The following is a 56,474-nucleotide window of genomic DNA, read 5'->3' on the forward strand; positions in this document are numbered from 1 at the left end:
CAACACAGCAGTGATCGAATAGTGTCAGGGATCAGCCCGGTCCAAAATGTCAGGGATCAACCCGGTCGGTCAGGGCGAGACTCAAAGTGACGAGCGCAGACCTCTCGCCATCAGCGGCAATCATGACCGCCGGCGGCTGTCAGCTGCCGGTCCGAGTAAACCAACAAATTCCGCATCCGTGGCCCCCCCACCCCCAACCCCTCCCCGCAAGGGGGAGGGGAGCGGACCGCCGTTGTGGGAAGAGGACGCGCCAAAACCACCCACCCGCGTCGCTTTACCGGTTCTTAGCCATCCCCCCTTACCTTGCGCCCGCGGCGCCGGTTGCGCGCCTCGCGTGAACGGAGGTTGCGATGGCAGAGCGGATGAAGGGCGAACGCGTCGTCTTCGAGCGCGGCATCCCGGCTTTCATGATGGGCATCGACGGCACCTGGCGGCGCAACTGCACCATCGAGGACGTCTCGGAGACCGGGGCGAAGCTGACGGTCGAGGGCTCGGTCGAAGGCCTGCACCTGAAGGAGTTCTTCCTGCTGTTGTCGTCGACCGGCTTGGCCTACCGGCGCTGCGAGCTGGCCTGGGTCAATGGCGACCAGATCGGCGTCACCTTCCTGAAGCAGGGCAAGAAGAAGACCAACAAGCGCGCCACAGCGGAGGCCTGACGGCGTACCGGGAGACACCTGCGGCATCCTGCATCGGGACGACGGCGCCGCCGTCGCACATTCGTCATCGCGCCGGGCTATCGCAACCGACCGAGACGATAGATGTTTTTGCGTGGTATGATTCGTGCGTACCACCTTTGATCGAGATTGCCTGAGATGCCCGTCAAGCCGCACAAAGCCATGGTCCTCGCCGCAGGTCTCGGATTGCGCATGCGCCCACTGACGGAGACGATGCCCAAACCGCTGGTGCGCGTCGCCGGCCGCCCGCTGCTCGACCATGTGCTCGACCGCCTCGCCGAAGCCGGGGTCACCGAAGCCGTCGTCAATGTCCACTATCTCGCCGACCAGATCATCGCGCACACGGCCGCGCGCAGCACGCCCCGCGTGATCATCTCCGACGAGCGCGACCAGGTGCTCGGCACCGGCGGCGGCGTCGTCAAGGCACTGCCGCTGCTCGGCCACGAGCCGTTCTTCCACGTCAACTCCGACACGATGTGGATCGAGGGCGTGCGCCAGAACCTCTCGCGTCTCGCCGACGCGTTCGATCCCGAACGCATGGACATCATGCTGCTGATGGCGCCGACCGCGACCTCGATCGGCTACGCGGGTCAAGGGGACTACGCGATGCTCGCCGACGGTACCTTGCGCAAGCGCCGGGAGCATCAGGTGGTGCCGTTCGTCTATGCGGGAGCGGCCATCATCTCGCCCGCGATCTTCGATGGCGCGCCGTCGGGCGAGTTCTCGCTGACGAAGATGTTCGACAAGGCGAACGAGCAGGACCGCCTGTTCGGCCTCCGCCTCGAAGGCGTGTGGATGCATGTCGGCACGCCGGCCGCGGTGACGGAAGCGGAAGAGGCTCTGATGGAGAGTGCGGCGTAGCGGACTGCCCGACGGGCGAATCAAGTCGGCGCATTGCGCGATTTGCTCCGCCTCGTCGGCGCCGACCCTGCGCTGGCATCGCTCAAATTATCTGCGTCGAGAAACTATTTTCGTCCGCACATTCAACCCGATCCCGCTCGTCGCATTCGACGCGCACAAAATTCTTCTTTCGCTTTTACAGAATTCGTGTTCTCTCATGCGCATCCCGCCTCGTTGCGAGGGGCGTATCGCGGTCGTCACGAACGTTGAGCGCGGGATGCGATGGCCTGTCAGAACCGCAGCGCGCTCATGCGCGCCGACGAACGGTTTTGGCAGGACGGCGAAATCGTAAGGTCCCGGCATCCCGATGCTGATGCCAAGCTCGCGCCGCTGCTGACGCCGCGCGCGGGCGACGGTGGCTACAAGCCGGCACACCGAGGAGAGGACGTATAAGCCGTCAACCCATCGCGCAGGGAAGGCCGGGTCGTTCCGGCTGAACCTGTGGTTCCTGCCCCGTGCACTCTTTCACGCACGGGGGCCACGGGCCTCAGCCGAGGCCCGGCCTTCCCTGCGCCCTTGCTTCGGATGAGGGCGAACGATTTGCATCACTCGGGCGCGACGGCGTCGCGGGAATGAGGACGCATGAGGCGCGGTCGGTGGCCTGCCTAAGATGGCGAATCGGGCGAAACTGCTTCCTCATATTCAGTGTCGTCCCAGCCAAGCCCTGGCATCGCGCAGCGAGGCCAGGGCGCAGAGCCGGGACCCATATCCACAGGGGGGCGTGTTGCGTAGGCTAGCCATGACCATCGCGCCACAAACATCAGCCTGGGGCTATGGGTCCCGGCTCGGCGCCTCTGACAGCGCTGACGCGCTGTCAGAGGCTTGCCCGGGACGACGGCGAATATGCGGAGGTCGCGTACTCACCTCACTTCATCCGAGTGGCGAACGTCATCCCGGACCGCCGCTTCACGCCGCGAACTGCCCCACCCGCAAGTTCTAGGCAGCCGAGCGCAGCCGCACCTATCAACACCCATCCACACCCCCGATATGACCTGCGGCCGATCGCTCCCTATATAGACGCCTCGAGCAACCCGAATCGCAGGCCATGCGCGTCTTCACCGTTCCCATCTCGGCACCGTTCCTGCGCAGCGTGATCGCCGCGCTGGTCGATGGCCGGCTGGTCGACGGCTTCGAGGCGCGCAGCGATCCCGCCCGGCTCGCGACCGCGACGCTGTATCTGCCGACACGGCGCTCCCTGCGGGTGGCGCGCGAGATGTTCCTCGACGAGCTGAAGACCGATGCCGCGGTGCTGCCGCGGCTCGTCGCGCTCGGCGACATCGACGAGGACGAGCTCGCCTTCGCGGAGGATCGCGACGCGTTCCTCGGGCCGGCGCCGCTGGAGATTCCGGAACGGCTCGACGACCTGCAGCGCCGGCTCACCTTGGCGCGGCTGGTCGCGGCCTGGGCCAAGACGCCGGTGTCGGCGCCGCTGGTGATCGGCGGCCCGGCCTCGACGCTGGCCCTGGCCGGCGACCTGGCGCGGCTGATCGACGACATGGTGACGCGCGGCGTGTCCTGGGATGCGCTCGACGCGCTGGTGCCGGATCAGCTCGACAAATACTGGCAGTATTCGCTCGAGTTCCTGCGCATCGCGCGGACCGCGTGGCCGGCCTATCTGCAGGAGATCGAGCGCATCGAGCCGGCGGCGCGGCGCGATCTGCTGATCGCGGCCGAAGCGGCGCGGCTGTCGGCGCAACCCGATGGTCCCGTCATTGCCGCAGGCTCCACCGGCTCGATGCCGGCCACGGCAAAGTTCCTGCTGGCGGTGGCGAAGCTGCCGCATGGTGCTGTCGTGCTGCCGGGGCTCGACACCGATCTGGACGAAACCGCGTGGAGTTCGATCGGCGGCAGCAAAGATCGCGGCGGCCGCGTGCTGACGCCACCCGCCGTCAACCATCCACAATATGCGATGCACCTGCTGCTCAAACGCTTCGGCCTGGAGCGGCGCGACGTGGTCCGTCTCGCCCCAACCGGCCGCGGTGGCCGCGAGGTGCTGATCTCCGAAGCGATGCGGCCGTCGGAAGCGACGGCGATGTGGCACGAGCGGCTGCGCCAGTTCGACATCGCCGCCAACATCGCCGAAGCAATGGACAATCTCGCTGTCGTCGCGGCCCCCAATCCGGAGATGGAGGCGCTGGCGATTGCGATCGCGATGCGCGAGGCGCGCCATCTCGGCAAATCGGCCGCGCTGGTGACGCCGGACCGCGCGCTGGCGCGCCGGGTGATGGCGGCGCTGACGCGCTGGCACCTGACGTTTGACGATTCCGGTGGTGACGCGCTGCTGGAGACGCCGGCCGGCATCTTCGCCCGCCTCGCGGCGGAAGCTGCAGCGCGCGGGCTGGAGCCGCCGACCTTGCTGGCTCTGCTCAAGCATCCGCTGTGCCGGCTCGGCCGCGCCGCGAATGGCTGGAAGAGTGCCATCGAGACGCTGGAGCTCGCCATGCTCCGCGGCACGCGGCCACAAGCCGGAAGCAGCGGGCTTGCGCGCGACTTCGCGCGCTTCCGCGACGAGCACACCAAGCTGCACCAGGGCGAAGCATCATCGCTGCACAAGGCCGAGCCGCGCGCGCGTCTCAGTCCCGAGCAGCTCGACCGCGCCGGCGCGCTGATTGCGCAATTGCAGACGGCCTTGGCGCCGCTCGAAAACCTCGCCTCGCCGCGCCCGCAGGATTTCGCCGAGCTCGCCGCGCGGCATCGCGAGGTGCTGATCGCGCTGTCGACCGACGATGTCGGTCTCAGCACCGCCTTCACCGATCGCGACGGCGCCGCGCTGGCGCGCTGCTTCGACGACCTGCTCGCGTCCGGCGAGCGCTGCGGCCTGATGGCGCCGCTGTCGGACTATCCGGATCTGTTCCATACCGCCTTCTCCGATCGCGCGGTGCGCCGCCCCGAGCGCCACGGTGCGCAATTGCAGATCTATGGTCCGCTCGAAGCGCGGTTGATGCAGGCCGATCGCATGATCATCGGCGGCTTGATCGAGGGCGTGTGGCCACCGGCGCCGCGCATCGATCCCTGGCTCAGCCGCCCGATGCGGCATCAGCTCGGCCTCGATCTGCCCGAGCGCCGCATCGGCCTGTCGGCGCACGACTTCGCCCAACTGCTCGGCGCGCCCGAGGTGATCCTGACGCACGCCGCCAAGTCCGGCGGCGCGCCGGCCGTGGCCTCGCGCTTCCTGCACCGTCTCGAAGCCGTCGCCGGCGCCGAGCGCTGGAAGGCGGCGACCGCGCGCGGCGAGACTTACGTCCGCTATGCCGAGGTGCTCGACCAGCCGGCCGCGGTGAAGCCGGTCGAACAGCCGGCGCCGAAGCCGCCGCTGGCAGCACGGCCGCTGCGCATGTCGGTGACCGCCATCGAGGACTGGCTGCGCGATCCCTACACCATCTTCGCGCGCTACATCCTGCGGCTCGATCCGCTCGATCCTGTCGACATGCCACTGTCGGCGGCCGATCGCGGCTCGGCGATTCACGAAGCGATCGGCGAATTCACGCAGACTTATGCTGATGCCCTGCCGCTGCATCCGGCGCATGCGCTGCGCGTCATCGGCGAGAAACACTTTGCGCCGCTGATGGAGCGGCCCGAGGCGCGGGCATTGTGGTGGCCGCGTTTCCAGCGCATCGCCGGCTGGTTCGCGGCGTGGGAGACCGCGCGGCGCGCGCAGATCGGCGCCATCACCGCGGAGATCCGCGGCGAGATCGGCATTCCCTTGGATCAGGGCCGCACCTTCATCCTGTCGGCGCGCGCCGACCGCATCGAACAGCGTGCCGAGGGCACCTACGCCATTCTCGACTACAAGACTGGCCAGCCGCCGACGGCCAAGCAGGTGCGCATGGGGCTGTCGCCGCAGCTCACACTCGAAGCCGCGATCCTGCGCGAAGGCGGCTTCGAGGGCATCCCGGCCGGCAGCATGATCAGTCAGCTCGTTTATGTCAGGCTGTCCGGCAACAATCCGCCAGGCGAAGAGCGCATCCTCGAGCTGAAGATCAACAAGAGCGACACGCCGCAGCACCCGGACCAGGCCGCGCAGGAGGCGCGCGCCAAGCTCGAAGCACTGATCCGCAGCTTCGAGGATGTCAATCAAGGCTACACCTCGCTGAACCTGTCGATGTGGGCGAACCGCTACGGCAGCTATGACGACCTCGCCCGCATCAAGGAATGGTCGGCGGCCGGCGGACTGGGAGTCGAAGAATGGTGAAGGCACCCCGCCCCATTCCGCAGGCCGTGCGCGACGCGCAGACGCGCGCGTCGAATCCGGCGGCGTCGGCCTTCGTGTCGGCGAATGCCGGCTCGGGCAAGACGCATGTGCTGGTGCAGCGCGTGATCCGACTGCTGCTCGACGGCGTGCCGCCGGAGAAGATCCTCTGCATCACCTTCACCAAGGCCGCCGCCGCCAACATGGCCGAGCGCGTGTTCTCGACGCTCGGCCATTGGGTGACGCTCGACGACGACGCGCTCGACAGCGCGATCCAATCCACCGGCATCCCAAACCCCGACAAGAAGCTGCGGGCGTCGGCGCGAAAGCTGTTCGCCAGCGCGCTGGAGACGCCGGGCGGGCTGAAGGTGCAGACCATTCACGCGCTGTGCACGCGGCTGCTGCAACAGTTCCCGTTCGAAGCCAACGTGCCGGCGCGGTTCTCGGTGCTCGACGAGCGCGACCAGACCGAGATGATGGAGCGCGCCAATCTCAAGGTGCTGCTCGACGCCGCGCGGGCGCCCGACAGCGCGGTCGGCCGTGCGCTGCAGGTGGCGATGGCCAATGCGGCGGACTCGACCTTCAAGGAGGTCGTGCGCGACGCCTGTCTCAGCCGCGATCACTTCATGGCCTGGACCGATGGCGCGGGGCGCGTCGAGGTCGCGGCGCAACAGCTCGGCGAGGTGCTCGGCATCAGCGCCGACGAGACGCTGGAAGCCATCGAGCGCGACATCGTCGACGGCCCCAATCTGCCACTGAGGGATTGGACCGATATCGCCGCGCGGCTCGACGGCGGCGCCAAGACCGACCAGAAGCAGGCGGAGCAACTCCGCGCCGCACTGGCGTTCTCGGGCGCCGATCAGGTCGATGAATATCTTCGCGTATTCCTGACCGAGGACAAGGAGCCGCGGAAGTCCCTGCTCACCAAGAAGTTCGCCGACGCCAATCCCGGCATCGCCGGCCTATTCGAATCGGAGGCGCGCCGGCTCGATCGCCTGATCGAAAAGCGCCGCGCGGCGGTCGTGCGCGACCGCACCGAGGCGCTGCTGCAGATCGCCACCGCGGCGGCTGCGAACTATCGCCGCGAGAAGGAGGAACGCGGCCTGCTCGACTATGACGACCTGATCGACAAGACCCTGGCAATGCTCAACCGAGTCTCCGCCGGCTGGGTGCACTTCAAGCTCGACCGCGGCGTCGATCACGTGCTGATCGACGAGGCGCAGGACACGAGCCCACGGCAATGGGACATTGTCGCCCACATCATCGAAGAGTTCACCGCCGGCGCCGGGGCGCGCGACGGACTCACGCGTACGATCTTCGCGGTGGGCGACGAGAAGCAGTCGATCTTCTCGTTCCAGGGCGCCGACCCGCACGAGTTCGATGCGCGCCGGCGACAGTTGCAGAAGCGCTTCACCGACGCCGGGCTGTTGTTCGACCCGGTGTCCTTCACCTATTCGTTCCGCTCCGGGCCGACGGTGCTGCACGCGGTCGACCACGTGTTCCGCGAGCGCGACGTCTACAGCAGCATTCACTCGCCTGACATCGGCCATCCCATCCACAACGCGCTGACCGATGCCGGACCGAGCATGGTCGAGCTATGGAGCCTGTGCGAGCGCGACGACCGCAAGGAGATCGAGGGCTGGCGTGCGCCGTTCGACGGCGTCTCCGTCACCAGCCCCGAGGTCAAGCTTTCCAGGCGCATCCAGGCCGAGATCAAGCGGCTGATTTCGACGGGCACGATGACCGGCCATGACGGCGCGCGACGGCGGCTGAGCTATGGCGACATGCTGATCCTGGTGCGCCGTCGTGGCAATGCGTTCGACGCGGTGATCCAGGCGCTCAAGCACGCGGGCATCCCCGTGGCGGGCGCCGACCGGCTGAAGCTGACCGAGCACATCGCGATCATCGACCTGATGAACCTCGCCGACGCGCTGCTGCTGCCGCAGGACGATCTGGCGCTGGCGACCGCGCTGAAGAGCCCGTTGTTCGGGCTCGACGACGACGATCTGTTCAAGCTCGCCTGGCAGCGCCGCGGGTCGTTGCGCGAGGCGCTCGCCGCACATGCGGCTGACGACGAGCGGCTGCAGGGCGTGGTGCGCCGGCTCCAGCAATGCGAGCGCCGCGCCGCCGAGGACACGCCGTTCGCCTTCTATGCCTGGCTGCTCGGCGGCGATGGCGGCCGGCGACGCATCCTGGCGCGGCTGGGTCACGAGGCCAATGACGCCCTCGACGAATTCCTCGAGCTCGCGCTGTCCTACGAGCGCAAGGCGCCGGCCTCGCTGCAGGGCTTCGTCGCCTGGCTGCGCGCCGCCGACACCGAGGTGAAGCGCGACATGGAGATCTCGCGCGACGAGATCAGGGTGATGACCGTGCACGGCGCCAAGGGCCTCGAGGCGTCCGTCGTCTTCCTGGTCGACACCACCTCGTCGCCAGCCGATTCGCAGCGGCTGCGACTGATCCACGTGCCGCATGGCGAGCAGGAGATCGTGGTCTGGGCCGGCCGCAAGGCCGACGATCCGCAAGCCGTCGCGGCGGCACGCGTGGCGATGCTCAAAGAGACCGAGGACGAGTATCGCCGGCTGCTCTATGTCGCGATGACCCGCGCCGCAGATCGGCTGGTCATCGGCGGCTGCATGCCGGGCAACATGAACAACGTCCGCGGCGGCAGCTGGTACGACCTGATGGCGCGCGGGCTTGATGCCGCGGAGCTGCAGGTCGAGGTGATCGAAACCGAAGACGGACCGGTCAAGCGCTATGCGCGGGCCGAGGACATCGCGGAAACCGCTGCTGACGAAACGCGGCGCATGGTGGGGACGGCGGTCGAGCTGCCGGCTTGGCTGCGCACGGCGGCGGTGGAGGCGCCCGGCGAGGTCGCCGTGCTCAGGCCGTCCGATCCATCCGCCGACGAGCGGCCGGTGCGCACGGGCGAATCGCTGGCGGCGCGCAGTCTTGCGATGCAGCGCGGCACGCTGGTGCATCGCCTGCTGCAGTCGCTGCCCGACGTGGCGCCGGAGCGGCGGCGCGATGCCGCGCTGCGATATCTGGTTCGCAACGCCGCCGACTGGCCGGACGATGACCGTGCGGGTCTCGCGGACCGCGTGCTCGCCGTCATCGAAGACCCGCGCTTTGCCGCGGTGTTCGCGGCCGGGAGCCGGGCGGAAGTCTCGATCGTGGGCCGCCTCGCACTGGCCGGCCAGCCGCCGGCGCTGGTCTCCGGCCAGATCGACCGACTGGTGGTGACCGAGGCCGAGGTGCTGATCGTCGACTTCAAGACCAACCAGCAGCCGCCCGCGGAGCTGGCCGAGGTGCCCCCAGCCTATGTCCGGCAGCTCGCGCTGTACCGCGCCGTGCTCGGCCAATTGTACCCCGGGCGCGCCGTCCGGGCCGCCCTGCTCTGGACCGAAGCCGCTGAATTCATGGAGCTTCCGGCCTCCGCGCTGGACGCCATGCTGCCATCCCAGCACGTCTGAGTGAGCCCGCTTGACCCGGCATCACGCCATTCCTAATTTGACGCCCACGCAGAAGCGGCGCGTCCGCGCCGCTTCCTCCAACCGAACGAGGTAATCCCATGGCCGTTGGCAAGGTTTCCGACGCCGATTTCGAAAGCGAAGTGCTCAAGGCCGACGGCCCGGTCGTGGTCGACTTCTGGGCCGAGTGGTGCGGCCCGTGCCGCATGATCGCGCCGGCCCTCGACGAGATCTCGAGCGCGATGGGCGACAAGGTCAAGATCGTGAAGTTGAACGTCGACGAGAGCCCGAAGACGGCCTCGAAGTACGGCGTGATGTCGATCCCCACCCTGATGGTGTTCAAGGGCGGCGAGATGGCCTCGCGCCAGGTCGGTGCCGCGCCGAAGGCGAAGCTGCAGCAGTGGATCTCGTCGGCGGTGTGACGCGTCGAGAACCATGATTTTTGTCGAACGGCCGGCGGAATCGCCGGCCGTTTGCGTTGAGGGGTGTGAGTCAGCGTTTTCGGATGTCGCCATGCCCGCCCGCGCCCATCGCTCGCCCTCCCGCAAATCCGGCCTGCTGGCCATGGAGGCGCGCTCGGTGGATGCAATCCCGCGCGGCGAGGACTGGCAGTACGAGCCGAAATGGGACGGCTTCCGTTGCCTGCTGACGCGCGACGGCGCAACGGTGACGATGCGGTCGAAGGCCGGCGAGGACCTCGCGCGCTACTTCCCGGAGATTGTCGCCGCTGCGCGCGAGCTGAAGGCGACCAGCTTCACACTCGACGGCGAGCTGGTGGTGCCACAGGGCAAGAGCTTCGCGTTCGACGCGCTGCTGCAGCGGATTCATCCCGCCGCGAGCCGGGTGAAGAAGCTCTCAATCGAGACGCCGGCGCTGTTCCTGGCCTTCGACCTGCTGGCGACCGCGAAGGACAAGGAGCTGATGACACAGACGCTGCAGGAACGGCGACCGGTGCTGGAAGCGTTCGCGAAGGCGAACTTCGCGGATCATCCGACGTTCCGGCTGTCGCCGGCGACGAGGCGCTTCGCGACCGCGCAAAGCTGGCTGGCGCAGTCCGGCGGCGGCTCGGATGGCGTGATCGCCAAGCGCCTCGACCTGCCCTACCAGGCCGGCAACCGCGAGGGCATGCAGAAGATCAAGCGCTACCGCTCAGCCGACTGCGTGATCGGCGGCTTCCGTTACGCCACCAACAGGGGCGCCAACGGGCGCAAGCTGGTCGGCTCGCTGCTGCTCGGGCTCTACGACGATGACGGCCTGCTGCACCACGTCGGCTTCACCTCCGCGCTCAAGAAGGAGGAGAAGCCCGCGCTGACCGACAAGCTCGAGCCGCTGATCTCGCCGCCCGGCTTCACCGGCAATACGCCGGGCGGGCCGAGCCGATGGTCGACCGAGCGCTCGGCGGAATGGTGTCCGCTGAAGCCGAAGCTGGTGATCGAGGTCTGCTACGACCATTTCTCCGGCGAGCGCTTTCGCCACGGCACCTCGATCCTGCGCTGTCGCCCCGACAAGGCGCCGAAGCAATGCACCTTCGAGCAGCTCAGGCAGAAGGTTGCTGATCCCTTGAAGCTGCTCGCGTGAGGTCAGCGGATCCAGCCGGTCGCGAGCGCAGCGGCAAACTCGCCGTCACCATTGGCGCGCGCGAGCGCGGCCATGGCCTGGTGATCATAGGGCACGTGGCGGAAGGTCACGCTCCAGCCGGCCGACCGCTGCTCCAAGATCGCGTAGCGCGCATCGGGCGTGCCCGCTTCGACGACATGCGGATACGGCACGTCGTAGGAATAGCCGGGACTGCCGACGCTGCCGGGATTGACGATCAGCCGCCCGTCGCGCAGGCGTACCGCGCGGGCCGTGTGCGTATGGCCGCACAGGATCAGCGGCTGCGAGATATCAGCGGCAAGTTTCTCGATCGCATCGAGCGGCGCGCAAGTGATCGCACCGTCCTGAGCGACGCTCTCGAGCCAGTAGACGTTATCGTCGTCGGGCGTCGCGTGACAAAGGAAGGCCTGGTCCCGATAGACGGCGGTTGCCGGGATCGCGCGCAGCCAGTCGAGATGATCAGCTTCGAGCTGGGCGTAGGCGGGTCGCTCCCAAGCCCCCATCTTCTCCGGCGGCCGATCGATCAGCCAGCGGTCATGATTGCCGCGCACATGCATCGCCTCGAGCGGCATCAGCAAGTCCATTGTCTTGCGCGCGTCGAGCGGACCACTGGCCATGTCGCCGAGGTTGACGATATCAGTCACGCCTTGCGCCCGGATGTCGGCCAGCACGGCTTCGAGCGCGAGATGGTTGCCGTGGACGTCTGCGATCGCGGCAAAGCGCATGCGCTATTCCCCTCAGGTCGGCGGCGTGCCGTTGAGGTCGAGCACGTGCCCTGCGAGATAGAGCGACCCCGTGATCAGGATACGCGGCGGGACCTCATAGGCAAGCCGCGCGATGCTGGCGAGCGCGGACGCGACGCCATCGGCGATCTCGACGCGCATGCCGAGCGTGCGCGCCGCGGCGGCCAGATCAGCCGGCGCCATCGCCTTGCTCTCATTGGGTATCGGCACGACGATGATGTGCCGCGTCAGGCCCGCGAAATTGGCGAGGAACGCCGCCGCATCCTTATTGCCCATCATCCCGACGATCACGACGAGCTGCCGCGACACGCGTTCCTCGAGGTCGCCGATCGCCGCCGCAACGACGCGGCCGCCGTCCGCGTTGTGGCCGCCATCGAGCCAGATCTCCGCGCCCTGCGGGGCGATGGCGGTGAGCGCACCGCTCGACAGCCGCTGCATGCGCGCCGGCCATTCAGCGCCGACGATGCCGTCCTCGAACGCCTTGGTGGTGAGCTTGAACTGATCGACCGCGCGCAAGGTCGCGATCGCGAGGCCCGCATTGTCGAACTGATGCCGGCCGAACAGTTTTGGCGCCGGAAGATCAAGAAGACCACGGTCGTCCTGATAGACGAGCCGGTTGCGCTCGACACCGACGTGCCAGCTCTCGCCGGCGGCAAACAACGGCGCGCGCTGGCGCCTGGCCTCACGCTCGATCACGGCCATGGCATCGGGCTCCTGCGCGGCCGAGATCACCGGACAGCCGCGCTTGATGATGGCGGCCTTCTCGGCCGCGATCAGCGCGCGGGTGTCGCCGAGAAATTCCATGTGGTCCATGCCGATCGGGGTCAGCACCGACGCTGCGACCTGCTCGAGCACATTGGTGGAATCGAGCCGGCCACCGAGGCCGACCTCGAGCAGCACGACATCGGCCGGATGCTTCGCGAACAGCACGAACGCCGCGACGGTCTTGACCTCGAAGAAGGTGATCGGCGCGCCCGCATTGACACGCTCGCATTCCAGCAGCGCGGAGATCAGCTCCTCGTCGTCGACGAGGACGCCGCCGCCGACCTTGCCGAGCCGATAGCTCTCGTTGATGCGCACCAGCCAGGGCGAGGTGAAGACGTGGACGCGCAGGCCCGCCGCTTCGAGCATGGCACGGAGATAGGCGACAGTGGAGCCCTTGCCGTTGGTGCCGGCGACGTGGATCACCGGCGGCAGCTTGCGCTCGGGATGACCGAGCTGGCCGAGCAGCCGGTGCATGCGTTCGAGCCCGAGCGAAATCTTGCTCGGATGCAGCACGGACAGCCGCGCGATCAACTCGTCGAGCGAGGGCGGTGACTTGGCGAGATCGTTCACGCGGTCGGCGCGACCGCCGGCGCATCCGCCGCCTCAACGGCCTTCGCGGGCGGCGGCAGCTGCGGCGCGGGCTTGGCGTGTTCGACAGCCGGCGCCTTGGTCAGCAGGCGACACAGCCGCGCCAGGGTCGGGCGCAGGTCATGACGATGCACGACCATGTCGACCATGCCGTGGTCCAGGAGGTATTCAGCGCGCTGGAAACCTTCGGGCAGCTTCTCGCGAATGGTCTGCTCGATCACCCGGGCGCCGGCGAACCCGATCAGCGCGCCGGGCTCGGCGATGTGGACGTCGCCGAGCATCGCGTAGGACGCGGTGACGCCGCCGGTGGTCGGATTGGTCTGCACGACGATGTAGGGCAGCTTGGCCTCGCGCAGCATCTGCACGGCCACGGTCGTGCGCGGCATCTGCATCAAGGACAGGATGCCTTCCTGCATGCGCGCGCCACCGGAGGCCGCGAACACGATGAACGGCGACTTCTTCTCGACCGCGAGCTCGAGGCCACGCACGATCGCTTCGCCCGCGGCCATGCCGAGCGAGCCGCCCATGAAATCGAAATCCTGCACGGCGATGACAACGCCCATGCCTTCGAGCTTGCCGAAGCCGACCTTGACCGCATCGTTCATGCCGGTCCGCGCCCGGGCATCCTTGATGCGATCGGCATAGCGGCGCTCGTCACGGAATTTCAGCGGATCGGGCGTCACCTCGGGCAGGGCGACGTCGAACCAGGTCTCGTTGTCGAACATCGACTTCAGCCGCGCCACCGCGCCCATGCGCATGTGGTAGTTGGAGCCGGGAATGACGAACTGGTTGGCCTCGACGTCCTTGTAGAACACGAGCTGTCCGGAATCCGGGCACTTGATCCAGAGGTTCTCCGGCGTCTCGCGGCGCAGGATGTTGCGGATCTTCGGCCGGACCACGTTGGTAAGCCAGTTCATGTGTCGCTCCGTGTTGCGGTCGCCCGGATATATGGCGGGACGACGGGGTCACGGCAAGACGGCCGCGACGCCCGGTCGAATAGTGGTTGACGGCCTATTCCGCGGCCTGTTGCGCCCTGTGCACGCCCCTTGCCAGCGCAGCGGCCAGATCGGCGACGGCGCTCACCGTCTTGGCGGTCGCGCGTCCCTCGGCATCGAGGCTGGCGCGGAGCGCGTCGACCAGGGCGGTGCCGACCACGGCGCCGTCGGCATTGGCGGCGATGGCGCGGGCGGTCTCCGGTGTCCGGATGCCGAAGCCGACGCAGACAGGCAGCGCCGTATGCCGCTTGATCCGCGCCACGGCGGCACCGACGGCGGAGGAGTCCGCCGCAGCCGCGCCGGTAATGCCGGTGATCGAGACGTAGTAGACGAAGCCGGAGGTGTTCGCGAGCACGGCCGGCAGCCGCTTGTCATCGGTCGTCGGCGTCGCCAGCCGGATGAAATTCAGCCCGGCCTTCAGGGCGGGAATGCACAGCTCGCTGTCTTCCTCCGGCGGCAGGTCGACGATGATCAGGCCGTCGACGCCGGCGCTCTTCGCATCATCGAGGAACTTGTCGACGCCGTAGATGTAGATCGGGTTGTAGTAGCCCATCAGGACGATCGGCGTGTCAGCATCGCTCTCGCGGAAGCTGCGCACCAGTTGCAGCGTCTTCCTCAGGGTCATCCCCGCCTTGAGCGCACGCAGACCCGCCGCCTGGATCGACGGACCATCGGCCATCGGATCGGTGAACGGCATGCCGATCTCGATGATATCGGCGCCCGCCTGCGGCAGCGCCTTGACGATGGCGAGCGATGTCTCGGGATCGGGATCACCACCCATGACGAAGGTGACGAACGCCGAGCGGCCTTCCTGCTTCAACTGCGCGAAGCGCGCATCCATCCGTCTGGTCACGATGCCTTCGCCCTTCCTCGCAGGATATCGCCGACCTGCGGCACGTCCTTGTCGCCGCGGCCGGACATGTTGACCACCATCAAGTGGTCTTTCGGCTTCTTCGGCGCGAGGTCCATGACCTTGGCGATCGCGTGCGCCGGCTCCAGCGCGGGAATGATGCCCTCGAGCCGCGACAGCAGCTGGAACGCCGCAAGCGCCTCCTCGTCGGTCGCCGACAAATAGTTCACGCGGCCGACGTCGTGCAGCCAGGAATGCTCTGGGCCGATGCCGGGGTAATCAAGACCGGCCGAGATCGAATGCGCCTCCTCGATCTGCCCGTCCTCGTCCATCAGCAGATAGGTTCGGTTGCCGTGCAGCACACCGGGGCGGCCGCCGGCGATCGAGGCGGCGTGCAGATGCGTCAGGCCGTGGCCCGCCGCTTCGACGCCATAGATCTCGACCGAGGGATCATCGAGGAACGGATGGAACAGGCCCATCGCATTGGAGCCGCCGCCGATGCAGGCAATCAGCGAGTCCGGCAGCCGGCCCTCGGCCTCCTGCATCTGCGTGCGCGTCTCGTTGCCGATCACCGACTGGAAATCGCGCACCATCATCGGATAGGGGTGCGGGCCGGCGACGGTACCGATGCAATAAAACGTGTCGTGGACGTTGGTGACCCAGTCACGCAGCGCCTCGTTCATCGCGTCCTTCAGGGTCTTCGCACCGGACTGCACCGGCACCACTTTGGCGCCGAGCATCTCCATGCGGATCACGTTGGGCTGCTGCCGCTCGACGTCGACCGCGCCCATGTAGACGACGCAATCGAGACCGAAGCGCGCGCACAGCGTCGCCGTCGCCACGCCGTGCTGGCCGGCGCCGGTCTCGGCGATGATGCGCTTCTTGCCCATGCGGCGCGCAACCATGATCTGGCCGAGCACGTTGTTGACCTTGTGCGAGCCGGTGTGATTGAGCTCCTCGCGCTTGAAGTAGATCTTGGCGCCGCCGAGATGCTCGGTCAGGCGCTCTGCGTAATACAGCGGCGAGGGCCGGCCCACGTAGTTCTTCAGATAGCCGTTCATCTCGGCATGAAACGCGGGATCGGCCTTGGCCTCCGCATAGGCCTTTTCCAGATCGAGGATCAGCGGCATCAGGGTTTCGGCGACGAAGCGGCCGCCGAAGATGCCGAAGTGACCGCGGTCGTCCGGACCGCTGCGGTAGGAATTGGGAATGGCTGTCGTCATTGAACGCTCAACTCTTCAGCGGCCCGCGCCGCGCGAATGAAATCCCGGATCATGTCGCAATCCTTCACACCCGGCGCCCGCTCGACGCCCGATGACACGTCGACGCCGCCCGCGCAGGTGATCCGCACGGCCTCGGCGACGTTGTCGACGCTCAGGCCGCCAGAGACCATGAACGGGCGATCGAGCTTCAGGCCCTGTAGCAGACGCCAATCGAAGGTGGCACCGAGGCCGCCGGGGCGGGTCGCATCCTTGGGCGCCCGCGCATCGAACAGGATGCGATCGCACACATCGGCATAGCCCGCCAGCGGCGCGAGATCGGCGGAGGTCGCGACCGGGATGGCCTTCATGACGGGCAGGCCGAAGCGCTGCTTGAGGTCACGGATGCGCGCGACGCTTTCACGTCCGTGCAGCTGCAGGAGATCGGGGTGCAGGGTCTCGACGATGTTCTCGACAGTCGCGTCGTCGGCATCGACGGTCAGCGCCACCTTGAGCGCGCGGCCCCTGACGTCACGACCCAGCTCACGCGCGGCCGTCAGACCGACATGGCGTGGGGACGGCGGAAAGAACACGAAGCCCACCATGTCGGCGCCCGCGTCGAGCGCCGCAGCGAGGGTGTCGGGCGTGGTCAGGCCGCAGATTTTGACGATCAGGGACATCGATGAACAACGCACGTCCGGGCGGAAAGGATCACCAGAAGCCCGCGGCTTCGAAGGCCGCCGAGCTTTGGCGCCTTCTACAACGCGGCGCCCTGCTTGTCTCGCCCATAAGGGGCGAAAAGGCGCGCCGGCGCTGCCGGAACCAGGGATTGTGCCGGCCCCTGATTTGCACGCGCCGCGGCGCTGAGCTGCGCCACCTGCGCGCGGGCCGCTTCGGCATCGGCCTGATGGCGGCGCGCGGCCCGGCGCCAGCGGCGCTGGCCGATCCAGGTGGCACAGCCACCCGCGATCACGCCCAGGATCGCGACGGCGATGATCAAGGCGAACAGCGGGACCGACGCCGAGAGCGCCGGATCAGTCGCGTTGAAGGGATCAAACGACACGGTAACGAAATGCCGATTGGCGACCGCGAAGATGACGAACAGCACCAGCAGCGGAAGGACGACCACGACAGTGAAGAATTTTCGCATGCGCTCGCTCGTGTCAGTCAGGCCGGATTCGCCTCGAAATCAGCCGCAGACGATTAGCACGGCCGGCGCGAGATGCTTCAATCGTCGGCGTCGTCAGCTGCGGCGCCGGCGGGATTGTCCCGGTTCAGCCGCTCGCGCATTTCCTTGCCCGTCTTGAAGAACGGGACGCTTTTCTGGTCCACCGGGACATGAGCTCCGGTCCGTGGGTTGCGCCCGGCGCGGGCCGGCCGATGCTTGACCGAGAAGGCGCCGAAGCCGCGCAACTCGACGCGGTCACCGCGGGCGAGCGCCGCGACGATCTCATCGAGGATCGCATTGACGATGTTCTCGACATCCCGCTGGTAGAGATGCGGGTTGTGCTCGGCGATACGCTGAACAAGCTCGGATTTGATCATCGAGAAAATGTACCCGGGGAGACAAGTCCCATTTCCGTGAAAATATGCTGGACTGTCAAGACGCTAAATCATTCATCGCGGCCATGAATCGGGTTGCGAGGCCCGGTACGGGGCCTCGCCGTGGCACACGCAAAACGGGAAGATTGCCCTGAGGATGGTCTTGGCGGGTTCAATTGCCCGGCGCGGGCGTCCAGAGCGCGAGCATGCCGTCGAGACCAATCCGATCGACCGCCTGGACCACGCCGGTGCGCTCGATCTGGCGGGCGATCCCGGAGAGGCCGACGGCATCGAGCGCGATCGAGGTCGCCGTCCGCAGGAAGGTCAGATCGCCGAACCGCGGCGTGAGCTTGTAGTCGCGCACCGGAAGGTCCTTCTTGACGTTCTTGTTGGCGACGAGCCACGCGACGGCGGCCTTCTCGTCGCCGAGCTCGTCGATGAGCTTCAACTCGATCGCCTGCCTGCCGGTGAAGACGCGGCCGTCGGCCACCTTCTCCAACTGCTCATCGTTCATGGCGCGGCGGTCCTTCACCAGTCCGCGGAACCAGGCGTAGGAATCCTTGACCAGGGCGTCGAGCGCCGCGCGCGCTTCCGGGCTGGTCGGCTCGTAGCCGTTGGGGGCGGCCTTCAGCGGCGAGGATTTGACCTCCTCGATCTTCACGCCGACCGTCTTCAACAGCTCACCGACATTCGGATACTGGAACAGCACGCCGATCGAGCCGACCAGCGAGCTCTGCTGCGCGACGATGTGATCGGCAGCGATCGCGCCGATATAGCCGCCGGAAGCCGCCAGGCCTTCCACGACGACGACCAGCGGCTTCTTCGCCTTCAATCGCACCAGCGAGTCGTAGAGCTGCTCGGAGCCGGCGGTGGTGCCGCCCGGCGAATTGATGTGAACGATGACGGCTTCCGCCGAGGAGTTCTCCAGCCGCTCCAGCGCCGCGACGCGCTCATGGTCGCTGCGGATCAGGCCCTCGATATTGACGCGGGCGATCGAGCCAGAGGTCGAGAGCGCGGTGCGGCCGCGCGGTGACATCGCCAGACCGATGGCGGAAAGAGCCGCAATCGCAATCAGCACCGCGACGACGCGCCAGAACGTCAGCTTGCGGCGCAGCCTGCGGCGATCGACGATCACATCCGAATCAAGCGACATGGACAGCTCCTGGAAGTCTCGGCGCGTTTTGCATCCGCAGCCTGAATATCTCGTTATCCGATTACATCAATCGCGGCGCAATTTGAAGAAAGGAAGGCTTGCGGCGAAGCGGCCGGACGGCCGATCCGCCCGGAACAGAGCGCGTATCTCTGCTTCGCTGGAACAAAAAAAGCCCCGGCTTTCGCCGGGGCTTTGATCTGATCACGCGAACCGAAGGCTTACTTCGAGTCGCGGTTCTTGAGCGCGGTGCCCAGGATGTCGCCCAGCGTGGCGCCCGAATCGGACGAGCCGTACTGCGCGATGGCTTCCTTCTCTTCCGCGACTTCCAACGCCTTGATCGACACCTGCACCTTGCGGGCCTTCTTGTCGAACTGGATCACGCGGGCATCGACCTTCTCACCGACGGCGAACCGCTCGGTGCGCTGGTCGTTGCGATCGCGCGCCAGCTCGGAGCGCTTGATGAAGGTGGTGAAGTCGGTGCCGGTGATCTTGACGTCGATGCCGCCGTCCTTGACGTCGAGCACTTCGCAGGTGACGACCGCGCCCTTCTTGACATCGCCCGGCTCGGCGAAGGGATCGCCTTCGAGCTGCTTGATGCCGAGCGAGATGCGCTCCTTCTCCACGTCGACGTCGAGCACCACGGCCTTGACCATGTCGCCCTTCTTGTAGTTGTCGATGACCTGCTCGCCGGGTTGCTTCCAGTCGAGATCCGACAGATGGACCATGCCGTCGACGTCGCCTTCGAGACCCAGGAACAGGCCGAACTCGGTCTTGTTCTTGACCTCGCCCTCGACCACCGAACCGGTCGGATGCTTCTCGACGAAGACCTCCCACGGATTGCGCATCGTCTGCTTGAGACCGAGCGAGATGCGGCGCTTGACGCTGTCGACCTCGAGCACCTGCACTTCGACCTCCTGCGAGGTCGACACGATCTTGCCGGGGTGCATGTTCTTCTTGGTCCACGACATCTCGGAGACGTGGATCAGGCCTTCGATGCCCGGCTCGAGCTCGACGAACGCGCCGTAGTCGGTGATGTTGGTGACGCGGCCATGGAAGCGGGCCTGCAGCGGATACTTCGCCTCGATGCCCTGCCACGGATCGTCGAGCAGCTGCTTCATGCCCAGCGAGATGCGGTGCGTCTCGTGGTTGATCTTGATGATCTTGACCTTCACCGTCTGACCGATGCTGAGCACCTCGGTCGGATGGTTGACGCGGCGCCACGCGATGTCGGTGACGTGCAGCAGGCCGTCGATGCCGCCGAGGTCAACGAACGCACCGTAATCGGTGATGTTCTTGACGACGCCGTCGATCACCTGACCCTCTTCGAGGTTCTGCACCAGCTCCTGGCGCTGCTCGGCGCGGGTCTCTTCCAGCACGGTGCGACGCGACACGACGATGTTGCCGCGGCGGCGGTCCATCTTGAGGATCTGGAACGGCTGCGAGTTGTTCATCAGCGGCGCGACGTCGCGGATCGGACGGATGTCGACCTGCGAGCGCGGCAGGAAGGCCACGGCGCCGTCCAGGTCGACGGTGAAGCCGCCCTTGACCTGGTTGAAGATGACGCCGTTGACCTTTTCGTTGTTCTGGAACGCCTTCTCGAGCTTGCCCCAGCTCTCTTCGCGGCGGGCCTTGTCGCGCGACAGCACCGCTTCGCCGAGCGCGTTCTCGATGCGATCGAGGAACACCTCGACCTCGTCGCCGACCTTCAATTCACTGTCACGGCCGGGCCCGGCGAATTCGCGCAGCGCCACGCGGCCTTCGGTCTTCAGGCCGACGTCGATGACGGCCATGTCCTTCTCGATCGCAACAACCTTGCCCTTGACGACGGAGCTTTCCTGCAGGTTGCCCTTGGTGAAGGACTCGTCCAGCATCGCGGCGAAATCATCGCGGCTGGGATTGTAGGAAGAAGCAGAGGTACTCGAAGCCATTTGTTCTCCAGATGCGGACATTCTCGCCAGCTTGGGTTGATCGGCGCATCGAATGGACAGTGCCTGGAGGTCCACAAATCCCCAGACGTCCGCGCGATGCGCGATAAGCGCAAACGACGCGGGCCGGCAGTGCCTGCACATGCGATACGTATGAAGTGCGTCCGGATGATCGGACTCGATTGAACCGCAATCGAGCTATCGACGGTCAAGGGCGGGAGCGGGCATTCCTCCAATGACGCCGGCGGAAATCAAACCCGCTGACGGCCCGCTCGAACGGCCTCGACGATATCGATGGCGGCCCGGACGCCGCCTTCTATATCCAAATGGGAGTTGTCAAGCAAGTAAGCATCCGGGGCTTGTTTCAAAGGCGCGACGGCCCGGTTCTGGTCACGCTCGTCGCGCGCCAGGATGTCGGCCAGAATGGCCGCCTCGTCAGCCGGTTCCCCACGCGAAAGCGCCTCGAGGGTGCGACGATGCGCCCGGATGCGGGGATCGGCGACGACGTAGATCTTCACCTCGGCGTCCGGGCAGATCACGGTTCCGATGTCGCGGCCGTCGAGCACGGCGCCGGGCGGCTGGCTCGCGAACTGACGCTGGAAAGCCACCAGCGCCTCGCGCACTTTCGGCAACGCCGAGACCACGGAGGCCGCGGACCCGACCTGGTGCGACCTGAGCGCCGGGTTGTCGAAGGTCGAGGGATCCAGGGTCATGGCGACGTCCGCCGCCCGGGTCTCATCCTTGAGGTCGGTGCCGGCGGTCAGTAGCGCATGCGCGACGGCCCGGTAAATCACGCCCGTATCCAGGTGCCTGAGGCCGTAATGCGCCGCGAGACGCTTGGCCATGGTGCCCTTGCCCGAGGCAGCCGGGCCGTCGATGGCGATGATCATGCGAAATCCGCGCCCGCCTTGCACATCAGCGGGATGAAATCAGGGAAGCTGGTGGCGATGAAGGCGGTGTCGTCGACGGTGACCGGCTTGTCGGAGGCCAGGCCCATGACCAGCGCGGACATCGCGATGCGGTGGTCCATGTGGGTCGCAACCAGCCCGCCGCCCGGCACATGGCCCCTGCCCTCGACGATCAGATCGTCGCCGGTGATCTCGACCTGGACGCCGTTGACACGCAGCATGGCCGCGGTGGCCTCGAGCCGGTCGGATTCCTTGACGCGCAGCTCATGCAGGCCGCGCATCACGGTCGTGCCCTCGGCATAGGCGGCGGCGACCGCCAGCACGAGATATTCGTCGATCATCGACGGCGCCCGCTCCGGCGGCACCACGACGCCGCGCAGCTTGGAGGCGCGCACGCGCAGGCGCGCCATCGGCTCGCCGGCATCGCCGCGGACGTCGTCCTCCTCGATCGAGGCCCCCATCTCGCGCAAGGTCGTGAACAGGCCGGTCCGCAGCGGATTGGTCATCACGTCCGACAGCACGAGATCCGAGCCGTCGACGATCAGCGCAGCGACCAGCGGGAACGCAGCCGACGACGGATCAGCCGGCACGATCACCGGCGCACCTGTTAGCTCCGGCTGGCCGGTCAGCGCGATGCGGCGGCCGTGGGTGCCTTCCGGCGTGGTCACGATCTCGGCACCGAAATGCTTCAGCATCAGCTCGGTATGGTCGCGGCTCGCCTCCTGCTCGATCACTGTGGTGACGCCGGGCGCGGCGAGGCCGGCCAGCAGCACGGCCGACTTGATCTGGGCCGAGGCGACGGGGGTGCGGTATTCGATCGGGACCGGGTTGCTGGCCCCCTGCAGGGTCAACGGCAGCTTGCCGCCGTCGGCGATGGCGGTGACCTTGGCGCCCATCAGCACCAGCGGGTCGAGGATGCGCCGCATCGGGCGGCTGCGCAGCGAGGCATCACCGTCGAAAACGGCCGAGATCGGGCAGCCGGCGACGGCGCCCATCACCAGCCGGCAGCCGGTGCCGGAGTTGCCGAAATCGAGCGGCGCGCTCGGCTGGGCGAAGCCGCCGACCCCAACGCCACGGACGGTCCACGCGAAGTCGCCGGTGCGTTCGACCTTCGCACCCAGGGCCCGCATCGATTGGGCGGTGTTGAGGACGTCTTCGCCCTCGAGCAGGCCGGAAATTCGGGTCTCGCCGACCGACAATGCCCCCAGGATCAGCGCCCGGTGCGAGATCGACTTGTCGCCGGGCACGCGAATCGTGCCCGAGAGGGGCCCGGAGGCGCGTGATTCCAGGGGAGTCGGGGCGATTGACGTGCTCACGGCAGGATCCTCGTGTTTCGGACGCGGCAGGTATCACAGCCCCCGCCCTCCGTCACGAGCGGTGATTTTCCCGTTGACAGCGCTATTGACAGCGGCGCGGCAACTAGCCAAGTGAGACACCGCTTTTCAGACATTGCCAGGACGCCTGCACGTGGCCAAATCCGAGCTCGGAACCAAACGCATTTGCCCGACGACGGGCAAAAAGTTCTATGACCTCAACAAGAACCCGGTGATCTCGCCCTACACCGGCGAGGTCGTGCCGATCGCGCCGGTGGCTCCGACCCGCGCGATGCGCGGCGAGGCTGCGCGTGCCGCTGCGGCGGCCGACGTGGTCGAGCCCGCCGAGGCCGAGGAGTTGGTGTCGCTCGAGGAGGCCGATGCCGAGGAGAACACCGGCAAGGTCAAGGCCGTCGTGCCTGAGACCGAGGACGACATCGAGATCGATGAGACCCTCGACGACGACGAGGATGATGACTCGACCTTCATCGCCGACGAGGAAGAAGGCGACGAGGACGTGACCGACATCATCGGCGATGTCGGCGGCGACGAAGAATAATCGTCGAAGACACTTGAGATCAGCCGCGAACTGTGGTTCACGGTGCTCCCCGGCGGTCACCCAGACCGCCGGCTCGGTTCAGGGGCCATAGCTCAGCTGGGAGAGCGCTTGCATGGCATGCAAGAGGTCGGCGGTTCGATCCCGCCTGGCTCCACCACGCTTCGCCCTTCGGGCTACGCGTGGCGCAGCCACGACGGAGCCCGAAGGGCGAAGCGTGGTGCCCGGCGAAGCCCCTTGGCGAAGCCGGGCTTTGAGAGGCCCGTCATCTTCTCCAGCTGGTGTTTTCTCGAGTCACGCCTGCCTACGGTTTGCGACTTGATTTCGTACGCAGGCAGCCGGGATGACAAACTCCCTTCCCGATTGCAGAATGCCGGCCCGCAGTCCTTCGCGGCGAGTGCCTTCGCATGTGGTACGTCTACATCATCCGTAGCCTCGCCTTCCCCGAGCAGGAATATGTCGGCGCGACAGCGGACATCAGACAGCGCCTGAACGATCACAACGCTGGCCGGTCAGTTCACACGTCCAAGTTCATGCCGTGGATGCTGGTCTGGTATTGCGCCTTTCCCGACAAGCATCGCGCGTTGGCGTTCGAGACCTACCTGAAATCGCATTCTGGGCGGGCATTCTCAAAGAAGCGCCTGCTCGGTCCAGTCTGACCGCTCCTCACCCCTCCACCGCCGCATTGAGATGCTCCCGCAGGCGCACCAGCTTGCCGTGCAGGTCGGCCAGTTCCGCGAGCGAGCAGCCCGTCGCATCCAGGATCGCGGGCGGCAAGATCGACCTTGCCTTGTCGCGCAGGCCCGCGCCCTGGGCGGTGAGGGTGACGATCACCTGACGCTCGTCCTCGGCCGATCGTGTCCGCCTGATGAAATGCAGCGCCTCCATCCGCTTCAGCAGCGGCGTCAGCGTGCCGGAATCCAGGAATAGCCGCTCGCCGATCTCCTTCACCGACAGGCCGTCGCGCTCCCACAGCACCAGCATCACCAGATATTGCGGATAGGTGAGGCCGAGACGGTCGAGCAAAGGCTTGTAGACCCGGTTGAAGGCATGGGCGGTCGAATAGACGGCGAAGCAGAGCTGGTTGCCGAGCTGGAGCGGCAGGTCTGCCGCGGACTTCTTTCGCATCGAGGTCACCACAGGTCGATCCTATCGGCATCTTGAGCCCGCACGCCTCGGGTCGACAACGGGCCCGGCGCCCCGATCACGAATTTTCTACCGAACAATTATATTGCTCACAATTTAATTGTGTGCAATATGGTGCCACTGAATTCGTCCATCCAACCCGGGAGACACCCCATGTCCGTGAACGTGCTCTACAAGACCAGCGCCAAGGCGACCGGCGGCCGCGACGGCGAAGCCGCGACCCTCGACGGCTCGCTCAAGGTCAAGCTCTCCACCCCGAAGGAGCTCGGCGGCGGCGGTGGCGCCGGCAACAATCCGGAGCAGTTGTTCGCGGCCGGCTATGCGGCCTGCTTCATCGGCGCGATGAAGTTTGTCGGCTCGCAGGGCGGCCCGAAGGTTCCCGCCGACACGTCGGTGACCTCGACCGTCGGCATCGGCCCGCGTTCAGAAGGCGGCTTCGGCATCACCGTCGAGCTCGCGGTGTCGCTGCCCGGCCTCGCCAAGGCCGACGCCGAGGCTCTGGTCGCCAAGGCGCACGAGGTGTGCCCCTATTCCAACGCCACGCGCGGCAATGTCGATGTCAAGCTGACCGTCGTCTGAGGCTGAATTCCGCCCTGCGGCAGCGTTTTCCCGCGTCCGCCGCAGGGCAGGCCTCGCGTTTTCGCGACGGCGCCATTCGGCGAGCCGCGTTTGCACCAGCGCCGCAGCAATGCTTAATGGCCGCGAGCTGAAACCAACCTCGCGACATCCGATGACACCCCAATTTGCTCCCGGCGCCATGGCCGGACTGCGCGTGATCGATCTGACGCGCGTGCTCGGCGGGCCCTACTGCACACAGATCCTGGCCGATCACGGCGCCGACGTGATCAAGGTCGAACCGCCGGCCGGCGACGAGGTCCGCGACTGGGGCCCTCCCTTCCACGACGAAGACGCTGCCTATTTCGTCGGGATCAACCGCAACAAGCGTTCGATCGGCCTCGATCTCGCTTCCGAGGGTGGCCGCGTCGTGCTGATGCGGATGCTCGAGACCGCCGACGTGCTGATCGAGAACTTCAAGCCCGGCACCTTGGAGAAGTGGGGCATCGGCAGCGACACGCTGCGCGAGAAATTCCCGAAGCTGGTGCACTGCCGCATCTGCGGCTTCGGCGCAGACGGTCCGCGCGGCGGCAATCCCGGCTATGACGCGATCATCCAGGCGATGACCGGCATGATCGCCGCGACCGGCTCGTCGCAGAGCGGACCGATGCGGATCGGCGTGCCACTGGTCGACATCACCACCGGACTCTATGCCGCGATCGGCATCCTGATGGCGCTGTCGGAACGGCAGCGCTCTGGGCTCGGCCAGTTCCTCGAGGTCACGCTGTATGAGACCGGCCTCGCGATCATGCATCCGCATACCGCAAACTACTTCATGCACGGCAAGCCGCCGTCGCTGACCGGCAACGAGCATCCGAACCTCGTTCCCTACGCGATCTTCCCGACCAAGACGGACGATATCTTCATCGGCGTCGGCAATGACGGCACCTTCCGCAAGCTCGCCAAGGAAATCGGCAGGCCGGAGCTCGGCACCGATCCGCGCTTCGCCCGTAACAAGGATCGCGTCGCCAATCGCGAGGCGCTGCGCGCCGAGCTCGCCGCCGTCTTCAGCCAATTCGAGGCGGAGCCGCTGTGCGACCGGCTGCTCGCGGCCGGCCTGCCGGCGGGACCCGTGCAGAAGATCGACCAGGCGCTGACCAGTCCGCACACGATCTACCGCGGCGATGTCATCGAAAAGGACTGGTACAAGGGCGTCGCGTCGCCCATCCGGCTCGAACGCACCAAGCCGACCCTGCGCTCCACCCCGCCGAAGTTCAGCCAGCATGCGCAGGAGGTGCTCAGCGAGTTCGGCTACTCGGAGCACGAGATCCAGGCCCTGCTGTCCCAGGGCACGGTGTGCGCCGAGCGCAAGCGCTGAAGCGCCATCAGCCTGTCGTCTCCCCACGCTAGCGTCGCCTGGGGCATCGCCCCGGCGCCGCGCCGTCTCGCGCAAGTCGCGGCATTCCGCCGCGAAGCCGCGACGAACGCGCTTTCCGCTGACGATCCAACCGGTTATACATTCACAAAACTGTCATCTCGCGCTGCTACGGCCGCGACGCCGATGACGTTCCATGGGAGGTATTTTTTAATGTCACTTCGACAATTCTGGACCGCCGCCGCTGCGGCAGCCACGCTGGTCCTTGGCGCCGCCGCACCCGCGCATGCGGTGACGGAGATTCAGTGGTGGCACGCGATGACCGGCGCCAACAACGACGTCATCGTCAAGCTCGCCAACGATTTCAACGCCTCGCAGACCGATTACAAGGTCGTTCCGACCTACAAGGGCAACTACGCCGACACGATGAATGCCGGCATTGCCGCCTTCCGCGCCGGCAATGCGCCGCATATCATGCAGGTGTTCGAGGTCGGCACCGCCACGATGATGGCCGCCACCGGCGCCGTGAAGCCGGTCTACAAGCTGATGCAGGACGCCAGCGAGAAGTTCGATCCCAAGAGCTACCTGCCGGCCATCACCGGCTACTATTCGACCTCGAAGGGCGAAATGCTCTCCTTCCCCTTCAACTCGTCCTCCACGGTCATGTGGGTCAATCTCGACGAGCTGAAGAAGGTCAACGCCGAGATCCCGAAGACCTGGCCCGAGCTGTTCGAGACCGCCAAGAAGCTGAAGGCGGCCGGCCATCCGACCTGCGGCTTCTCCGGCTCGTGGGTCACCTGGGTCAATCTCGAGCAGCTCTCCGCCTGGCACAACGTGCCGCTCGCCAGCAAGGCGAACGGTCTCGACGGCTTCGACACCGTGCTGGAGTTCAACGGTCCGCTGCAGGTGAAGCATCTCGAAAACCTGGTCGAGCTGCAGAAGGACAAGACCTACGACTATGCCGGCCGCACCAACACCGGCGAGGGCCGCTTCACCTCGGGCGAATGCCCGATCTACCTGACCTCGTCGGCGTTCTTCGGCAACGTCAAGGCGCAGGCCAAGTTCGCCTTCACCGCTGCGCCGATGCCCTATTATCCCGACGCCAAGGGCGCACCGCAGAACTCGATCATCGGCGGCGCCTCGCTCTGGGTGATGGGCGGCAAGAGCGCGGACGAATACAAGGGCGTGGCGAAGTTCCTGACCTTCCTCTCGGACACCGATCGTCAGGTCTATATCCACAAGGCCTCGGGCTATCTGCCGATCACCAAGGCGGCCTACGCGAAGGCCAAGGCCGAGGGCTTCTACAAGGATCAGCCCTACCTGGAGACGCCGCTGCTCGAATTGACCAACAAGGAGCCGACGGAGAATTCCCGCGGCCTGCGTCTTGGCAACATGGTGCAACTGCGTGACGTCTGGTCGGAGGAGATCGAGCAGGCTCTGGCCGGCAAGAAGACCGCCAAGCAGGCGCTGGACGCCGCGGTCGAGCGCGGCAACCAGATGCTGCGCCAGTTCGAAAAGACGGCCGTGAAGTGAGGCCAAGAGCCGGCAGGCCACCCGCGGCCTGCCGGCTCGCCGACCGACCATGCAGAAGAACGCCATCTTCCAATCAAAACTGCTGCCGTTCGTGCTGGTCGCTCCCCAGCTCGCGATCGTGCTGATTTTCTTCTATTGGCCCGCGATCCAGGCCGTCATCCAGTCGTTCCTGCTGCAGGACGCGTTCGGCCTGTCCACGAGCTTCGTCTGGTTCGAGAACTACGCCGACCTGCTCAGTCAGCCTGACTATTTTCAAGCCATTCTCCGCACATTCGGCTTCTCCTTCGCCATCGCGCTCTCGTCGCTCTCGGTCGCGCTGCTGCTCGCGGTCATGGCGGACAAGCCGCTGCGCGGCGTCACGCTGTACCGGACGCTGCTGATCTGGCCCTACGCGGTCGCGCCGCCGGTGGTGGGCGTGCTCTGGATCTTCATGCTGCATCCGTCGCTCGGCGTGATCTCGCGCTATCTGCGCGCGATGGGCATCGACTGGAATCCGCTGCTCGACGGCGACCAGGCGGCGCTGCAGATCATCCTCGCTGCCGCCTGGAAGCAGATCTCCTACAACTTCCTGTTCTTCCTCGCCGGGCTGCAGAGCATCCCCCGCAGCGTGCTCGAGGCCGCCGCGATCGACGGCGCGCGGCCGATGCGGCGGTTCTGGACCGTGACCTTCCCGCTGCTGTCGCCGACCATCTTTTTCCTGCTGGTCATCAACATCGTCTACGCCTTCTTCGAGACGTTCGGCATCATCGACACGATGACCCGTGGCGGCCCGGGCAAGTCCACCGAGACGCTGGTCTACAAGGTCTACACGGACGGCCTGCTCGGCGGCAATCTCGGCTCGTCGGCCGCACAATCCGTCGTTCTGATGGTCATCGTCATCGTGCTGACGGCGATCCAGTTCCGCTTCGTCGAGCGCAAGGTGACCTACTGATGGTCGAGCAAGAAGGCATTCGACGCTACGTCGCGCACGCCATCCTGTGGATCGGAATCGCGATCGTGGCGTTCCCGGTGTATCTCGCGTTCGTCGCCTCGACGCAGGACAATGCGGTCATCGCCAACGGGCAGATGTCGCTGCTGCCGGGCGGGCACTTCCTGTCGACCTACTATCAGACCATCTTCGTCGGCACGAGCGGCTCGACCCGCGAGCCGGTGGCGACCATGCTGCTGAACTCGCTGGTCATGGCGCTGCTGATCGCCGTCGGCAAGATCGCGATCTCGATCATCTCGGCCTATGCGGTCGTCTACTTCCGCTTCCCGTTCCGCATGGCGATCTTCTGGCTGATCTTTATCACCCTCATGCTGCCGGTCGAGGTGCGCATCTATCCGACCTACAAGATCGTCGCCGACCTGCACATGCTCGACAGCTATGCGGGGCTGGCGCTGCCCCTGATCGCCTCGGCCACCGCCACGCTGCTGTTCCGCCAGTTCTTCATGACCGTGCCGGATGAGCTCCTGGAGGCATCCCGCATCGACGGCGCCGGGCCGCTCCGCTTCTTCTGGGACACCCTGCTGCCGCTGTCGCGCACCAACATGGCGGCGCTGTTCGTGATCCTGTTCATCCTCGGCTGGAATCAATATCTCTGGCCGCTGCTGATCACCACGCGCGACGACATGCAGACCATCCAGATCGGCATCCGCAAGATGATCACGACGACCGACGCGCTGACGGAGTGGCCGGTCGTCATGGCGACCGCCGTGCTCGCGATGCTGCCGCCGGTGTTCGTCGTCGTCGTCATGCAGCGCCTGTTCGTCAAGGGGCTGGTGGAGACGGAAAAGTGACGAGGGGGCGAATAGCGAATGGCGAGTGGCGAACAGGGATGTTCGCGCAACGGCTCGCTTCGTCCCCCTTCCCTCTTCGCCACTCCCCATTCGCTATTCGCTAGGTAACCCATGGCCAACGTCACACTCCGCAACGTCCGCAAGGTCTATCCCGGCGGCTTCGAAGCCATCAAAGGCGTCGATGTCGATGTCGGCGATGGTCAGTTCTGCGTGCTGGTCGGGCCGTCGGGCTGCGGCAAATCCACCCTGCTGCGGATGGTCGCGGGGCTCGAGACGATCACGTCGGGCGAGATCGACATCGGCGGCCGCATTGTCAATGCCATCGAGCCTGCCGATCGCGACATCGCGATGGTGTTCCAGAACTATGCGCTCTATCCGCACATGACCGTCTATAACAACATGGCCTACGGCCTGCGCAATCGCGGCATGGCGGAGAAGGAGATCAGGACGCGCGTCGAGGACGCCGCGCGCATTCTCGAGCTCGGCTCCATGCTCGAGCGGAAGCCGCGGCAGCTGTCCGGGGGCCAGCGTCAGCGCGTGGCGATGGGCCGCGCCATCGTGCGCCAACCCAAGGTGTTCCTGTTCGACGAGCCGCTGTCCAACCTCGACGCCAAGCTGCGCATCGCGATGCGGGTCGAGATCCGCAAATTGCAGCGCCGGCTCAACACCACCGCGATCTACGTCACCCACGACCAGCTCGAGGCCATGACGCTCGCCGACATCCTGGTGGTGATGAACGGCGGCAAGGTCGAGCAGATCGGCAATCCGCTCGACATCTATCAGAAGCCCGCGACCACCTTCGTCGCGTCCTTCATCGGCGCACCGCCGATGAACCTGATGCCGACGGATGGCGTGCGCGCCCAGTTGCACGGCGCCGACGCGGTTCCCGCAGAGGCGGGCCAGCTCGGCATCCGGCCTGAGGATTTCCAGCTCGGCGACACCGTTCCGGCGGGCGGGGTCGGGCTCGACCTCCGCGTCGAGGCGATCGAGCATGTCGGCGCCGAGACCTATGTCTATGGCGCGCGCCAGGATATGGGCAGCGATGACCGGCTCACCGCGACCGCCAACGACATCATCGTGCGGCTGCCGGGCACCGCCGCGCCGGAGATCGGCGCGCGGATTCGCGCCGTGGCGCCGCGGGCCAAGCTGCATCTGTTCTCGGCCGACGGCCGGCAGCGGCTGTCCGTTTAAACCCTTCCACAGGCTGGCCGTTCCGGCGCATTCGGGGTGCTTGAACGCGCCCCGGATCGTGCCCATATTGCTGCTCAAGGGGTGCCGTCAGGGCCCTGATACATCAAAGTCGCTTCGAGAGGACTTTGTAAACCATGTCTCGTGTTCCTTCGCTCTCCAGTCCGTTCCTGCTGGGCTTCGACGAGATCGAGCGCGTGCTCGACCGCGTCGTCAAAGGTGCCGACGGTTATCCGCCCTACAATATCGAGCGGTTCGAGCGCACCAATGGCCAGCCCGAGCGTCTGCGGATCACGCTGGCGGTGGCGGGTTTTACCCGCGACCAACTCGATGTCACCATTGAGGAAAACCAGCTCGTCATCCGCGGCCGGCAGCAGGACGACAAGACCAGGCAATACATTCATCGCGGCATCGCCGCGCGCCACTTCCAGCGCACCTTCGTGCTGGCGGAGGGAATGCATGTGCTCGGTGCGGACCTGAAGAACGGGTTGTTGTCGGTCGATCTGGCCAGGCCGGAGCCTGAGCGGATCGTTAAGACAATCGCTATCAATGAACACGAATAATGGTTTGATGGAACGAGTAGCGGACTCGACCGCTTGAGTCTCAGAAGGAGTCGAGACCATGACTGAAGGTAATGTCGCGTCGGAATCCCCCGTCTCCCTGGAGTCACTGGCGACCCTGGGCGAGGGCCACATCGCTTATGTGAAGCAGATCCGCTCCGAAGACGTACCGGGACTGTTTCCGCAGGCGCCGCACATCGCGCCGGGACTGAAGCTGTTCGCCTTGCATGCCGCCGACGGCACGCCGATCATGCTCACCGACAGTCGCGAAGCAGCGATTGCGAATGCGTGGAGCCACGAACTCCAGGCCGTGAGCGTCCACTGACGCAAAGGCCGAGCCGCAGCGCTTGCAGCGACCGCTTCTCGTGAGACTCAATGCTCATTGAGACGCGATGCTCATGAGGAGCATGCAGCTCACGGACTGACACGAGGGCGGTCCCCGGAAACGGGGACGGCCCTTTTTTCTGCTGGGCTGCTTGGAGCGATCGCCGCACATGACCTTGGTGACAACACCCATGAGCGCGGCCGGGTTGCGTGCAGATCCTGCGCTCGCGGACGCACTGCTCGCGCTCAACAACGCGCATGCCTCCGAGCTGTCGTGGCTCACGCCCGAAACGCTCATGCAGCTGCTCGATCAGGCATGGCGGGCCTGGCGGATTGGCGAGGCCGATGCGCTGATGATCGCGCTGGACCACGCCGCCGCCTACGATAATCCCAATCACCGCTGGTTTCGCGCGCGCTACGATCGGTTCGTCTATGTCGACCGCATCGTGGTGGCGCCGGCCGCCCGCGGCCGGGGCCTGGCGCGGCAGCTCTATGAGGAGCTGATTCGGGAGGCGACCGCGGCGGACCACGACCGCATCGTCTGCGAGGTCAATCTGGATCCGCCCAATCCGCAGTCGGACGCGTTTCATGCTGCGCTCGGCTTCGCGCCGCTGGCGGCGGCCAGCATCCATGGCGGCGCCAAGACGGTGCGCTACATGGCGAGATCATTGCGATAGCCGGGAAGGACGAAGCGGCTGCCGAAGTGCTTTTGAGAAATTTGTTTCCGTCGATGTCCGTAACGGTCGATTTGACAACCAGATACAATCCGACCCGGTTTAAGGCGAAGGTGTCCAATCCTTAAGTTGTCCCTGTTGCGGCACGCGCTAGTCCGCTGTGTGACGAGCATGTGTAGGGATGGCAAATGCATGGATCACGGCTTGATGCAGGCGTCTTTCGAGAACTTGCACTCGGGACCCTACCGAACCGGCACGTCTTTCTTGACAGTCCTCCGCCGGGGCCGAGCCCTTACTACGTCATCTGCAACAGCGTGCCGAAAGCGGGGACGTACCTGCTGGTCGAACTCGTCAGAGCGCTGGGCGGTCATGTCGATGTCGGCTATCACACCTACACGTCATCGATCAGCAAGCTGAATCCCGACGGTTCGCTCGACTACGGACGCGCGCTTCCGGCCCCGCTCTGGGCGTCGGCCCTGCGCTCCGGCTACTCCTGCGCCTCGCACACCGAGTATTGTCCGTATCTTGAGCAATACCTCCTGGGCAGACCAGAACACAAGATGCTGTTCATCGTCCGCGACCCCCGCGACATCGTCGTGAGTTGGGTCGACTTCGTCTACCACTCGGCGGCCTACCCGAAGATGCGGAAGTGGAACGCCTATCTGCGGTCGGCCGGATCGGCCGCTCACCCCGACGACGCCTCCCGAATCACATCGACCCTCCTCTCTTTGCCCCGATCGGGCATCAAGAAGTTCATGAGCTGGCTGGACTCGCCAGCCTGCCTGACCGTGAAGTTCGAAGAGCTCTATTCAGAGCTCGCGATCGACGACGTGGCGCGGTCGTCGTTTCCTGTCCTTAACCGCATCTGCGACTACCTGGGACTTCCGCGCAAGACGGCCGCGGAGCTCGATGTGCTCGGCCGCGGCCTGACGTCGTCGGGACGCGGCCGGAAGGTCGGCATCTACAAGGAGCGAATGATGCCGCATCATTTCGACCTGCTCCGCAGCGAGGCATTCCAGGAGCTCGTCGTCGAGTTCGGCTACGAGCCGACGCCGTTGCACACGCCCGCGCGGACGAACGGGTTCGGTGCCGCGCGGAGGCTCGTCAGCAGGCTTTCTCGGTCGTTGCAGGGCGGCGCGATACGACGTCAGGCCGCGGAAGCGGGCGGCAGCGCCAGCACCGAATAGATCGCCTGGGCGTCGCGCGAGGCACGGAGCTTCTTGGCGACATCCTGGTCGCGGAGCAGGCGGGCGATCCGCGCCAGGGCCTTCAGATGGTCAGCACCGGCGCCTTCCGGCGCCAGCAGCAGGAACACGAGATCGACCGGCTGGCCGTCCATGGCTTCGAAATCGATCGGCCGCTCCAGCCGGGCGAACAGGCCGAACAGCTTCTCCAGCTTCGGCAGCTTGCCGTGGGGAATCGCGACGCCGTAGCCGACGGCCGTGGTTCCGAGCTTCTCCCGCTGCAGCAGGACTTCGAACACGTTGCGCTCGTTCTGCCCGGTCAGCGCAGCCGCGCGCGCTGCCAGCTCCTGCAGCGCCTGCTTCTTACTGATGACCTTCAAAGCCGGCACGATCGCCTCGGGTGCGACCAGATCGGTAATCGGCATAGGGCGTTCCGAGGTGATTGAACCGTCAGGGTGCGAAATAGGTCGGGACAGACCGGCGTCAAGAAGCTGAGGCGGCAGGCGGGCTTAACCCGTGTCCGATGGGTGGGGCTTCTACCCCAACGCAACGGCCGTGCCAACACCCGCAAGCGTGTTCCCGCAGCCTATCCTTAAAGATCGCCGGAGCGTGGCGGCCTGAAGGCGCCAGCGCCCCAACCGCTTGATCGCATCTGTTCATTGCCGTGGCGTGACGTCGCAACCGGTCGGCCAACCGCCTGATCGGGAACCGGTTTTCGCGCCGCCGGAAGATCCCTGGAACGCATCCGCGGGACTACGGCTTCACCGCCGGCGGATCGACCCAGCCGATATTGCCGTCGGCGCGGCGGTAGATGATGTTCACCCGGCCGCTGGAGCCGTGCTGAAACACCATGCAGGGTGCCCCCGAAAGATCGAGCTCCATCACGGCTTCGGACACCGACAGGCGCTTCAACGCCGTGGTGTTCTCGGCGATGATCACCGGGCTGTAGCCGGTGATCTCCTCGTCGCCCTCGGCCGGCGCCTCGATCACGTAGCTCGGCGCATCCAGCACCGCGCCGTCGAGATTGGCGAGCGCCGCATTGGCGGCATGGGATTTGCGCCCCGAGCGGTCCTTCAGCCGGCTCTTGTAGCGGCGCAGGCGCTTCTCGATCATCAGGAGCGCCTGGTCGGCGCTGGCATAGGCGTCCGGCGCATTCGATTCGGCCTCGAGCGTGATGCCCGAATCGAGGTGCAGCGCGCAATCGGTCTTGAACCCGAAACCGTCCTTGGAGAGCGTGACATGGCCGGAATAGTTGCCGTCGAAGTATTTTCGCAAGACCTCGTCGGTGCGCTCGCTGACGCGCCCACGCAGCGCTTCGCTGACGCTGATGCTCTTTCCGGAAATCCGCAGGGTCATGTGCCGCCTCGATTCATGTGAACCAAGTATGACACTAAGCCTATTTGGTGAAGGCGCAATCTTGCGCAGCGGTCAAACTGACGCGGTATCCCGGGTGCGGTCGGCGCTGGCAGGGGCCGAGAGGGCATGCGCCAGCATGCTCTGCTTATCGCGGCGGCGCTGCACCGAGGACGGGATCCGCATCGCCTCCCGGTATTTCGCGACCGTGCGGCGGGCGATGTCGATGCCCGCGGCGCGCAGCTTCTCGACGATCGTATCATCGGAGAGAATTGCGGAGGGATCTTCCGCATCGATCAGTTGCTTGATGTGGTGACGCACGGCCTCTGCCGAATGCGCCTCGCCGCCATCGGCCGATGCGATCGAGGCGGTGAAGAAATATTTCAGCTCGAACGTGCCGCGATTGGTCGCCATGTATTTGTTGGCGGTAACGCGCGACACGGTCGATTCGTGCATCTGGATCGCATCCGCAACGGCCTTCAAGTTGAGCGGACGCAGATGCGCGACACCATGGGTGAAGAAGCCGTCCTGCTGGCGCACGATCTCGGTCGCCACTTTCAGGATCGTGCGGGCGCGCTGATCGAGCGCGCGCACCAGCCACGTCGCGTTCTGCAGGCAGTCGGTGAAGTAGGACTTGTCGCCGTCCTTTCGGATCGTCTTCGACAGCTCGGAGTAATAGACCTGATTCACGAGGACGCGCGGCAGCGTGTCGCTGTTGAGCTCGACCAGCCAGCCGCCGTCGGGACCGGGACGGACGTAGACGTCGGGCACCATGGTCTGCGTGCGCGTGGTGCCGAACTTCAGCCCCGGCTTCGGATCGAGCCTGCGGATCTCGCCGATCATGTCGACGAGGTCCTCGTCGTCGACGGCGCACAACTTGCGAAGGGCAACGAAGTCGCGCTTCGCCAGCAGATCGAGATGCTCGACCAGCGCCTGCATCGCCGGGTCATAGCGGTCGAGCTCGCGCAGCTGGATCGCGAGACATTCGCTCAAGTTGCGCGCGCAGATGCCCGGCGGATCGAAGGTCTGCAGCACGCCGAGCACGGCATCGACGTCGGCCTGCTCGGCGCCGAGGCGGTCGGCGGCCTGGCCGAGGTCGGCCGGCAGATAGCCGGCCTCGTCGACGAGATCGATCAGGTACTGGCCGATCATGCGGTCCGCCGGCGCGGTGAAGGCCACCGCCGCCTGCTCGGCGAGATGATCCGACAGCGTGGTCTCGGCCGCGACAAAGGCTTCGAGATTGTAGTCCTCGTCACCGGAGGCGCCGCCACCCCATTCGGTGTAAGTGGTCGGCGCTGCGTCCTGCGCGGTGCGCGCGGCGGCCTCAGCCGGCTCCTCGGAGAACACGTTGTCGAGCCCGGTGTCGAGCGTCTGTTCGATCTCCGTACGGGTGCCGAGATCGCGGCTCATCCAGTCTTCCTGGGCGCCCTCGAAGCTCTCGCCGCCGCCGCTCGCGCCCTCGCCGAAATCGTCGCCGTTGGCTTCGCTGCCTTCCGAGAACTCGGCGCGCTCGGACATCTGCTGCTCGCCGGCGACCGGCGCTTCCGGACCGTCGCTCGCGCGCTCCAGCAACGGATTGCGCTCCAGCTCCTCTTCGACAAACGTGGAGAGGTCGAGATTGGACAGTTGCAGCAGCTTGATCGCCTGCATCAGCTGCGGCGTCATCACCAGCGACTGCGACTGGCGGAATTCTAATCTCTGCGTCAACGCCATGGGAGCAAGAACATTCCCTTACTGGTCCAATTCTTGCTTATCCTAATCCGCGCGCGATGTACACGGCTTGACGAATAAGAAAAACGGAGTATGGCGCGCGGAGAAGACGAGGTTACCGGTCCTCGCGAACCTGCTGGAAACAGCGTTGATCGTAGCGTTTCCGCCTGATGTCGCGCAGACGACAAAAGCCGACAAACACCGCGTCCGTAATCCTACAGCCGGAATTCCTCACCGAGATACAGCCGGCGCACGTCGGGATCGGCGACGATCTCCTCCGGGCTGCCTTCGGTAAGAATCTGCCCGGCATAGACGATGTAGGCGCGGTCGGTGAGGCCGAGCGTCTCGCGGACGTTGTGGTCGGTGATCAGAACGCCGATGCCGCGATTGGTGAGGTGGCGCACCAGCTGCTGAATGTCGCCGACCGCGATCGGATCGATGCCGGCGAACGGCTCGTCGAGCAGCATGTAGTTCGGGCGCGTCGCCAGCGCGCGCGCGATCTCGACGCGGCGGCGCTCGCCGCCGGACAGCGCGATCGAAGGCGACTTGCGCAGCCGCGTGATGGTGAATTCTTCCAGCAGCGCGTCGAGCTCGCGCTCGCGCTTCTTGCGCGAGGGCTCGACCACTTCGAGCACGGCGCGGATGTTCTGCTCGACGGTGAGGCCGCGGAAGATCGAGGCCTCCTGCGGCAGGTAGCCGATGCCGAGCCGCGCGCGCTGATACATCGGCAGCCGCGTGACGTCATGGCCATCGAGCTCGATGGCGCCGCGATCGGCCTTGATCAGTCCGGTGATCATGTAGAACACGGTGGTCTTGCCGGCGCCGTTCGGCCCGAGCAGGCCGACGGCCTCGCCGCGGCGGACGTAGATCGACACGCCGCGCACGACCTGGCGGCTGCCAAAGCTCTTCTCGATCGAATGCACGGCGAGGAAGCCCGGCCGGCGCAGCAGTTGCGGACCGCCCCCCGCGCCATTGTTGCGCGGCTTGGCTGGCATCGGCTGCGAGGCCGGCCGCTTGCGCTGGATCTGCTCGGTGTTCTGCGGCGAGCGCGGATTGATGCGTGGCACCGTTTCATCGCGCACGGAGTCGGCGAGCGCGGCGAGCGGATCATCGCTGTAGGAATTGCCGAACGGATCGTCCATGGCCGTGATGTCGTCGCGCCGGCGCGAGGAGCCTCGCTGGCCGCGCTTGGCGGGACGCCCACGAAACATGCCGAGTAGATCCACCATCCCCGCTTCGCTTACGCCCTTCGAGGCTGCCCGTCACCGACCGCAGCGTTGGCTCGCCCGCTCACCGCGAGCGAACGCATCTTACCTCTCGCGGATCACAGGGAGCGCGAGGCCGGCCAAAGCGCGGCAGGCCGCGCTCCGGAGTTCGTCGTCTGACGGCGAAGTCGCGGTCGCCACGCAAGCGACCGATCGCAATCGTGTCCGGCATCACTCTTTCGCAGCGATGCAACGGGGGTCCACGGCATCCCGCTGCGCCGGTCCTGCGACAGAACCGCCCGCCCGCTAGATAGAGGCAGCAGCGGCGCGGTTCAACTGGCCCGCCGGCGTTTTGCTAAATAATTGAAGTCACTTCGATTTGCCTGGACCGAGCTGCAGCGGCCCGGCGCCGCCCGGAGCCGAGGCCGTCGACGGGCCGCAGCCGCCGCTCGCGCCCGCGCCCGCCTGCGGCAGCAGCACCTGCACCCCGCGCCCGCTGTCCGACTCGACCCGCGACACGCCGGTCGTCATGTCGACCGTCAGCCGGTCGCCGCGCATCACGTTCTTGCACTGGGTCAGCACCACGCCGCCCTGCATCGAGATCATGTTGGTCTTGGTGTCGTAGACCGCGGTCTCGCCGGTCACGACCTGGTCCTTCTGCGTCACCTTGACGTCGCCGCGCGCCTCGAGACGGCGAATCGCCGAGCTGCCATCCGGCCCTGGCGTCGCAGCCGGCGTCGCCTTGGTCGCCTTGGCGCCGCCCTGCTGGGCGCCGCCGTCGTAGAACACCACCAGCGACTTCGAGGTCATGGTGGTATCGCCCTGCACGACCTTGACGTTGCCGGTGAAGGTCGCCTCCTTCTTCTTGTCGCGCATCTCCAGCGCGGCGGCCTCGATCTGGATCGGCTGGTCGCGGTTCTGCGAGAACCCCTGCAGCGCGTTGGGCACGCCGGTGGTCGCGCTCTGCGCCTGCGATGAGTCGGCAAGCGCGAGCAACGCCAGCGCGGCGAGGCCGGCGCCGCGAATCGCTACGGGAATGAAACGGCACGTGGTCATGAGCTCACTTCACGTTGCGGGCCGGACGGCCGGGATCGGCGCTCGCCGTCGTGGCCGGAGCGGCATTCATATTGTCGAGGTTCATCATCACATTGCCCTCGAAGCGGATGACCTCGCCATTGTCGGTGATGCGCAGGCGGTCGGCGGAAAGCGTACCGTTGGTGAGCTTGACGTCGACGCGCTCGTCCGAGCTCACGGTGCCCTTGGCCATGTCGACCGAGGCCCGGCTCAGCCGCGCCTCGTAGCCGGTCGACGTCGTCAGCAGGATGTCCTTCGTCAGCTCGAGCTGCTGCTGCTTGGTGTCGAACACGCCGGTATTCGCCCTCAAGGTCACCGTCGACTGATCCTCCATCAGCACCTTGGCGCGGAGGATGTTGAGCTCGACGTGATCGGGATCGGTGAGGTCCTGCACCGCGCTCCGGGCGACGAGATCATACGGCCGCTGGTCCGGGGTGAAGCCGGTCAGATGCGGCGTCTCCATCGTGATCTTGCGGCCGGAGATGACGAGGTTGCCGGTGAGATTCGGGGTGTTGATCTCCATGTGGAACGGATTGAACAGCGCGATGCCGATCACGACCGCCATCGCCAGTCCCACCGCCGCCGGCACCGCGACCCGCAGCACGCGCACGAAGCGGCTGTGGCGCGCCGCGACCGCGAAGCGCGCCTGCAGGGTGGGATCATAGGCGGGGTTGTGGACCGAGTTCACCAGGGCTCCGACGGACACGGGATGCGCGCGAAACAGCGCCCATCCTACCATGGGGGGCCCCACCATTGCAGCCTGGAACTGGCGCTAAATCGCGACGCAGGGGCCTCGCGATCATTACGAGACATTAATGATCGTGAACGCGGCTGCGATTCGCCCCCCTCAGGAATGCGCGAAGATGTCCTCGGCCTCGAATCCGCCCAGATCGAGCGTCGCGCGGTGGGGCAGGAACGCGAAACAGGCCTGCGCCAGCGCCAGCCGCCCTTCGCGCGCGAGCATCACGTCGAGCTTTTCGCGCAGCGCATGCAGATGCAGCACGTCGGAGGCAGCGTACGAGAGCTGCGGCTCGCTGAGCTGCTCGGCGCCCCAGTCGCTCGACTGCTGCTGCTTGGAGAGATCGACGTTGAGCAGCTCGCGCACGAGGTCCTTGAGACCATGGCGGTCGGTATAGGTGCGCGCCAGCCGCGAGGCGATCTTGGTGCAATAGACCGGCTGCGGCATCACCCCGAACGCGTGAAACAGCGCCGCGACGTCGAAGCGCGCGAAGTGGAAGATTTTGGTGATGTCCGGGTTGCCGAGCAGCGCCTTCAGGTTCGGCGCGTCGGTGTGCCCCTTGGGAATCTGCACCACGTCGGCCGAGCCGTCGCCGGGCGACAGCTGCACCACGCACAGCCGGTCGCGGTGCGGATTGAGCCCCATGGTCTCGGTGTCGATCGCCACCGAGGTGGTGTAGCGGGAAAGATCGGGCAGGTCGCCGCGGTGCAGGCGTACGGTCATGGCTCTCAAAACCTCGTCGAATCGAAATCGGACGCGACGGGCCGGAGCAACGCCGCGGGAAGCGCTCGGGAACCGGCTGTAGCCCGGCGCTGGTAACCAACCGGCAAACGCGCCGGGCCGGTCCGGAGATCAGCCGTGGGAATGCCAGCCCCGCCGCCCGGGCGCAAGGGCCGGACAGGGCCAGGTGATCGCATCTGAGGTGGCGCCGGCAAATGTCTCCGCGGCCGTTCGAGGCGGCGCCTTCGTCATTGAGGCGGTCGACCCGCTGGTTGCATCGCGCCAGATCGCACCCAATCGATCGATGCAACTCTTGCATTGATCGATGCCGCCTTTGGCTTGGACAGAAAATGCCACTGGCCGTACGCGTGATATTGTCGCATGACTTCGCATCTGGAGTGCAGCGACCCAAGGCGGCCTGCAGCATCTGCCCAACAACAACGACATAATCAATTGAGGAGGAAGCCAAGATGAAGGCACTTACAGGTATCATTGCGGCCGCTGTGCTGGCGGTCTCGTCGCCTTTGGCGACCGCGCGCGATTTCCGCTCCGCCGATGTGCACCCCGCCGATTATCCGACCGTCGAAGCCGTCAAGTTCATGGGCAAGCAGCTCGCAACCGCGAGCGGCGGCAAGCTTGGCGTCAAGGTGTTTCCGAACGGCGCCCTCGGCACCGAGAAGGACACGATCGAGCAGCTCAAGATCGGCGCGCTCGACATGATGCGGATCAACTCGTCGCCGCTCAACAATTTCGTGCCGGAGACCGTCGCGCTGTGCCTGCCCTTCGTGTTCCGCGACACGCAGCATATGCGCAATGTCCTGGACGGGCCGATCGGCGATGAGATCCTGGCCGCCATGGAGCCCGCCGGCCTGGTCGGCCTGGCCTATTACGACAGCGGCGCGCGCTCGATCTACACGGTCAAGGCGCCGGTGAAGTCGCTCGCCGATCTCAAGGGCCTGAAGATTCGCGTCCAGCAGTCCGACCTCTGGGTCGGCATGATCCAGAGCCTCGGCGCCAACCCGACCCCGATGCCCTATGGCGAGGTCTACACCGCGCTCAAGACCGGCCTCGTCGACGCCGCCGAGAACAACTGGCCGTCCTACGAGTCCTCGCGCCACTTCGAGGCCGCCAAGTTCTACAACGTCACCGAGCACTCGCTGGCGCCCGAAGTCCTCGTGATGTCCAAGAAGGTCTGGGACACGCTGAGCAAGGAGGATCAGGCGATGATCCGCAAGGCGGCCAAGGAATCCGTGCCGGTCATGCGCAAGCTCTGGGACGAGCGCGAGCAGACCTCCCGCAAGGCCGTCGAGGCCGCCGGCGTGCAGGTCGTGACGATCGCCAACAAGCAGGAATTCGTCGACGCGATGAAGCCGGTGTACCAGAAGTTCGCCGGCGACGAGAAGCTCTCGAGCCTCGTCAAGCGCATCCAGGACACCAAGTAAGAACCACATAAAAATAGGGACCGGGTCCGGCGTCGCCGTGCGGCGGCACCGGACTCAGGCCAGGGAGAGCCGGGAATGACAGATCCCCATGTTGGAGACCACGAGCAGCAGGAGGGACGTCCGTCGACCGGCCTGCTCTCGCGGATCAACGCCGTCATCGCGCGCGTCGGCATGTATCTGTCCGTCGCCGGCCTGCTCGTCATCGTCACCATCGTGTTCTACCAGGTGTTCGGACGCTACGTTCTCAACTCCAGCCCGACCTGGACCGAGAATCTGGCGCTGGTCCTGATCCTCTATGTCACGCTGATCGGCGCCGCCGTCGGCGTTCGCGACGCCGGCCATATCGGCATGGACAGCCTCCTCGTGATGCTGCCGGATCATATGCGGGAAAAGATCGAGCTCGTCATCCACGTGCTGGTCGCGATGTTCGGCGTCGCGATGGCCTACAACGGCTGGATCCTCGGCGCCTCCGTGGGCACCGTGAAGATCGCCAATCTCGGCCTGCCCGAAGTCGTCCGCTACGTGCCGCTGATCGCTTCGGGAATCCTGATCGTCATGTTTTCCATCGAGCACATCATGGCTCTGTTGCGCGGCGAAGAGGTCGTCCCGTCATGGAACTGATCATTCTCGGCGTCACCTTCTTCGGCTTCCTGGTCCTCGGCGTTCCCGTTGCGTTTGCGATCGGCCTCTCGGCGATCTGCACCATACTCTATGAAGGCCTGCCGGTCGCCGTCATCTTCCAGCAGATGATGTCGGGGATGAACATCTTCTCGTTCCTCGCCATCCCGTTCTTCGTCTTCAGCGGCGAGCTGATGCTGCATGGCGGCGTCGCCGATAAGATCGTGCAGCTCGCCAAGAATCTCGTCGGTCACATCCGCGGCGGGCTAGGCATGTCGAACGTCGTCGCCTGCACGCTGTTCGGCGGCGTCTCCGGCTCGCCCGTGGCCGACGTGTCGGCGATGGGCGCGGTGATGATCCCGATGATGAAGAAGGAAGGGTTCGACACCGACTACGCCGTCAACGTCACCACCCACGCCTCGCTGGTTGGAGCATTGATGCCGACCAGCCACAACATGATCATCTATGCACTCGCCGCCGGCGGCAAGGTGTCGATCGGCGCGCTCATTGCAGCGGGCCTGCTGCCAGCACTGGTGCTGATGATCTGCATGCTGGTCGCCGCCTACGCGGTCGCCGTGAAGCGCGGCTATCCCGCCGGCAAGTTTCCCGGCTGGGCGGAGGTGTTCCGCTCGTTCGCGGCGGCGCTGCCCGGCCTCTTGATCGTCGGCATCATCCTGGCGGGCATCCTGTCGGGCGTCTTCACGGCCACCGAGTCCGCGGCCGTCGCCGTCACCTACACGATCCTGCTGACGTTCTTCGTCTACCGCACCATGAGCCTGCAGAACTTCCTGCGGGCCGCCGCCAAGGCGGTCAAGACGACCGGCGTGGTGCTGCTCTTGATCGGCGTCTCCACCATGTTCCAGTACCTGATGGGACTCTACGAAGTCGCCGACTTCGCCGGCGACCTGATGAGCAAGGTGTCGACGCAGCCCTGGATGATCTTCCTGCTGATCAACGTCATCCTGTTCCTGCTCGGCACGTTCATGGACATGGCGGCGACCATCCTGATCTGCACGCCGATCTTCCTGCCGATCGCGATGAAGGCCGGCATGGATCCGGTGCAGTTCGGCATGCTGATGCTGATCAACTGTGCGCTCGGCCTCAACACCCCGCCGGTCGGCACCACGCAGTTCGTCGGCTGCGCCATCGGCGGCATCTCGGTCGGCGCCGTCATGCGCACCATCCTGCCGTTCTACGCCGCCCTGATCGCCGCTTTGATGTTCGTGACCTACGTGCCGGCCTTCTCGCTGTGGCTGCCGCGGCTGCTGATGGGGTACAAGGGATAACGCTCTCAAGCTTCGCCGGCTTCGGCCGGCGAAGCGCGCCGGCGATCTGGGCGTCGAATTGCAGTTCCATTGAAAGAAGCGGGCCCGCATTCGGACGAGAGAAGCCGTCTCCTGCAACAAGACGACCGCGAGCGAAGTGCGGCACGCACCGGCGACTCGCGCACCGAACGACGATCGCTCAAATTGTCGGTCACGCGGTACGATCTTAGGCATCGTCACGATGTAACATCCGGGCGCAACCCACGCTCAGCGCCCTGTCCATGACGCCCGACCGCATCGGCTATGACCCTTGATCTATCCGCCTTGGTGACAGCGGCCTTTCCGACAGAACCGCTGCCCGGCACGTTCTGGATCGACCGCGTCGCAGCGGCGGGCGACATCCCCGGCGAGCTCGCCAATCGGTTCGCGCAGCGGCGCTGGACGGAGGTTGCGCTCGGCGACTGGCTGATGACCGGCCGCCCATCGACAGCCAGGCGCTATCTTCATCCGGATGCGTTCCGCTACTATCTGCCGTCCCTGCTGGTCGGCGTGCTGCAGGATGTCCGCTATCTGGACTGGGCCCTCGAAGCCTTGCTGCCGGCGGGCCGACGGCACCGCACGGATCGGACAGACTGGAAGGAGTTCTGGGACGGCTGCTCGGAGACGCAGCGTGATGCGATCCGCTCGTACCTCAGACAGGTGCGTGCGATGCTGGGCGCAACGGCTGCACCGGTCGAGCAACACCTGCTCGATGAACTCGAAATGATCTGGGGCCGCGTGCGATGATCGTCGGGGACTCACGCGACGCGCATGGCTCGCAGCAAGCCGGGTGAAAGAGCATGGCCGCACTGTCGCACTTCCTCAATCTCGATCTCGTGCTGACGTCGCGCGCCGACCTCACGCCGCTGATCACGCATCTGGACCAGAGCATCTACGTTCTGCATCATCAGGAGCATGAGCAGCAGTTTCTGCTGGTGCTGGAGACCAATGAGACGGAATCGCCGCATCCGATCGCATGCACGGAGCAGTTCCTGACCGTGATCGAAGCGCTGCCCGAGCCCGCAAGGGCGCTGTGGGACAGCTGCACATCGCGCACCTTCTCCTATGGCTTCGAGGGCGGCCGCGAATTCCCCGCGCTCGACACCACGATCCCCGCCGATCTGGTGCTGCGCATTGCAATGCTTGGCGCGGCCATCGGCATCACCGTGTATCCCCATCGCGACGCGCCTGATCCTGAGCGGAAGGACGAACCAGATGCGCTACCCTGACGGACAGATCGCACAGCTCGGCGACGAGGTCGGCGTCGCCGGCATGAGTGGCAGGGTCGTCTGCTCGATCGACACCGGCGAATATTCCGACGACTATCCGGAAAGGGACTGGGCCTATCTGGAACGCGGCGTCATGATCGTCTGGGACCGGCAGGGCCTGACGTACCATGAAGAGCCGGAGGCCGGCATGATCCTGGTCCGGCGTCGCCGAAAGGTTTAAGCGGGACGAGCGTCATGAGATTTTTGCCACGCGCCGAGACGCACGCGCTGGAGCGGAGGCTTGAGCGAGAGGTCGCCTCCTACGGCGAGCCCAAATCCACTCTCTATTACAAGAGCGGCGGGCGCAACTATTCCGGCGCTGCAAATGCGATCGCGCAATCGGCCGGGGCCATGTCCGAGGCGACGCTGCTGTTCCTGTTCAGCCTGGGAGGCGACGGCGACGGCGAGCGCGGCGCCCATGACGAGCGATGGCGAGGTTACCGGCGCTGGCGGGCGGCACAGGGCGAGCCTCGCCGGCTGTACGATGCGCCGGGACACCGGTTCGAGGCCGGCGAGGTGGCGCTGCTGTCCGAGCTGATCGCCTTCGCGCTCGATCTCGGCTGGGACGCGGTGCTGACGGCGAAGCCCGGGCGCCAGTTGCCCGTCCTCTCCCATGATGACAGGCTGGAGATCCATCGCGGCTTCGGCGGCGGCGCGCTCGTCAGGCAGTTGATCGCGATCGACGGCTGGCAACGCGCCGAACGATGATAAGACAGGGGGTGACCATGGCTGGCCGGCGACCTCTGTGCATCGTGATCCGCATCCCCAACGCCACGCTGTCGCGCGACGAGTTGGAGGCCGCTTTAGGAGGGCCGCTAAGCCGCCACGAGCCATCCAGGGATGGCACATCGGCCTACGCCCAGATAGACATCGCGGACGATCCGGATGAATGGACCGCGGCGATCGATTGCGTGCAGTCGGTGGGGGACGCCTTGAGACAGCTGAGCGTCGACGGCCGCATTGGATCGCCAATCCTCGACGTCGCCGTGAACTTTCCGTCATCGCTAGCGTCGACATCCTTGAAGATCCCGCCTCCGCTGGCAGCGGCCGCCGGCCAGATGGGCATCGGCATCGAGGTTTCGATCTATTGCACGAGCGACGATTGACGCTGAGTCCGACGGCCGTTTTCGCAATCGGAGCCGAGCAGCGTCGAACCGGCTTGCAGCGACGGTCACAAATGAAGATGCCAGAGCGGAGTTTGGGGCGAGCGGACGCGCCCTCGGTGAGGACGCCACCGTGGAGCTAGCTGAAATCAGCTTTCAAGCTAGTTCGCCGACCGGCGCTTTCCATAAACGTCACATAAGACCTTAGGCATCGATCGATGCCCCAGCCTGTCATTGACGAACAGTTCGTCTCTGACTTCCAGGTGGCTCATGAACTTGACCTGAAAGTCGCGCCAGCCATCATCGCACCAAGCGCGAAGCAGCAAAGGACTGTTGCCCCACGAGTCTTTTGACTCATAGCCGAGGGAATAGGGCTCAACGAGATATCGTTCGCCTTTATGGACGAATGTCAGTAGCCTTCGTGCCGCTATCGCGTCGCAAATTATCTCGGCGCTCATAAGCCCTCACGACGAAGCTAGTCTGTTGTCGTCCTGGCAAACCTTAATCAACCATGATCTACTCTGCATACCACCCATCTCCGATCTGCCCGTCGTGCCAGTCTGTCGCAGCATTTGGCCTTGTGTCGTCGGGCAAATCAGTTGCACATTTCCGCGCGTCCCCGCTGCCGCATGAGGGGCGTGTCGCGACCGTCACGAGACGTTGGCAGTGGGATGCGATGGGCGTGTGTCGTTGCAGCGTGATTAGTTCGCGCGGACGAACAAGGATGCACGCACGGTCAAGTCGCGCGGTCCTGATATCCCGACGCTGATATCAACCCATGACGAAGCCTTCGCTTCGCGTGGGGATGGTGGCCAACAAGCCCGGCGCACCAGGGAGAACGCGAAGCAGCCGTTAAAACCAATCGCGCAGGGAGGGCCGGATGATCCGGCGCGTACCTGTGGTTCCTGCCGCCAGCATTTTCCTTCGCTGGCGGGCCATGGGTGGTGTGCCGAGTATGAACGACAGCTTGGAGGTGGAAGTCCTCTATCCAGCCTGATGGCGGCGAAGGATTAGCGAAGCGCAAGGGCGTCATCGCGAGGTGGGGTCTGAAGACAGCGTGGAGCAAAGCCGCGGCCCGATGAACAAACATCGGATGTGAGGCCTACCCGGCCGGACGAGCGAGCCACCAATCGCGAAGTCCACGGTCATCAAGGGGCGGGGTGGTAGATCCGACGGGCATGCGGTGAAGGCGGTCGGTCTTACCTCGGGAGATCTGCGTCGTGTCCCGGCAACGGGACTGAGGTCGTTGCAAGGCGATCTGAACGCGACGCAGAAGTCAGCAGAGGGCATAGTAGGCGGCAGCGTACCGCCGAAGGCCCGAACGATGGAAGTTCTGGTGGAGCGGTGATCTCGCACGACCCAATGCGGCAGGAAGCTCAGAGCAATCTGAACCCTCGCCCCGGACCGAGGGGTGAAGCCCCGCGGGCCGGCGCCGGGGCGGCCGAAGCTCGCGCGGCGAAAGCCTGTCTCGATCAGACGGCGGTCGCGGGACCGTCGATGGAAAGGATCGTCGCACGTGAGAACCTGAAGAAGGCATTGGACCGAGTGAAGCGCAACAAGGGCGCGGCGGGGGTCGACGGGATGACCGTGGATGATCTGCCGGCCTACCTGAAGGTGAACTGGCTCGCGATCCGCGCCCAACTGCTCGACGGCACCTACAAGCCGCAGCCGGTGCGGCGTGTCGAGATTCCGAAGGCATCGGGCGGCGTCAGGCTGCTCGGCATCCCGACGGTGCTCGACCGCTTCATCCAGCAGGCGGTTCTGCAGGTGCTGCAAAGCGAATGGGATCGGACGTTCTCCGAGACGAGCTTCGGCTTCCGGCCGGGCCGCTCGGCGCATCAGGCGGTGGCGAAGGCGCAGACCTACATTGCGTCCCGGCACGCGGTCGTGGTGGATATCGATCTGGAGAAGTTCTTCGACCGGGTCAATCACGACATCCTGATGGGGCTGGTCGCCAAGCGGGTTGCCGACAAGCGACTCCTGAAGCTGATCCGCGGCTTCCTGACTGCGGGCGTGCTGGAGGGAGGGCTGGTCAGCCCGACGGAGGAAGGAACGCCGCAAGGCGGGCCGCTCTCGCCGCTGCTGTCGAACCTGATGCTGGACGTGCTGGACAAGGAGCTGGAGAGGCGAGGTCATCGCTTCGTGCGCTATGCCGACGACTGCAACATCTATGTGCGCAGTCGGAAGGCGGGCGAGCGGGTGATGGCGAGCATCGAGAGATTCCTGGAACGGCGCCTCGAGCTCAAGGTGAACAGGGCCAAGAGCGCGGTCGCCAGACCGAGCCACCGCAAGTTCCTGGGCTTCAGCTTTACGCAGGGGAAGAAGCCGCGCCGGCGCATCGCGCCTGAGGCCATTGCCCGTTGCAAGGCGAGAGTTCGGGAGCTGACGGGGCGACAGTCTGGCCGAAGCCTGGAGCAGATCATCGAGAAGCTGGCGCTGTATCTGAAGGGATGGCGCGGCTACTTCGGGTTCTGCGAGACGCCGTCGGTGTTGCGCAAGCTCGATGAGTGGATCAGGCGGCGGTTGCGCGCCGTCGTCTGGACCCAATGGAAGTGCGGTCCTACTCGCTTCGACGAGCTGCGACGCCGCGGCGTCGACCGGGAGACGGCGCTTAAAACCGCCGGCAACCCACGTGGTCCCTGGCGGCTCGCCAACAGCGCCGCACTGGCCAACGCTCTGCCAAGGTCCTTGTTCGCCTCACTCGGCCTGCCTTTCCTCGCAGCCCGCAAAGCCGCTTAATCCGCCGAACCGCCGTATACGTGATCCGTATGTACGGTGGTGTGGGAGGGGTGGAGTCGCGAGACTCCCCCCTATCCCGATCGGTCGGCACCCGGCTCTCCCTGCGCCCTCATGATTTCGAGGGCGAGACGATCGGCACAGCTCGGGCGCAAAGCGCGCCGCGAGGCTGATAGGTCTTGCCCTAAACGAGAAAGACCACGGCGGTCATGGTGATCACTCAACACGAAGGCGGTGCCCACCCTCCCCTGGAGGGGGAGGGTCGCCTCACGGAGAGCGAAGCGAAACGTGAGGCGGGGTGGGGTGATCTCTCCTCTGGCGCTGGCGTGCGTGGAGAGATCGCCCCACCCCGCTCGCCCGCTTCGCGCGCGATCGACCCTCCCCCTCCAGGGGAGGGTGGAGGCTCGCAGCCGGCAGCAGCGGCTGCATCACGGGCGTTGAAAGGAGGATTATCGGCTGGCTCGGGGACGAGCGTGTCGCCGATGTCCCGAAGACATCAGCTAAATCTTTGCCATCCAATCAGATCGCGAGGCGCATCAGCGCCGTCGTCTGTCACAGAGTTCTGTGCGGGGGAGGTCACCACCAAAATGGTGCCCAGGAAAGGACTCGAACCTTCACGGCCGTTAAGCCACTGGCACCTGAAGCCAGCGCGTCTACCAATTCCGCCACCTGGGCATGGGGGCGCTGTGTACGGATCGAACGGGCGCTTGTCAAACCGCTGAACGCCCAAGATGACAATTTTTCTCACCCCATGCGCAAAAACACGGCTCCCTTTTCCGCGGTGCGGGCGATGGGCTATACAGCGGCCCAGGATGGCGGGCCGCGGGGTGCGAATCGCCGCTGACAGCTATCTCGTCCGGGGCGGACCGACCGCCCGGCAATCCCAGGACTCATTCCATGGCATCGAATCTGGACACATTGGTTACCGTCTTCGGCGGCTCCGGCTTCGTCGGGCGCAACGTGGTCCGGGCGCTGGCCAAGCGCGACTACCGCATCCGCGTCGCGGTGCGTCGGCCGGAGCTGGCCGGCCATCTGCAGCCGCTCGGCCGGGTCGGCCAGATCCACGCCGTACAAGCCAATCTGCGCTATCCCGACTCGGTCGCATCAGCGCTGCGCGACAGCCATGTCGCGATCAACCTCGTCGGCGTCCTGACCGAGAGCGGCGCGCAGACCTTCGAGGCCGTACAGGCCGAGGGCGCCGCCACCGTCGCCAAGGCGGCGGCCGCCGCTGGCGCCCGCGTGGTGCATGTCTCGGCGATCGGCGCCGACGCCGAGTCGGCGTCGAGCTATGCCCGCGCCAAGGCGGCCGGCGAGGCCGCCGTGCTGGCCGCGGTGCCCGAAGCCGTGATCATGCGCCCCTCGGTCGTGTTCGGCCCCGAGGACCAGTTCACCAACCGCTTTGCGGCGCTCGCGCGGGTCTCGCCGTTCCTGCCGCTGATCGGCGGCGGCGAGACGAAGATGCAGCCGGTCTATGTCGGCGACGTCGCCACTGCGGTGGCCGATGCGGTCGACGGCAAGGCGCAGCCGGGCGCGACCTACGAGCTCGGCGGGCCTGAGGTGCTGAGCTTCCGGGAAATCCTGAAAATCATCCTCGACATCACCGACCGCGACCGCGCGCTGCTGCCGCTGCCGTTCGGGCTCGCCAAACTGCAGGCCGCAATCCTGCAGTTCGCGCCGGGCCCGCTGAAGCTGACGCCGGACCAGGTCGAGCTCTTGCGCCACGACAACGTGGTGTCGGAGGCGGCAAAGGCGGCCGGGCTGACCTTGCAGGGCCTCGGCATCACGCCTGACTCGCTCGAGGCGGTCGCCCCGCAATATCTCTGGCGCTTCCGTCCGTCCGGGCAGTTCCAGCGCAAGAACGCGTGAGGGGCCACCGGCCTCTCCACGTCATTGCGAGGAGCGAAGCGACGAAGCAATCCAGAGTCTCGCCCACCAAACTGGATTGCTTCGCTTACGCTCGCAATGACGGTGGATGGAGCTGGGGCTCAGCTCACTTCCCCAGCGCCAGCGCGATCAGGCCGAGGGTGCCGACGATGACGCGCCACCAGGCGAACAGCACGAAGCCGTGGCGGGTGACGTAGCCGAGGAAGGCCTTCACCACGATCATGGCGGTGATGAAGGAGACGACGAAGCCGATCGCGATGAGGCCGAGGTGATCGGACGTCATCTCGGCGCGGCTCTTGTAGAAGTCGTAGACGAAGGCGCCGACCATGGTCGGGATCGCCAGGAAGAAGGAGAACTCCGCGGCCGAGCGCTTGTCGCCGCCGAGCAGCATCGCCGCCACGATGGTGGCGCCGGAGCGCGACACGCCGGGGATCATGGCGAGGCACTGCGCGACGCCGATCCACAGATACATCATGAGCGGATAGCGCGTGGCGTCGTGCTCCCGCGGCTTGAGATCGATCTGATCGACCCACAGCAGGATGGCGCCGCCGACGATCAGCGAGAAGCACACGACCCAGGGATCGAACAGGAGCGCCTTGATGTACTTGCCGGCGATGAGGCCGATGATGACGGCGGGCAGGAAGGCGATCAGCACGCCGATGATGAAGCGGCGGTCGTCAGGGTTCGTCAGCGCGCCGATCGCGACGCGCGACAGCTTGAAGAAGTACAGCGCGACGATGGCGAGGATGGCGCCGAGCTGGATCAGGATCGCAAAACTCTTCCAGAAGCCCTCGTCGCCGAGCCCGAAGAAGCGCTCCGCCAGCAACAGATGGCCGGTCGAGGATACGGGAAGAAACTCGGTGACGCCCTCGATTATGCCGAGAAGCACCGCCCGCAGCGTATCTGACATCATTGATCGGATCCTGGATTGCCGGCAAAACGCGGCCCTTCTCGCCTATTCGGCTCCCGCCCGCAATTGCAAAAAGCGCTCGAACCGGCCACATCCGATGAATGAACCGGCGTGTGATCGGCCATGCGAATCAGAACGAGGCAATGCCGGACAGCGGATCGGGCGCGCTGATCGCTGTTCCCGAAAGCGCCGTTTCCCGCATGACCGCCCGTCGCCCTACTGCTTACACTTTCGCCGACCATGCGCTAATGGTCCGATTCGCGAGCGCACCCGCGCGCCGGTATCGGGACGAGGCGTCGGTGCGAACCGATGGTTGATTGTTCGTTAAGCGCCGTAGCCGCGGAATCGTCGAAAGGCTCCATGTACACGCTCTACCACCATCCCTTCTGCCCGCATTCACGCTTCGTCCGGCTGGTGCTCGGCGAATACGGGCTCGATCTGCGCCTGGTGGAGGAACGCGCCTGGGAGCGCCGCGAGGCGTTCCTCGTGCTCAATCCCGCGGCCACCACGCCGGTGCTGTCGGTCGAAGGCCTGCCGCCGGTGCCCGGTGTCGGCGTGATCGCCGAGTTCATCGACGAGACCTGCGGGCCCGAGATGGGCGATCGCCGGCTGATGCCGGCGTCGGCGGCCGAGCGCGTCGAGGTGCGCCGGCTGATGGACTGGTTCAACACCAAGTTCTTCGAGGAGGCCTCGAACCTGCTGGTCACCGAGCGCATCTACAAGCGCTTCATGAGCGAGGAGGATGGCGGCGGGCCGCCATCGACCGACGTGATTCGCGCCGCCAAGACCAATGTGCGCTATCATCTCGCCTATATCGGCTGGCTGGCGCAGCGGCGCAATTTCCTGGCCGGCGACCGGCTGACCTATGCCGACCTGGCCGCCGCCGCGCATCTGTCTGCGATCGACTATCTGGGCGACGTGCCATGGATCGAGGACGACGCAGCGAAGGCGTGGTACGCGCGGGTGAAGTCGCGGCCGTCGTTCCGGCCGCTGCTCTCCGACTGGCTGGCGGGCGTCCCGGCGTCGCGGACCTATGTGGACCTGGACTTCTGAGCGCAGATAGGCCCACGCCGGAGACGTTGAAGGCGGCGCTGGCCGCCGAGGCGCAACGGCTGGGCTTCGATGCCATCGGCATCACCGCCCCGGTCGTGAGCGCCGAGCGGGCCGCCGCGTTCGAACGCTTCCTCGCCGCCGGCCAGCACGGCGACATGGACTGGCTGGCGCGCGAGCCGTCCCGCCGCACCGATCCCGCCGCGCTGTGGCGCGAGGTCCGCAGCATCATCATGCTCGGCGTCAATTACGGCCCCGACGAGGATCCGCGTGCGGTCCTGTCCCAGCGCAGTAACGCTGCGATTTCGGTCTATGCCCGCGGCGACGACTATCACGACGTCATCAAGAAGAGCCTCAAGACACTCGCCCGCTGGCTGGTCGCACAGGCCGGTTGTGATGTGAAGGTGTTCGTCGACACCGCGGCCGTCATGGAGAAGCCGCTGGCCGAAGCGGCCGGGCTCGGCTGGCAGGGCAAGCACACCAACCTGGTGTCGCGCGGTTTCGGCTCCTGGCTGTTCCTCGGCGCCATCTACACCACGCTGGACCTGCCCGCCGATGCGCCGGAGCGCGATCATTGCGGCTCGTGCCGAGCCTGCCTCGACAGCTGTCCGACCGCGGCGTTCCCGGCCCCCTACAGCCTCGATGCGCGGCGCTGCATCTCGTATCTCACCATCGAGAACAAGGGGCCGATCCCGCGCGAGTTCCGCAAGGCGCTGGGCAACCGCATCTACGGCTGCGATGACTGCCTCGCCGCCTGCCCGTGGAACAAGTTCGCGCAAGCGGGGCGCGAGGCGAAGCTGGCGGCCCGCGAATCGCTGCGGTCCCCCGATCTCGCCGCGCTGGCGGCGCTCGACGACGCCGCGTTTCGCGCACTGTTCACGAAATCGCCGATCAAGCGCGTCGGCCGCGACCGCTTCCTGCGCAACGTGCTGATCGCGATCGGCAACTCCGGCGATGCGGCGCTGACGCCGGCCGCCGAACGGCTTGCCGCCGATCCGAGTCCGCTGGTGCGCGGCGCCGCCGCCTGGGCGCTCGCGCGGCTGCTCGACGAGGCCGCCTTCGCGCGACGTGCGGAGGCGGCGCTGACGTCAGAGACCGACGAGAGCGTCCGCGCGGAATGGCAAGCCCGATGCTGAAGCGGGCCGCCTCAGCCCATCTCGCCGACGGCGGCCAGCATGCGCGCGATGTCCTGCGGACGCGACAGCCGGTGGTCGCCGTCCTGGATCATGGTCAGCACCACGTCTTCGGCCGGCAGGCGGTGGGTCAGTGCGAACGCGTGCTGCCAGGGGACGTCCGGGTCCTGCGCGCCCTGCAGGATGCGCACCGGGCAGCCGACCTTGATGGCGCCGCCGAGCAGGAGATGATTGCGCCCGTCCTCGATCAGCGCCCTGGTGATGGGATAGGGCTCGCCATACTCCGACGGACGCATCCAGACGCCCTTGGACTCGATCTCGGTCCGGACCGCCGGCGGGAAGCCCTTCCACATCAGCTCCTCGGTGAAATCGGGCGCCGGGGCGATCAGGACCAGGCCAGCCAGCGTCGCCTCCGCCGGGTCCTTGAGCAGCTCGCGCGCCAGCAGCAGCGCCATCCAGCCGCCCATCGAGGAACCGATCACGACCTGCGGTCCGCGGCAGATTTGCCGGAACACCGCGACGCTCTCCTCGAGCCAGCGGCCGATGGTGCCGTCGACGAAGCGGCCGCCGGATTCACCGTGGCCGGAATAGTCGAAGCAGACGCAGGCGCGGCCGCGCTCGGCGGCCCAGGCGTCGAGCGCCAGCGCCTTGGTGCCTTTCATGTCGGAATTGAAGCCACCGAGCCAGAACAGCCCGGGCGGGCGGCCTGGCCGCGCCCGCACCGCGATCCGGCGCGACGATTCGCCCGCGCCGACGGTGACGAAGACGGGCGTATCGGCATTTTCTGCAGCAGGGTTCATGGATCGTTACTCGATTTCGGGGGCTGTGTGGGCGAACCAGCCGGTCGCGTCAATCCGCTCGACCGGGCGCTGCCGCTTGCGAAAGGGCCCCGCGCACTCTATGTCCGCGAGCGGAACCACGAGGCCTCGAAAGTGCGGTTTTGATCGCCATTCTTGGCCATGTGGTCCCTTTGGGGGAATGCACGGCCGCGCCGAAGCCCTGCGCGTGCGACGCAAGAGCCATGACGGCCGGATGTTAATTCGACGCACGGGACGCCAGCTGTCTTGCCCGCGAGGGCATCTTCCTTCAAAATAGTCGCCTTCTTCCACAACCTTGGAGAACTACCCATTCGCCGCCCCAATCGAGCCCCGCCCGCTGCCGTCAAAGACGGGCCGCGCACAAATGATGAGATTCGCAATGCGCAGATCCAGCTGATCGATTCAGAAGGTACCAACCGCGGCACTGTCGAGACCGTGGTTGCGATCAAGATGGCCGCTGATGCCGGCATGGATCTGGTCGAGATTTCGCCGAACAACAATCCTCCCGTCTGTAAGATCATGGACTACGGGAAGTACAAGTATTCGGCGCAGAAGAAGGCCGCCGAGGCCCGCAAGAAGCAGAAGGTCGTCGAGATCAAGGAGATCAAGCTCCGCCCGATGATCGATGATCACGACTACGACGTGAAGATGCGGGCGATGCAGCGCTTCTTCGAAGAGGGCGACAAGGTTAAGATCACACTGCGCTATCGCGGCCGCGAAATGGCGCACCAGGAGATCGGCACCAAGCTGCTCGACAAGGTCAAGTCCGACGTCGCGGCTTTCGCCAAGGTCGAGCAGGACGCGCGGTTCGAGGGACGCCAGGTGGTCATGGTTCTGGCCCCGCGCTAGTCGCCAGCCACCGACGCACCAAACCGAGCCCGCCACACGTCTGGCGGGCTTTTCTCTTGAGGGCCCCGTCAGAACCGCTCTTTGCGGGCGTGGATCAGGACCTGCCACCGCCCGCTGCAGCTGCCGGAGGAGCCTTTGCGGCTCCACCGAACGGAGCCGGCCGGTGCCGGTGGCCGAGGGCCGCCCTGGGATACCTGTACCCGCAGCTCACATGTCGGCTGACCATGGCTCGGACGAGCCGATTCGGCGGTTCAGCGTTGCCAAGAGCCACCGTCTCTGGCATAAGCGCGGCCTTCGTCGCCCGGCTGATCAAGGGCTGCCGTGGCGATGTCCCTGTGCGGGTGGATCCTTGTTTGGACCCAATACCTGAGCACAACCAACGCTCTAACGAGCATTTTCGCCTGATGGCGCCGCTTTTGCGGGCGGCTTGCCGTTGGCATGAAGGAGAGCCAAATGCCCAAGCTGAAGACCAAATCCGGCGCCAAAAAGCGCTTCAAGGTGACTGCCACCGGCAAAGTGATGCACGCCCAGCGCGGCAAGCGCCACGGCATGATCAAGCGGACGAAGAAGCAGATCCGGCAGCTGCGCGGCACCCGCGTGCTGTTCAAGACCGACGGCGACAACGTCAAGAAGTACTTCTTGCCGAACGCCTGACCGGCCTCTCGCTTCCGAAACCCTGGCCGCCTCCAAGCCGCGGCTGATCGTCATCTCTGAATCCAAGGATACCCGGCATGTCTCGCGTCAAACGCGGTGTGACCGCCCACGCCAAGCACAAGAAAGTCTTCAAGGCCGCCAAGGGCTATTACGGCCGCCGCAAGAACACGATCCGCACCGCCAAGCAGGCCGTCGAGAAGGCCGGCCAGTATGCGTTCCGCGA

55 protein-coding genes and 2 tRNA genes (1 of these 57 running past the window's edge) are annotated in these 56,474 nt (G+C 65.9%); 34 read left to right on the plus strand and 23 right to left on the minus strand.

Annotation, left to right across the window (positions count from 1 at the left end):
- The first annotated feature begins 350 nt into the window (after window positions 1-350).
- From QX121_RS28000 to QX121_RS28025, 6 genes are all read left to right on the plus strand, one after another.
- Complete coding sequence (locus QX121_RS28000) at window positions 351-656, plus strand: PilZ domain-containing protein (RefSeq protein WP_008963143.1); 306 nt, start codon at window positions 351-353, stop codon at window positions 654-656.
- Window positions 657-812: 156 nt separating this feature from the next.
- A complete protein-coding gene (locus QX121_RS28005; RefSeq protein ID WP_315798622.1) occupies window positions 813-1,535 on the plus strand; it encodes a nucleotidyltransferase family protein in 723 nt (240 codons plus the stop codon).
- A gap of 1,084 nt (window positions 1,536-2,619) precedes the next feature.
- Window positions 2,620-5,766 (plus strand): double-strand break repair protein AddB, encoded by a 3,147-nt coding sequence (gene addB, locus QX121_RS28010; protein ID WP_315784853.1) that lies wholly within the window; start codon window positions 2,620-2,622, stop codon window positions 5,764-5,766.
- Entirely contained in the window at window positions 5,760-9,233 is a 3,474-nt protein-coding gene (gene addA / locus QX121_RS28015) for a double-strand break repair helicase AddA (RefSeq protein ID WP_315813579.1), read from the plus strand. Before addB ends, addA begins: the two co-directional genes overlap by 7 nt.
- 98 nt (window positions 9,234-9,331) lie before the next feature.
- Window positions 9,332-9,652, plus strand: coding sequence for a thioredoxin (gene trxA / locus QX121_RS28020; protein WP_015663255.1), 321 nt, complete (start codon window positions 9,332-9,334; stop codon window positions 9,650-9,652).
- Window positions 9,653-9,794: 142 nt separating this feature from the next.
- Window positions 9,795-10,808: an ATP-dependent DNA ligase gene (locus tag QX121_RS28025; protein WP_315813609.1), complete on the plus strand. Its 1,014-nt coding sequence runs from the start codon at window positions 9,795-9,797 to the stop codon at window positions 10,806-10,808.
- 2 nt (window positions 10,809-10,810) lie between these two features.
- On the opposite strand, the gene QX121_RS28030 is transcribed toward QX121_RS28025, so the two are convergent.
- The 12 genes from QX121_RS28030 to aroA form a co-directional block, all read right to left on the minus strand.
- Window positions 10,811-11,551 carry a metallophosphoesterase family protein gene (locus tag QX121_RS28030; protein ID WP_315778425.1) on the minus strand — a complete coding sequence of 247 codons (741 nt, stop codon included), beginning with the start codon at window positions 11,549-11,551 and terminating at the stop codon, window positions 10,811-10,813.
- 12 nt (window positions 11,552-11,563) lie between these two features.
- Window positions 11,564-12,904 carry a folylpolyglutamate synthase/dihydrofolate synthase family protein gene (locus tag QX121_RS28035; RefSeq protein WP_315813580.1) on the minus strand — a complete coding sequence of 447 codons (1,341 nt, stop codon included), beginning with the start codon at window positions 12,902-12,904 and terminating at the stop codon, window positions 11,564-11,566.
- The gene (gene accD, locus QX121_RS28040; protein ID WP_315741229.1) at window positions 12,901-13,839 is read right to left on the minus strand and encodes an acetyl-CoA carboxylase, carboxyltransferase subunit beta; all 939 of its coding nucleotides are present in this window, start codon (window positions 13,837-13,839) and stop codon (window positions 12,901-12,903) included. Before accD ends, QX121_RS28035 begins: the two co-directional genes overlap by 4 nt.
- Before the next feature lie 94 nt (window positions 13,840-13,933).
- The gene (gene trpA, locus QX121_RS28045; RefSeq protein WP_315798617.1) at window positions 13,934-14,770 is read right to left on the minus strand and encodes a tryptophan synthase subunit alpha; all 837 of its coding nucleotides are present in this window, start codon (window positions 14,768-14,770) and stop codon (window positions 13,934-13,936) included.
- Entirely contained in the window at window positions 14,767-15,990 is a 1,224-nt protein-coding gene (gene trpB / locus QX121_RS28050) for a tryptophan synthase subunit beta (RefSeq protein WP_315778428.1), read from the minus strand. Before trpB ends, trpA begins: the two co-directional genes overlap by 4 nt.
- Entirely contained in the window at window positions 15,987-16,646 is a 660-nt protein-coding gene (locus QX121_RS28055) for a phosphoribosylanthranilate isomerase (protein WP_315741232.1), read from the minus strand. The genes trpB and QX121_RS28055 overlap by 4 nt, the downstream gene beginning before the upstream one ends.
- A 77-nt stretch (window positions 16,647-16,723) precedes the next feature.
- A complete protein-coding gene (locus tag QX121_RS28060; protein WP_315813581.1) occupies window positions 16,724-17,116 on the minus strand; it encodes a lipopolysaccharide assembly protein LapA domain-containing protein in 393 nt (130 codons plus the stop codon).
- 77 nt (window positions 17,117-17,193) lie between these two features.
- Window positions 17,194-17,511, minus strand: a complete 318-nt coding sequence (locus QX121_RS28065; protein WP_315716888.1) for an integration host factor subunit beta — start codon at window positions 17,509-17,511, stop codon at window positions 17,194-17,196.
- A gap of 169 nt (window positions 17,512-17,680) precedes the next feature.
- Window positions 17,681-18,661 (minus strand): signal peptide peptidase SppA, encoded by a 981-nt coding sequence (gene sppA / locus QX121_RS28070; RefSeq protein WP_315741234.1) that lies wholly within the window; start codon window positions 18,659-18,661, stop codon window positions 17,681-17,683.
- Window positions 18,662-18,879: 218 nt separating this feature from the next.
- A complete protein-coding gene (gene rpsA / locus QX121_RS28075; RefSeq protein ID WP_315741235.1) occupies window positions 18,880-20,589 on the minus strand; it encodes a 30S ribosomal protein S1 in 1,710 nt (569 codons plus the stop codon).
- Window positions 20,590-20,837: 248 nt separating this feature from the next.
- The gene (gene cmk / locus QX121_RS28080) at window positions 20,838-21,476 is read right to left on the minus strand and encodes a (d)CMP kinase (protein WP_315813582.1); all 639 of its coding nucleotides are present in this window, start codon (window positions 21,474-21,476) and stop codon (window positions 20,838-20,840) included.
- The gene (aroA, locus tag QX121_RS28085) at window positions 21,473-22,810 is read right to left on the minus strand and encodes a 3-phosphoshikimate 1-carboxyvinyltransferase (protein ID WP_315813583.1); all 1,338 of its coding nucleotides are present in this window, start codon (window positions 22,808-22,810) and stop codon (window positions 21,473-21,475) included. The genes cmk and aroA overlap by 4 nt, the downstream gene beginning before the upstream one ends.
- 151 nt (window positions 22,811-22,961) lie before the next feature.
- Between aroA and QX121_RS28090 the strand changes: the two genes are divergently transcribed.
- From QX121_RS28090 to QX121_RS28100, 3 genes are all read left to right on the plus strand, one after another.
- Complete coding sequence (locus tag QX121_RS28090) at window positions 22,962-23,366, plus strand: TIGR02300 family protein (RefSeq protein WP_315741238.1); 405 nt, start codon at window positions 22,962-22,964, stop codon at window positions 23,364-23,366.
- 81 nt (window positions 23,367-23,447) lie between these two features.
- Window positions 23,448-23,523: transfer RNA gene (locus QX121_RS28095), tRNA-Ala, on the plus strand.
- A gap of 247 nt (window positions 23,524-23,770) precedes the next feature.
- Complete coding sequence (locus tag QX121_RS28100) at window positions 23,771-24,022, plus strand: GIY-YIG nuclease family protein (RefSeq protein WP_315813584.1); 252 nt, start codon at window positions 23,771-23,773, stop codon at window positions 24,020-24,022.
- 7 nt (window positions 24,023-24,029) lie between these two features.
- Here QX121_RS28100 and QX121_RS28105 read toward each other — a convergent pair whose 3' ends face one another.
- Window positions 24,030-24,491, minus strand: a complete 462-nt coding sequence (locus QX121_RS28105; RefSeq protein ID WP_315813585.1) for a MarR family transcriptional regulator — start codon at window positions 24,489-24,491, stop codon at window positions 24,030-24,032.
- Window positions 24,492-24,662: 171 nt separating this feature from the next.
- On the opposite strand from QX121_RS28105, the gene QX121_RS28110 reads away from it, so the two are divergent.
- The 10 genes from QX121_RS28110 to QX121_RS28155 all read left to right on the plus strand — a co-directional run bounded on the left by QX121_RS28110 (window position 24,663) and on the right by QX121_RS28155 (window position 33,684).
- The gene (locus QX121_RS28110; protein ID WP_315741241.1) at window positions 24,663-25,088 is read left to right on the plus strand and encodes an organic hydroperoxide resistance protein; all 426 of its coding nucleotides are present in this window, start codon (window positions 24,663-24,665) and stop codon (window positions 25,086-25,088) included.
- Between the two features lie 151 nt (window positions 25,089-25,239).
- A complete protein-coding gene (locus tag QX121_RS28115; RefSeq protein ID WP_315813586.1) occupies window positions 25,240-26,442 on the plus strand; it encodes a CaiB/BaiF CoA-transferase family protein in 1,203 nt (400 codons plus the stop codon).
- A gap of 210 nt (window positions 26,443-26,652) precedes the next feature.
- The gene (ugpB, locus tag QX121_RS28120; protein ID WP_315741243.1) at window positions 26,653-27,972 is read left to right on the plus strand and encodes a sn-glycerol-3-phosphate ABC transporter substrate-binding protein UgpB; all 1,320 of its coding nucleotides are present in this window, start codon (window positions 26,653-26,655) and stop codon (window positions 27,970-27,972) included.
- Window positions 27,973-28,021: 49 nt separating this feature from the next.
- Window positions 28,022-28,903, plus strand: coding sequence for a sn-glycerol-3-phosphate ABC transporter permease UgpA (gene ugpA / locus QX121_RS28125; protein WP_315741244.1), 882 nt, complete (start codon window positions 28,022-28,024; stop codon window positions 28,901-28,903).
- Window positions 28,903-29,751 carry a sn-glycerol-3-phosphate ABC transporter permease UgpE gene (ugpE, locus tag QX121_RS28130; protein WP_315741245.1) on the plus strand — a complete coding sequence of 283 codons (849 nt, stop codon included), beginning with the start codon at window positions 28,903-28,905 and terminating at the stop codon, window positions 29,749-29,751. Before ugpA ends, ugpE begins: the two co-directional genes overlap by 1 nt.
- Before the next feature lie 111 nt (window positions 29,752-29,862).
- On the plus strand, window positions 29,863-30,942 hold the full coding sequence (locus tag QX121_RS28135) for a sn-glycerol-3-phosphate import ATP-binding protein UgpC (protein WP_315758164.1): 1,080 nt from the start codon (window positions 29,863-29,865) through the stop codon (window positions 30,940-30,942).
- A gap of 134 nt (window positions 30,943-31,076) precedes the next feature.
- A complete protein-coding gene (locus QX121_RS28140; RefSeq protein WP_006613108.1) occupies window positions 31,077-31,502 on the plus strand; it encodes an Hsp20 family protein in 426 nt (141 codons plus the stop codon).
- Window positions 31,503-31,560: 58 nt separating this feature from the next.
- Window positions 31,561-31,824 carry a DUF1150 family protein gene (locus QX121_RS28145; protein ID WP_009026315.1) on the plus strand — a complete coding sequence of 88 codons (264 nt, stop codon included), beginning with the start codon at window positions 31,561-31,563 and terminating at the stop codon, window positions 31,822-31,824.
- Window positions 31,825-31,993: 169 nt separating this feature from the next.
- Window positions 31,994-32,500 (plus strand): GNAT family N-acetyltransferase, encoded by a 507-nt coding sequence (locus QX121_RS28150; RefSeq protein WP_315813587.1) that lies wholly within the window; start codon window positions 31,994-31,996, stop codon window positions 32,498-32,500.
- A 185-nt stretch (window positions 32,501-32,685) separates the two neighbouring features.
- Complete coding sequence (locus tag QX121_RS28155) at window positions 32,686-33,684, plus strand: sulfotransferase domain-containing protein (protein ID WP_315813588.1); 999 nt, start codon at window positions 32,686-32,688, stop codon at window positions 33,682-33,684.
- On the opposite strand, the gene ptsN is transcribed toward QX121_RS28155, so the two are convergent.
- From ptsN to QX121_RS28190, 7 genes are all read right to left on the minus strand, one after another.
- Window positions 33,645-34,106, minus strand: coding sequence for a PTS IIA-like nitrogen regulatory protein PtsN (gene ptsN / locus QX121_RS28160; protein ID WP_315716874.1), 462 nt, complete (start codon window positions 34,104-34,106; stop codon window positions 33,645-33,647). The two genes, QX121_RS28155 and ptsN, sit on opposite strands and share 40 nt — an antisense overlap.
- 328 nt (window positions 34,107-34,434) lie before the next feature.
- Window positions 34,435-35,037, minus strand: coding sequence for a ribosome hibernation-promoting factor, HPF/YfiA family (gene hpf, locus QX121_RS28165; protein ID WP_315741249.1), 603 nt, complete (start codon window positions 35,035-35,037; stop codon window positions 34,435-34,437).
- Between the two features lie 72 nt (window positions 35,038-35,109).
- Complete coding sequence (gene rpoN / locus QX121_RS28170; protein ID WP_315741250.1) at window positions 35,110-36,747, minus strand: RNA polymerase factor sigma-54; 1,638 nt, start codon at window positions 36,745-36,747, stop codon at window positions 35,110-35,112.
- Window positions 36,748-36,959: 212 nt separating this feature from the next.
- On the minus strand, window positions 36,960-37,973 hold the full coding sequence (gene lptB / locus QX121_RS28175; RefSeq protein ID WP_315741251.1) for an LPS export ABC transporter ATP-binding protein: 1,014 nt from the start codon (window positions 37,971-37,973) through the stop codon (window positions 36,960-36,962).
- 345 nt (window positions 37,974-38,318) lie between these two features.
- Window positions 38,319-39,005 (minus strand): LptA/OstA family protein, encoded by a 687-nt coding sequence (locus QX121_RS28180; RefSeq protein ID WP_315778440.1) that lies wholly within the window; start codon window positions 39,003-39,005, stop codon window positions 38,319-38,321.
- A gap of 4 nt (window positions 39,006-39,009) precedes the next feature.
- Window positions 39,010-39,711: an LPS export ABC transporter periplasmic protein LptC gene (gene lptC, locus QX121_RS28185; RefSeq protein ID WP_315813589.1), complete on the minus strand. Its 702-nt coding sequence runs from the start codon at window positions 39,709-39,711 to the stop codon at window positions 39,010-39,012.
- A gap of 159 nt (window positions 39,712-39,870) precedes the next feature.
- A complete protein-coding gene (locus tag QX121_RS28190; protein ID WP_315813590.1) occupies window positions 39,871-40,485 on the minus strand; it encodes a ribonuclease D in 615 nt (204 codons plus the stop codon).
- Between the two features lie 467 nt (window positions 40,486-40,952).
- On the opposite strand from QX121_RS28190, the gene QX121_RS28195 reads away from it, so the two are divergent.
- From QX121_RS28195 to ltrA, 9 genes are all read left to right on the plus strand, one after another.
- The gene (locus QX121_RS28195; protein WP_315813591.1) at window positions 40,953-41,924 is read left to right on the plus strand and encodes a TRAP transporter substrate-binding protein; all 972 of its coding nucleotides are present in this window, start codon (window positions 40,953-40,955) and stop codon (window positions 41,922-41,924) included.
- 75 nt (window positions 41,925-41,999) lie between these two features.
- Entirely contained in the window at window positions 42,000-42,545 is a 546-nt protein-coding gene (locus QX121_RS28200; RefSeq protein ID WP_315741255.1) for a TRAP transporter small permease, read from the plus strand.
- Window positions 42,536-43,828, plus strand: coding sequence for a TRAP transporter large permease (locus QX121_RS28205; protein WP_315813592.1), 1,293 nt, complete (start codon window positions 42,536-42,538; stop codon window positions 43,826-43,828). The genes QX121_RS28200 and QX121_RS28205 overlap by 10 nt, the downstream gene beginning before the upstream one ends.
- Before the next feature lie 282 nt (window positions 43,829-44,110).
- A complete protein-coding gene (locus QX121_RS28210; RefSeq protein ID WP_315813593.1) occupies window positions 44,111-44,593 on the plus strand; it encodes a hypothetical protein in 483 nt (160 codons plus the stop codon).
- 53 nt (window positions 44,594-44,646) lie between these two features.
- Entirely contained in the window at window positions 44,647-45,075 is a 429-nt protein-coding gene (locus QX121_RS28215; protein WP_315813594.1) for a hypothetical protein, read from the plus strand.
- A complete protein-coding gene (locus tag QX121_RS28220; protein ID WP_315813595.1) occupies window positions 45,062-45,295 on the plus strand; it encodes a hypothetical protein in 234 nt (77 codons plus the stop codon). The genes QX121_RS28215 and QX121_RS28220 overlap by 14 nt, the downstream gene beginning before the upstream one ends.
- A gap of 23 nt (window positions 45,296-45,318) precedes the next feature.
- Entirely contained in the window at window positions 45,319-45,822 is a 504-nt protein-coding gene (locus QX121_RS28225; protein WP_315813596.1) for a hypothetical protein, read from the plus strand.
- 11 nt (window positions 45,823-45,833) lie between these two features.
- The gene (locus tag QX121_RS28230; RefSeq protein WP_315813597.1) at window positions 45,834-46,220 is read left to right on the plus strand and encodes a hypothetical protein; all 387 of its coding nucleotides are present in this window, start codon (window positions 45,834-45,836) and stop codon (window positions 46,218-46,220) included.
- Between the two features lie 1,359 nt (window positions 46,221-47,579).
- On the plus strand, window positions 47,580-48,956 hold the full coding sequence (gene ltrA / locus QX121_RS28235; RefSeq protein WP_409997696.1) for a group II intron reverse transcriptase/maturase: 1,377 nt from the start codon (window positions 47,580-47,582) through the stop codon (window positions 48,954-48,956).
- A 585-nt stretch (window positions 48,957-49,541) separates the two neighbouring features.
- Here ltrA and QX121_RS28240 read toward each other — a convergent pair.
- Window positions 49,542-49,628 (minus strand) — tRNA-Leu (locus QX121_RS28240).
- A 222-nt stretch (window positions 49,629-49,850) separates the two neighbouring features.
- Here QX121_RS28240 and QX121_RS28245 point away from each other — a divergent pair.
- Window positions 49,851-50,819 (plus strand): complex I NDUFA9 subunit family protein, encoded by a 969-nt coding sequence (locus QX121_RS28245; protein WP_315813598.1) that lies wholly within the window; start codon window positions 49,851-49,853, stop codon window positions 50,817-50,819.
- 124 nt (window positions 50,820-50,943) lie between these two features.
- On the opposite strand, the gene QX121_RS28250 is transcribed toward QX121_RS28245, so the two are convergent.
- A complete protein-coding gene (locus QX121_RS28250; RefSeq protein WP_315813599.1) occupies window positions 50,944-51,750 on the minus strand; it encodes an undecaprenyl-diphosphate phosphatase in 807 nt (268 codons plus the stop codon).
- A gap of 357 nt (window positions 51,751-52,107) precedes the next feature.
- Here QX121_RS28250 and QX121_RS28255 point away from each other — a divergent pair, with 357 nt between their 5' ends.
- Together QX121_RS28255 and queG are read left to right on the plus strand one after the other, a co-directional pair.
- On the plus strand, window positions 52,108-52,800 hold the full coding sequence (locus QX121_RS28255) for a glutathione S-transferase family protein (protein ID WP_315758183.1): 693 nt from the start codon (window positions 52,108-52,110) through the stop codon (window positions 52,798-52,800).
- Window positions 52,749-53,933, plus strand: coding sequence for a tRNA epoxyqueuosine(34) reductase QueG (queG, locus tag QX121_RS28260; RefSeq protein ID WP_315813610.1), 1,185 nt, complete (start codon window positions 52,749-52,751; stop codon window positions 53,931-53,933). The genes QX121_RS28255 and queG overlap by 52 nt, the downstream gene beginning before the upstream one ends.
- Window positions 53,934-53,944: 11 nt before the next feature.
- Here the strand turns inward: queG and QX121_RS28265 are convergent, their stop codons facing one another.
- Complete coding sequence (locus tag QX121_RS28265; RefSeq protein WP_315813600.1) at window positions 53,945-54,730, minus strand: alpha/beta hydrolase; 786 nt, start codon at window positions 54,728-54,730, stop codon at window positions 53,945-53,947.
- A 327-nt stretch (window positions 54,731-55,057) separates the two neighbouring features.
- On the opposite strand from QX121_RS28265, the gene infC reads away from it, so the two are divergent.
- From infC to rplT, 3 genes are all read left to right on the plus strand, one after another.
- Window positions 55,058-55,597, plus strand: coding sequence for a translation initiation factor IF-3 (gene infC, locus QX121_RS28270; RefSeq protein WP_315740503.1), 540 nt, complete (start codon window positions 55,058-55,060; stop codon window positions 55,595-55,597).
- Between the two features lie 453 nt (window positions 55,598-56,050).
- A complete protein-coding gene (gene rpmI, locus QX121_RS28275) occupies window positions 56,051-56,251 on the plus strand; it encodes a 50S ribosomal protein L35 (protein WP_008539890.1) in 201 nt (66 codons plus the stop codon).
- 77 nt (window positions 56,252-56,328) lie between these two features.
- Window positions 56,329-56,474, plus strand: the 5' end (the start) of a protein-coding gene (gene rplT / locus QX121_RS28280; protein WP_012040570.1) for a 50S ribosomal protein L20. The gene runs 214 nt beyond the window's last position; only the first 146 of its 360 coding nucleotides appear in the window; the start codon lies at window positions 56,329-56,331; its stop codon lies off the right edge, out of view.

The sequence above is a fragment of the Bradyrhizobium sp. SZCCHNR2028 genome, from assembly GCF_032380995.1.
In the GTDB taxonomy this organism is placed as follows: Bacteria; Pseudomonadota; Alphaproteobacteria; order Rhizobiales; family Xanthobacteraceae; genus Bradyrhizobium.

Excerpts from the sequence above, each read along its gene's own strand:
- QX121_RS28105 (WP_315813585.1), bottom strand. The coding sequence starts at position 24,491 with ATGCGAAAGAAGTCCGCGGCAGACCTGCCGCTCCAGCTCGGCAACCAG.
- hpf (WP_315741249.1), bottom strand. The coding sequence starts at position 35,037 with ATGACCCTGCGGATTTCCGGAAAGAGCATCAGCGTCAGCGAAGCGCTG.
- QX121_RS28000 (WP_008963143.1), top strand. The coding sequence starts at position 351 with ATGGCAGAGCGGATGAAGGGCGAACGCGTCGTCTTCGAGCGCGGCATC.
- QX121_RS28220 (WP_315813595.1), top strand. The coding sequence starts at position 45,062 with ATGCGCTACCCTGACGGACAGATCGCACAGCTCGGCGACGAGGTCGGC.
- QX121_RS28060 (WP_315813581.1), bottom strand. The coding sequence starts at position 17,116 with ATGCGAAAATTCTTCACTGTCGTGGTCGTCCTTCCGCTGCTGGTGCTG.
- QX121_RS28055 (WP_315741232.1), bottom strand. The coding sequence starts at position 16,646 with ATGTCCCTGATCGTCAAAATCTGCGGCCTGACCACGCCCGACACCCTC.
- QX121_RS28145 (WP_009026315.1), top strand. The coding sequence starts at position 31,561 with ATGACTGAAGGTAATGTCGCGTCGGAATCCCCCGTCTCCCTGGAGTCA.
- rpoN (WP_315741250.1), bottom strand. The coding sequence starts at position 36,747 with ATGGCGTTGACGCAGAGATTAGAATTCCGCCAGTCGCAGTCGCTGGTG.
- cmk (WP_315813582.1), bottom strand. The coding sequence starts at position 21,476 with ATGATCATCGCCATCGACGGCCCGGCTGCCTCGGGCAAGGGCACCATG.
- QX121_RS28025 (WP_315813609.1), top strand. The coding sequence starts at position 9,795 with ATGGAGGCGCGCTCGGTGGATGCAATCCCGCGCGGCGAGGACTGGCAG.
- trxA (WP_015663255.1), top strand. The coding sequence starts at position 9,332 with ATGGCCGTTGGCAAGGTTTCCGACGCCGATTTCGAAAGCGAAGTGCTC.
- QX121_RS28245 (WP_315813598.1), top strand. The coding sequence starts at position 49,851 with ATGGCATCGAATCTGGACACATTGGTTACCGTCTTCGGCGGCTCCGGC.
- rpmI (WP_008539890.1), top strand. The coding sequence starts at position 56,051 with ATGCCCAAGCTGAAGACCAAATCCGGCGCCAAAAAGCGCTTCAAGGTG.
- QX121_RS28200 (WP_315741255.1), top strand. The coding sequence starts at position 42,000 with ATGACAGATCCCCATGTTGGAGACCACGAGCAGCAGGAGGGACGTCCG.
- QX121_RS28255 (WP_315758183.1), top strand. The coding sequence starts at position 52,108 with ATGTACACGCTCTACCACCATCCCTTCTGCCCGCATTCACGCTTCGTC.
- QX121_RS28110 (WP_315741241.1), top strand. The coding sequence starts at position 24,663 with ATGTCCGTGAACGTGCTCTACAAGACCAGCGCCAAGGCGACCGGCGGC.
- QX121_RS28135 (WP_315758164.1), top strand. The coding sequence starts at position 29,863 with ATGGCCAACGTCACACTCCGCAACGTCCGCAAGGTCTATCCCGGCGGC.
- sppA (WP_315741234.1), bottom strand. The coding sequence starts at position 18,661 with ATGTCGCTTGATTCGGATGTGATCGTCGATCGCCGCAGGCTGCGCCGC.
- QX121_RS28265 (WP_315813600.1), bottom strand. The coding sequence starts at position 54,730 with ATGAACCCTGCTGCAGAAAATGCCGATACGCCCGTCTTCGTCACCGTC.
- accD (WP_315741229.1), bottom strand. The coding sequence starts at position 13,839 with ATGAACTGGCTTACCAACGTGGTCCGGCCGAAGATCCGCAACATCCTG.
- ptsN (WP_315716874.1), bottom strand. The coding sequence starts at position 34,106 with ATGCCGATTACCGATCTGGTCGCACCCGAGGCGATCGTGCCGGCTTTG.
- QX121_RS28210 (WP_315813593.1), top strand. The coding sequence starts at position 44,111 with ATGACCCTTGATCTATCCGCCTTGGTGACAGCGGCCTTTCCGACAGAA.
- QX121_RS28150 (WP_315813587.1), top strand. The coding sequence starts at position 31,994 with ATGACCTTGGTGACAACACCCATGAGCGCGGCCGGGTTGCGTGCAGAT.
- QX121_RS28250 (WP_315813599.1), bottom strand. The coding sequence starts at position 51,750 with ATGATGTCAGATACGCTGCGGGCGGTGCTTCTCGGCATAATCGAGGGC.
- QX121_RS28140 (WP_006613108.1), top strand. The coding sequence starts at position 31,077 with ATGTCTCGTGTTCCTTCGCTCTCCAGTCCGTTCCTGCTGGGCTTCGAC.
- trpB (WP_315778428.1), bottom strand. The coding sequence starts at position 15,990 with ATGACGACAGCCATTCCCAATTCCTACCGCAGCGGTCCGGACGACCGC.
- QX121_RS28180 (WP_315778440.1), bottom strand. The coding sequence starts at position 39,005 with ATGACCACGTGCCGTTTCATTCCCGTAGCGATTCGCGGCGCCGGCCTC.
- addA (WP_315813579.1), top strand. The coding sequence starts at position 5,760 with ATGGTGAAGGCACCCCGCCCCATTCCGCAGGCCGTGCGCGACGCGCAG.
- lptB (WP_315741251.1), bottom strand. The coding sequence starts at position 37,973 with ATGGTGGATCTACTCGGCATGTTTCGTGGGCGTCCCGCCAAGCGCGGC.
- QX121_RS28205 (WP_315813592.1), top strand. The coding sequence starts at position 42,536 with ATGGAACTGATCATTCTCGGCGTCACCTTCTTCGGCTTCCTGGTCCTC.
- QX121_RS28030 (WP_315778425.1), bottom strand. The coding sequence starts at position 11,551 with ATGCGCTTTGCCGCGATCGCAGACGTCCACGGCAACCATCTCGCGCTC.
- ltrA (WP_409997696.1), top strand. The coding sequence starts at position 47,580 with ATGCGGCAGGAAGCTCAGAGCAATCTGAACCCTCGCCCCGGACCGAGG.
- QX121_RS28215 (WP_315813594.1), top strand. The coding sequence starts at position 44,647 with ATGGCCGCACTGTCGCACTTCCTCAATCTCGATCTCGTGCTGACGTCG.
- rpsA (WP_315741235.1), bottom strand. The coding sequence starts at position 20,589 with ATGGCTTCGAGTACCTCTGCTTCTTCCTACAATCCCAGCCGCGATGAT.
- ugpB (WP_315741243.1), top strand. The coding sequence starts at position 26,653 with ATGTCACTTCGACAATTCTGGACCGCCGCCGCTGCGGCAGCCACGCTG.
- QX121_RS28005 (WP_315798622.1), top strand. The coding sequence starts at position 813 with ATGCCCGTCAAGCCGCACAAAGCCATGGTCCTCGCCGCAGGTCTCGGA.
- QX121_RS28100 (WP_315813584.1), top strand. The coding sequence starts at position 23,771 with ATGTGGTACGTCTACATCATCCGTAGCCTCGCCTTCCCCGAGCAGGAA.
- QX121_RS28115 (WP_315813586.1), top strand. The coding sequence starts at position 25,240 with ATGACACCCCAATTTGCTCCCGGCGCCATGGCCGGACTGCGCGTGATC.
- QX121_RS28155 (WP_315813588.1), top strand. The coding sequence starts at position 32,686 with ATGCATGGATCACGGCTTGATGCAGGCGTCTTTCGAGAACTTGCACTC.
- addB (WP_315784853.1), top strand. The coding sequence starts at position 2,620 with ATGCGCGTCTTCACCGTTCCCATCTCGGCACCGTTCCTGCGCAGCGTG.
- QX121_RS28190 (WP_315813590.1), bottom strand. The coding sequence starts at position 40,485 with ATGACCGTACGCCTGCACCGCGGCGACCTGCCCGATCTTTCCCGCTAC.
- ugpA (WP_315741244.1), top strand. The coding sequence starts at position 28,022 with ATGCAGAAGAACGCCATCTTCCAATCAAAACTGCTGCCGTTCGTGCTG.
- QX121_RS28065 (WP_315716888.1), bottom strand. The coding sequence starts at position 17,511 with ATGATCAAATCCGAGCTTGTTCAGCGTATCGCCGAGCACAACCCGCAT.
- ugpE (WP_315741245.1), top strand. The coding sequence starts at position 28,903 with ATGGTCGAGCAAGAAGGCATTCGACGCTACGTCGCGCACGCCATCCTG.
- QX121_RS28195 (WP_315813591.1), top strand. The coding sequence starts at position 40,953 with ATGAAGGCACTTACAGGTATCATTGCGGCCGCTGTGCTGGCGGTCTCG.